Annotated in this window: 57 protein-coding genes and 1 pseudogene (1 of these 58 only partly in view); 30 read left to right on the forward strand and 28 right to left on the reverse strand. The window is 58.8% G+C overall.

Annotated elements, in window-relative coordinates:
- Nucleotides 1-525, forward strand: a pseudogene (locus tag PHQ58_RS23660) (hypothetical protein); the annotation flags it as partial.
- 6 nt (nt 526-531) lie between these two features.
- Here PHQ58_RS23660 and PHQ58_RS16080 read toward each other — a convergent pair.
- Nucleotides 532-1,131, reverse strand: a complete 600-nt coding sequence (locus PHQ58_RS16080; protein ID WP_300112634.1) for a 5-formyltetrahydrofolate cyclo-ligase — start codon at nt 1,129-1,131, stop codon at nt 532-534.
- Between the two features lie 9 nt (nt 1,132-1,140).
- On the opposite strand from PHQ58_RS16080, the gene PHQ58_RS16085 reads away from it, so the two are divergent.
- The 7 genes from PHQ58_RS16085 to PHQ58_RS16115 all read left to right on the forward strand — a co-directional run bounded on the left by PHQ58_RS16085 (nt 1,141) and on the right by PHQ58_RS16115 (nt 11,135).
- Nucleotides 1,141-3,135 (forward strand): lytic transglycosylase domain-containing protein, encoded by a 1,995-nt coding sequence (locus tag PHQ58_RS16085; protein WP_300112637.1) that lies wholly within the window; start codon nt 1,141-1,143, stop codon nt 3,133-3,135.
- A 2-nt stretch (nt 3,136-3,137) separates the two neighbouring features.
- Nucleotides 3,138-3,818 carry a glutathione S-transferase family protein gene (locus tag PHQ58_RS16090; RefSeq protein ID WP_300112640.1) on the forward strand — a complete coding sequence of 227 codons (681 nt, stop codon included), beginning with the start codon at nt 3,138-3,140 and terminating at the stop codon, nt 3,816-3,818.
- A 70-nt stretch (nt 3,819-3,888) separates the two neighbouring features.
- Nucleotides 3,889-5,130: an RNA-binding domain-containing protein gene (locus PHQ58_RS16095; RefSeq protein WP_300112642.1), complete on the forward strand. Its 1,242-nt coding sequence runs from the start codon at nt 3,889-3,891 to the stop codon at nt 5,128-5,130.
- Nucleotides 5,131-5,174: 44 nt separating this feature from the next.
- Nucleotides 5,175-6,464, forward strand: coding sequence for a multifunctional CCA addition/repair protein (locus tag PHQ58_RS16100; RefSeq protein ID WP_300112645.1), 1,290 nt, complete (start codon nt 5,175-5,177; stop codon nt 6,462-6,464).
- 40 nt (nt 6,465-6,504) lie between these two features.
- The gene (locus tag PHQ58_RS16105) at nt 6,505-7,209 is read left to right on the forward strand and encodes a response regulator (RefSeq protein WP_300112647.1); all 705 of its coding nucleotides are present in this window, start codon (nt 6,505-6,507) and stop codon (nt 7,207-7,209) included.
- On the forward strand, nt 7,206-8,600 hold the full coding sequence (locus tag PHQ58_RS16110; protein WP_300112649.1) for a sensor histidine kinase: 1,395 nt from the start codon (nt 7,206-7,208) through the stop codon (nt 8,598-8,600). Before PHQ58_RS16105 ends, PHQ58_RS16110 begins: the two co-directional genes overlap by 4 nt.
- A 51-nt stretch (nt 8,601-8,651) precedes the next feature.
- Nucleotides 8,652-11,135: an EAL domain-containing protein gene (locus PHQ58_RS16115; RefSeq protein ID WP_300112652.1), complete on the forward strand. Its 2,484-nt coding sequence runs from the start codon at nt 8,652-8,654 to the stop codon at nt 11,133-11,135.
- On the opposite strand, the gene PHQ58_RS16120 is transcribed toward PHQ58_RS16115, so the two are convergent.
- The 9 genes from PHQ58_RS16120 to PHQ58_RS16160 all read right to left on the reverse strand — a co-directional run bounded on the left by PHQ58_RS16120 (nt 11,132) and on the right by PHQ58_RS16160 (nt 19,166).
- Nucleotides 11,132-12,202: an ABC transporter ATP-binding protein gene (locus PHQ58_RS16120; RefSeq protein ID WP_300112655.1), complete on the reverse strand. Its 1,071-nt coding sequence runs from the start codon at nt 12,200-12,202 to the stop codon at nt 11,132-11,134. The two genes, PHQ58_RS16115 and PHQ58_RS16120, sit on opposite strands and share 4 nt — an antisense overlap.
- A 5-nt stretch (nt 12,203-12,207) precedes the next feature.
- Nucleotides 12,208-13,062 (reverse strand): carbohydrate ABC transporter permease, encoded by an 855-nt coding sequence (locus PHQ58_RS16125; RefSeq protein ID WP_300112658.1) that lies wholly within the window; start codon nt 13,060-13,062, stop codon nt 12,208-12,210.
- Between the two features lie 14 nt (nt 13,063-13,076).
- Entirely contained in the window at nt 13,077-13,955 is an 879-nt protein-coding gene (locus tag PHQ58_RS16130; protein WP_300112660.1) for a carbohydrate ABC transporter permease, read from the reverse strand.
- A 413-nt stretch (nt 13,956-14,368) separates the two neighbouring features.
- Nucleotides 14,369-15,619, reverse strand: coding sequence for an ABC transporter substrate-binding protein (locus PHQ58_RS16135; RefSeq protein ID WP_300112663.1), 1,251 nt, complete (start codon nt 15,617-15,619; stop codon nt 14,369-14,371).
- A gap of 171 nt (nt 15,620-15,790) precedes the next feature.
- Nucleotides 15,791-16,783 carry an ROK family protein gene (locus PHQ58_RS16140; RefSeq protein WP_300112667.1) on the reverse strand — a complete coding sequence of 331 codons (993 nt, stop codon included), beginning with the start codon at nt 16,781-16,783 and terminating at the stop codon, nt 15,791-15,793.
- A gap of 29 nt (nt 16,784-16,812) precedes the next feature.
- A complete protein-coding gene (locus PHQ58_RS16145) occupies nt 16,813-17,184 on the reverse strand; it encodes a phosphomannose isomerase type II C-terminal cupin domain (RefSeq protein WP_300112670.1) in 372 nt (123 codons plus the stop codon).
- Between the two features lie 128 nt (nt 17,185-17,312).
- Nucleotides 17,313-17,753 carry a thioredoxin TrxC gene (gene trxC, locus PHQ58_RS16150; protein WP_300112673.1) on the reverse strand — a complete coding sequence of 147 codons (441 nt, stop codon included), beginning with the start codon at nt 17,751-17,753 and terminating at the stop codon, nt 17,313-17,315.
- A gap of 57 nt (nt 17,754-17,810) precedes the next feature.
- Nucleotides 17,811-18,005, reverse strand: coding sequence for a DUF2905 domain-containing protein (locus PHQ58_RS16155; protein ID WP_300112676.1), 195 nt, complete (start codon nt 18,003-18,005; stop codon nt 17,811-17,813).
- 15 nt (nt 18,006-18,020) lie between these two features.
- Nucleotides 18,021-19,166, reverse strand: a complete 1,146-nt coding sequence (locus PHQ58_RS16160) for an SAM-dependent methyltransferase (protein ID WP_300112679.1) — start codon at nt 19,164-19,166, stop codon at nt 18,021-18,023.
- A 19-nt stretch (nt 19,167-19,185) separates the two neighbouring features.
- Between PHQ58_RS16160 and PHQ58_RS16165 the strand changes: the two genes are divergently transcribed.
- The 6 genes from PHQ58_RS16165 to PHQ58_RS16190 all read left to right on the forward strand — a co-directional run bounded on the left by PHQ58_RS16165 (nt 19,186) and on the right by PHQ58_RS16190 (nt 23,089).
- Nucleotides 19,186-19,980 carry an SDR family oxidoreductase gene (locus PHQ58_RS16165; protein ID WP_300112682.1) on the forward strand — a complete coding sequence of 265 codons (795 nt, stop codon included), beginning with the start codon at nt 19,186-19,188 and terminating at the stop codon, nt 19,978-19,980.
- Nucleotides 19,981-20,056: 76 nt separating this feature from the next.
- Nucleotides 20,057-20,452 (forward strand): dihydroneopterin aldolase, encoded by a 396-nt coding sequence (locus PHQ58_RS16170; RefSeq protein ID WP_300112685.1) that lies wholly within the window; start codon nt 20,057-20,059, stop codon nt 20,450-20,452.
- 4 nt (nt 20,453-20,456) lie between these two features.
- The gene (gene ttcA / locus PHQ58_RS16175; protein WP_300112688.1) at nt 20,457-21,437 is read left to right on the forward strand and encodes a tRNA 2-thiocytidine(32) synthetase TtcA; all 981 of its coding nucleotides are present in this window, start codon (nt 20,457-20,459) and stop codon (nt 21,435-21,437) included.
- Nucleotides 21,438-21,515: 78 nt separating this feature from the next.
- Nucleotides 21,516-22,067: a DUF4136 domain-containing protein gene (locus PHQ58_RS16180; RefSeq protein WP_300112691.1), complete on the forward strand. Its 552-nt coding sequence runs from the start codon at nt 21,516-21,518 to the stop codon at nt 22,065-22,067.
- Between the two features lie 16 nt (nt 22,068-22,083).
- Nucleotides 22,084-22,722, forward strand: coding sequence for a histidine phosphatase family protein (locus tag PHQ58_RS16185; protein WP_300112694.1), 639 nt, complete (start codon nt 22,084-22,086; stop codon nt 22,720-22,722).
- A 118-nt stretch (nt 22,723-22,840) separates the two neighbouring features.
- A complete protein-coding gene (locus PHQ58_RS16190; RefSeq protein WP_300112696.1) occupies nt 22,841-23,089 on the forward strand; it encodes a DUF3297 family protein in 249 nt (82 codons plus the stop codon).
- Here the strand turns inward: PHQ58_RS16190 and PHQ58_RS16195 are convergent.
- Complete coding sequence (locus PHQ58_RS16195) at nt 23,080-23,493, reverse strand: hypothetical protein (RefSeq protein WP_300112699.1); 414 nt, start codon at nt 23,491-23,493, stop codon at nt 23,080-23,082. The genes PHQ58_RS16190 and PHQ58_RS16195 overlap by 10 nt on opposite strands.
- A 214-nt stretch (nt 23,494-23,707) precedes the next feature.
- On the opposite strand from PHQ58_RS16195, the gene PHQ58_RS16200 reads away from it, so the two are divergent.
- Entirely contained in the window at nt 23,708-24,136 is a 429-nt protein-coding gene (locus PHQ58_RS16200) for a cytochrome c (protein ID WP_300112702.1), read from the forward strand.
- Nucleotides 24,137-24,310: 174 nt separating this feature from the next.
- Complete coding sequence (locus tag PHQ58_RS16205; RefSeq protein WP_300112849.1) at nt 24,311-26,254, forward strand: transglycosylase domain-containing protein; 1,944 nt, start codon at nt 24,311-24,313, stop codon at nt 26,252-26,254.
- Nucleotides 26,255-26,262: 8 nt separating this feature from the next.
- Here PHQ58_RS16205 and ruvB read toward each other — a convergent pair whose 3' ends face one another.
- Nucleotides 26,263-27,336, reverse strand: a complete 1,074-nt coding sequence (ruvB, locus tag PHQ58_RS16210) for a Holliday junction branch migration DNA helicase RuvB (protein WP_300112706.1) — start codon at nt 27,334-27,336, stop codon at nt 26,263-26,265.
- 135 nt (nt 27,337-27,471) lie between these two features.
- Between ruvB and PHQ58_RS16215 the strand changes: the two genes are divergently transcribed.
- Nucleotides 27,472-28,740 (forward strand): carbonic anhydrase, encoded by a 1,269-nt coding sequence (locus PHQ58_RS16215; protein ID WP_300112709.1) that lies wholly within the window; start codon nt 27,472-27,474, stop codon nt 28,738-28,740.
- Nucleotides 28,741-28,782: 42 nt separating this feature from the next.
- Here the strand turns inward: PHQ58_RS16215 and PHQ58_RS16220 are convergent, their stop codons facing one another.
- The 7 genes from PHQ58_RS16220 to ruvA all read right to left on the reverse strand — a co-directional run bounded on the left by PHQ58_RS16220 (nt 28,783) and on the right by ruvA (nt 35,002).
- The gene (locus PHQ58_RS16220) at nt 28,783-29,646 is read right to left on the reverse strand and encodes an alpha/beta hydrolase (RefSeq protein WP_300112712.1); all 864 of its coding nucleotides are present in this window, start codon (nt 29,644-29,646) and stop codon (nt 28,783-28,785) included.
- A gap of 24 nt (nt 29,647-29,670) precedes the next feature.
- Complete coding sequence (locus PHQ58_RS16225) at nt 29,671-30,381, reverse strand: ABC transporter ATP-binding protein (protein ID WP_300112715.1); 711 nt, start codon at nt 30,379-30,381, stop codon at nt 29,671-29,673.
- Nucleotides 30,378-31,142, reverse strand: coding sequence for an ABC transporter ATP-binding protein (locus tag PHQ58_RS16230; protein WP_300112716.1), 765 nt, complete (start codon nt 31,140-31,142; stop codon nt 30,378-30,380). Before PHQ58_RS16230 ends, PHQ58_RS16225 begins: the two co-directional genes overlap by 4 nt.
- Nucleotides 31,139-32,143: a branched-chain amino acid ABC transporter permease gene (locus PHQ58_RS16235; RefSeq protein ID WP_300112852.1), complete on the reverse strand. Its 1,005-nt coding sequence runs from the start codon at nt 32,141-32,143 to the stop codon at nt 31,139-31,141. Before PHQ58_RS16235 ends, PHQ58_RS16230 begins: the two co-directional genes overlap by 4 nt.
- 76 nt (nt 32,144-32,219) lie before the next feature.
- Nucleotides 32,220-33,140: a branched-chain amino acid ABC transporter permease gene (locus PHQ58_RS16240; protein ID WP_300112719.1), complete on the reverse strand. Its 921-nt coding sequence runs from the start codon at nt 33,138-33,140 to the stop codon at nt 32,220-32,222.
- 15 nt (nt 33,141-33,155) lie between these two features.
- Complete coding sequence (locus tag PHQ58_RS16245; protein ID WP_300112721.1) at nt 33,156-34,352, reverse strand: ABC transporter substrate-binding protein; 1,197 nt, start codon at nt 34,350-34,352, stop codon at nt 33,156-33,158.
- A gap of 77 nt (nt 34,353-34,429) precedes the next feature.
- Nucleotides 34,430-35,002, reverse strand: a complete 573-nt coding sequence (gene ruvA, locus PHQ58_RS16250) for a Holliday junction branch migration protein RuvA (protein WP_300112723.1) — start codon at nt 35,000-35,002, stop codon at nt 34,430-34,432.
- A 40-nt stretch (nt 35,003-35,042) separates the two neighbouring features.
- Here ruvA and PHQ58_RS16255 point away from each other — a divergent pair, with 40 nt between their 5' ends.
- The 3 genes from PHQ58_RS16255 (at nt 35,043) to PHQ58_RS16265 (ending at nt 37,332) form a co-directional block, all read left to right on the forward strand.
- Nucleotides 35,043-36,041, forward strand: a complete 999-nt coding sequence (locus PHQ58_RS16255; protein ID WP_300112725.1) for a PhoH family protein — start codon at nt 35,043-35,045, stop codon at nt 36,039-36,041.
- 88 nt (nt 36,042-36,129) lie between these two features.
- Complete coding sequence (ybeY, locus tag PHQ58_RS16260; protein WP_300112727.1) at nt 36,130-36,573, forward strand: rRNA maturation RNase YbeY; 444 nt, start codon at nt 36,130-36,132, stop codon at nt 36,571-36,573.
- A gap of 21 nt (nt 36,574-36,594) precedes the next feature.
- Nucleotides 36,595-37,332, forward strand: a complete 738-nt coding sequence (locus PHQ58_RS16265; protein ID WP_300112728.1) for a Crp/Fnr family transcriptional regulator — start codon at nt 36,595-36,597, stop codon at nt 37,330-37,332.
- Nucleotides 37,333-37,392: 60 nt separating this feature from the next.
- Here the strand turns inward: PHQ58_RS16265 and PHQ58_RS16270 are convergent, their stop codons facing one another.
- The 5 genes from PHQ58_RS16270 to PHQ58_RS16290 form a co-directional block, all read right to left on the reverse strand.
- Nucleotides 37,393-37,782 (reverse strand): type II toxin-antitoxin system VapC family toxin, encoded by a 390-nt coding sequence (locus tag PHQ58_RS16270; RefSeq protein ID WP_300112729.1) that lies wholly within the window; start codon nt 37,780-37,782, stop codon nt 37,393-37,395.
- Nucleotides 37,779-38,036 (reverse strand): CopG family transcriptional regulator, encoded by a 258-nt coding sequence (locus PHQ58_RS16275; protein ID WP_300112730.1) that lies wholly within the window; start codon nt 38,034-38,036, stop codon nt 37,779-37,781. Before PHQ58_RS16275 ends, PHQ58_RS16270 begins: the two co-directional genes overlap by 4 nt.
- Nucleotides 38,037-38,178: 142 nt before the next feature.
- The gene (gene tfpZ, locus PHQ58_RS16280) at nt 38,179-38,952 is read right to left on the reverse strand and encodes a TfpX/TfpZ family type IV pilin accessory protein (protein WP_300112731.1); all 774 of its coding nucleotides are present in this window, start codon (nt 38,950-38,952) and stop codon (nt 38,179-38,181) included.
- Between the two features lie 46 nt (nt 38,953-38,998).
- Nucleotides 38,999-40,762 (reverse strand): O-antigen ligase family protein, encoded by a 1,764-nt coding sequence (locus PHQ58_RS16285; RefSeq protein WP_300112733.1) that lies wholly within the window; start codon nt 40,760-40,762, stop codon nt 38,999-39,001.
- Nucleotides 40,725-41,222, reverse strand: coding sequence for a prepilin-type N-terminal cleavage/methylation domain-containing protein (locus PHQ58_RS16290; protein ID WP_300112735.1), 498 nt, complete (start codon nt 41,220-41,222; stop codon nt 40,725-40,727). Before PHQ58_RS16290 ends, PHQ58_RS16285 begins: the two co-directional genes overlap by 38 nt.
- Nucleotides 41,223-41,461: 239 nt before the next feature.
- On the opposite strand from PHQ58_RS16290, the gene PHQ58_RS16295 reads away from it, so the two are divergent.
- Nucleotides 41,462-41,947 carry a hypothetical protein gene (locus PHQ58_RS16295; protein ID WP_300112737.1) on the forward strand — a complete coding sequence of 162 codons (486 nt, stop codon included), beginning with the start codon at nt 41,462-41,464 and terminating at the stop codon, nt 41,945-41,947.
- 162 nt (nt 41,948-42,109) lie between these two features.
- On the opposite strand, the gene PHQ58_RS16300 is transcribed toward PHQ58_RS16295, so the two are convergent.
- From PHQ58_RS16300 to PHQ58_RS16315, 4 genes are all read right to left on the reverse strand, one after another.
- The gene (locus tag PHQ58_RS16300; protein ID WP_300112739.1) at nt 42,110-42,301 is read right to left on the reverse strand and encodes a hypothetical protein; all 192 of its coding nucleotides are present in this window, start codon (nt 42,299-42,301) and stop codon (nt 42,110-42,112) included.
- 114 nt (nt 42,302-42,415) lie between these two features.
- Nucleotides 42,416-44,368 carry an amylosucrase gene (locus PHQ58_RS16305; protein ID WP_300112741.1) on the reverse strand — a complete coding sequence of 651 codons (1,953 nt, stop codon included), beginning with the start codon at nt 44,366-44,368 and terminating at the stop codon, nt 42,416-42,418.
- Between the two features lie 19 nt (nt 44,369-44,387).
- Complete coding sequence (locus tag PHQ58_RS16310; RefSeq protein ID WP_300112743.1) at nt 44,388-45,218, reverse strand: HAD-IIB family hydrolase; 831 nt, start codon at nt 45,216-45,218, stop codon at nt 44,388-44,390.
- On the reverse strand, nt 45,215-47,377 hold the full coding sequence (locus PHQ58_RS16315) for an HAD family hydrolase (protein ID WP_300112746.1): 2,163 nt from the start codon (nt 47,375-47,377) through the stop codon (nt 45,215-45,217). Before PHQ58_RS16315 ends, PHQ58_RS16310 begins: the two co-directional genes overlap by 4 nt.
- A gap of 158 nt (nt 47,378-47,535) precedes the next feature.
- On the opposite strand from PHQ58_RS16315, the gene PHQ58_RS16320 reads away from it, so the two are divergent.
- The 9 genes from PHQ58_RS16320 to ruvC form a co-directional block, all read left to right on the forward strand.
- Nucleotides 47,536-49,599, forward strand: coding sequence for a ribonuclease catalytic domain-containing protein (locus PHQ58_RS16320; protein WP_300112748.1), 2,064 nt, complete (start codon nt 47,536-47,538; stop codon nt 49,597-49,599).
- Between the two features lie 2 nt (nt 49,600-49,601).
- Nucleotides 49,602-50,453: an energy transducer TonB gene (locus tag PHQ58_RS16325; protein ID WP_300112855.1), complete on the forward strand. Its 852-nt coding sequence runs from the start codon at nt 49,602-49,604 to the stop codon at nt 50,451-50,453.
- Nucleotides 50,454-50,464: 11 nt separating this feature from the next.
- Nucleotides 50,465-51,298 (forward strand): shikimate dehydrogenase, encoded by an 834-nt coding sequence (gene aroE / locus PHQ58_RS16330; RefSeq protein ID WP_300112750.1) that lies wholly within the window; start codon nt 50,465-50,467, stop codon nt 51,296-51,298.
- Between the two features lie 4 nt (nt 51,299-51,302).
- Entirely contained in the window at nt 51,303-52,130 is an 828-nt protein-coding gene (locus PHQ58_RS16335) for a transglycosylase domain-containing protein (protein ID WP_300112752.1), read from the forward strand.
- 123 nt (nt 52,131-52,253) lie between these two features.
- The gene (locus tag PHQ58_RS16340) at nt 52,254-52,811 is read left to right on the forward strand and encodes an anion permease (RefSeq protein ID WP_300112858.1); all 558 of its coding nucleotides are present in this window, start codon (nt 52,254-52,256) and stop codon (nt 52,809-52,811) included.
- Nucleotides 52,804-53,238 (forward strand): anion permease, encoded by a 435-nt coding sequence (locus PHQ58_RS16345; protein ID WP_300112754.1) that lies wholly within the window; start codon nt 52,804-52,806, stop codon nt 53,236-53,238. Before PHQ58_RS16340 ends, PHQ58_RS16345 begins: the two co-directional genes overlap by 8 nt.
- A gap of 140 nt (nt 53,239-53,378) precedes the next feature.
- Nucleotides 53,379-53,990 carry a 1-acyl-sn-glycerol-3-phosphate acyltransferase gene (locus tag PHQ58_RS16350; RefSeq protein ID WP_300112757.1) on the forward strand — a complete coding sequence of 204 codons (612 nt, stop codon included), beginning with the start codon at nt 53,379-53,381 and terminating at the stop codon, nt 53,988-53,990.
- A 6-nt stretch (nt 53,991-53,996) separates the two neighbouring features.
- On the forward strand, nt 53,997-54,986 hold the full coding sequence (locus tag PHQ58_RS16355; RefSeq protein ID WP_300112760.1) for a phosphatidate cytidylyltransferase: 990 nt from the start codon (nt 53,997-53,999) through the stop codon (nt 54,984-54,986).
- A gap of 60 nt (nt 54,987-55,046) precedes the next feature.
- On the forward strand, nt 55,047-55,122 hold the 5' portion of the coding sequence (gene ruvC, locus PHQ58_RS16360; RefSeq protein ID WP_300112762.1) for a crossover junction endodeoxyribonuclease RuvC. The gene runs 485 nt beyond the window's last position; the window shows 76 of its 561 coding nt (coding positions 1-76); its start codon is at nt 55,047-55,049; the stop codon falls past the right edge of the window.

Raw genomic sequence — 55,122 nt, forward strand, 5'->3', positions numbered from 1 at the left:
GTGCACGCCGATGAAACGGGCATCCGAGTCATTGGCAAATTGCACTGGCTGCACTGCGCCGTCACGGACACATTGACCTGGCTGGCCCCTCACGCCAAGCGCGGCACAGTGGCGTTTGAGGCGCTGATTGACCGCAGCGAGATGTTTTACGGACAGCTTGACACTGCCCAGCGAGCCTTGGTGCGCAGCAACGTGAAAGCCTCCGGATTCAACGCCGGCCTGATGCAAACCGAGATGCTGCGCCGCCACCAAGATGTCTGGCAAACCGCGCAAACACTGACGCGAGGCGGTTTGAGCGCGCAACGCGCCGAAGATGAAACCAGACAATTGCTGGCGCGCCTGGTGCGCTCACCTGATGCGGCTTCCCGCCAGAACAACGACCGGCTCAATCAGGATAACTGTGAGAATCTTTCCGCCCTGCACAACCGCACCACGCTGGCCCAACGGCAAAAAATGGCAAGCACCTTGAAGGGCTACGAACTGGACGCCCAGGCGCTCATGCCCGCCCTGAGCGGTAACCGCTGAACGCGGTTACACCGGCCAGACCACGCCGTGGTCGTTCAGAATGGCATCCATCGGCAAATCATGGGGCTCGGGCTCGAAGTCAGGCAGAAAATCGGTGCCAAAACCCAGGCCCACGGTGAACGGGCGCGGCGACAGGTCGGCCAGCATGCGGTCATAAAAGCCACCGCCATAACCCAGCCGGTAGCCACCCGGTGCGTAGCCCACACACGCAACAAACAGCAGCGTGGGCACGATCACCTCGGTGTCTTTGGGCTTGGGAATGCCATAGGCGTCGTCTTCCATCGGGCAACCGGGGTACCAGGTGTGAAAGGTCATAGTTTTATGAACTTTATCGACCACCGGCAGTCCAATTTTGCGAAGCTGCGGTTGCTCGATGAGTTCGCCATCTTCCTTCCAGCGGTGCAGCGCAGGTAGCAGGTCGAATTCGCCCTTGATGGGCCAGTAGGCGCCAATCACGGCATCGGGACGCCCGACCAACCAGATACGCACCACTTGCTGAAGGTTGGCAATGCGCTGTTCGCGGTCTGGCAAGTGCAAGCGCTGCTGAATCAATTGTTGGCGCAAGGCTTTTTTCTCAAGCGCCTTTTTTTCTTCAGAGTTATTCATAATGTCCCTATGCAGTTACTAACTATTTTGACATCGATTGCCCTCATCGGCACCTTGTGCGGGGCATCGGGCACAGCGCAGGCCGCAGCCAGCACACCCGGCACGGCCGACACCGTGTTTTTGGAGATGAATCAGGCCTATAAAAATGGCCAATCCAAGCGTTTGAGTGAGCTGTTGCCACAGACCCGCGGCCATTTGCTGGAGCCATGGGCTGCGTACTGGGAACTGCGTGCTCGCCTTGAGACCGCCAGCCCGCAGGAGATCACTGCTTTTCTCAAGCGTTACCAAGGCACCTATCAAGAAGACCGCCTGCGCAACGACTGGCTGCTGCTGCTCGGTCAAAACCGCGACTGGAACACCTTCATGGTCGAACACCCCAGCTACCGCATGGGCGATGACCGGTCGGTGAGGTGTTATGCCCTGCTCGCGGATTTCAACGGGCGCCAGCAAGAGGTAGCCGCCCAGATCGAAACCTTGTGGCTGGCACAACCCAACGCAGATGATGCCTGCGCCGCTGCCGCCGATCAACAGCTCAAGGCCGGCAAACTCAAAGCTCACAGCGCTTGGGTGCGCGCGCGCCTTGGCATGGAAAACGACCGCCAGCGTGTGGCAACCCAAGCGCTGGGCTTGCTGAACGCCGACTGGGCTGACACTGCCAGCGCCATTTACGCCAAGCCCGAGCAGTTTCTGGCGGGACGTGTACTGGCGCTGCGCCCGCGCACCAAGGAGCTGGTCACGCTGGCCCTGATCCGTCTGGCCGTCGTTAACCCTGAAGCGGCAGCCATTGAGGTCGACAAGCTGCGCTGGAAAACCCAGCTCACCCAGGAAGAGCGCAGCTGGGTTTGGGGCGTGATCGGCAAACGCTCGGCGCTGCGACTCTCAAGTGGTGCACTGGCCTATTTCATGAATGGGCAAGACCAGTTCATGCACGACGACCATCTCGCCTGGAAAGCCCGGGCCGCTCTGCGGGCCGGTAATTGGGAACAAGTGGCCAGCGCCACCGCCGCCATGAGCGAGAGCCAAGGCAAAGACAGCACCTGGGTCTATTGGCGTGCGCGCGCACTGATGGCCGCCGGCAAGACCGAGGCCGACCGTGCGGAGGCCACCCGACTGCTGCAGGATATTGCCGGCGTGCGTGGGTTTTACGAACTGCTGGCGCAAGAAGAATTGGGACTACCCATCATTCTGCCCACCAACCCTGAGCCACTCACCGCATCCGAAAAAAATGCAGCACGCACCAACCCTGGCCTGCAGCGGGCGCTGGCCGCCATTGAGTTGGGCCTGCGCTCCGAGGGTGTGCGTGAATGGAACTACACCACCAACTTGCATCAAAACGGCGGCATGGCCGACCGCGAGCTGCTGGCCGCCGCCGACCTGGCCTGCCAGCACGAGGTGTGGGACCGCTGCATCAACACCAGCGAACGCACCAGGAGCCTGGTCGACCTGACCCAGCGCTTTCCCATGCCGCACAAACAAGCGGTGCTGGCACGCACCCGTGACATCGGGCTGGACCCGGCTTATGTGTATGGCCTGATTCGCCAGGAAAGCCGTTTTGTGACCGATGCCCGCTCTGGCGTGGGTGCCTCCGGCCTGATGCAGGTGATGCCCGCCACCGCCAGCTGGACGGCCAAAAAAATCGGCATGACTGACTTCAAGGCGTACCAGATCACCGAGAGCAAAACCAACATCGCCATTGGCACCGGCTACCTGAAACTGGTGCTGGACGACTTTGCCGGCTCCATGCCCATGGCCGCTGCCGCCTACAACGCCGGGCCGGGCCGACCACGCGCCTGGCGCGGCCAGAGCGGTGCACCGGTGATGGAAGCCGCCGCCTGGGCAGAAAATATCCCGTTCAACGAAACCCGCGATTACGTCAAGAAAGTGCTGGCCAACACCACCATTTACGCCGCAATGATCAGCGGCAAAACGCAGTCACTCAAGGCCAGGCTTGGCATGATTGGCCCGCGCAACGACGCAGCTCCCCTCAATCGCGACATTCCCTGACCATGAAACTCTACATTGGCAACAAAAATTACTCATCCTGGTCAATGCGCCCCTGGGTGCTGTTGACACAGGCTGGCATCCCCTTTGAAGAAGTGATGGTGCGCTTTGACGCGTTCACCCCCGAGTCACAGTTCAAGGCCACGATGCACCCGCTGACGCCTACCGGCAAGGTGCCAGTGCTGGTCGATGGTGAACTGGTGGTGTGGGACACACTGGCCATTGCCGAATACCTGGCCGAGCAGTTTCCCGAAAAACTCCTGTGGCCCAAGGACAAAGCGGCCCGTGCCCGCGCCCGCAGCCTGTGCGCCGAGATGCACAGCGGCTTTACCGCCCTGCGCGGCGCCTGCCCGATGAACATCGAGGCCAGTTTGTCCGACACTGGCGCGCTGATCTGGCGTGACCAGGCTGGCGTGCGGGCCGACGTGGCTCGCCTGGTGCACATGTGGCAACAGTGCCTGCAGACCAGTGGCGGCCCCATGTTGTTTGGCAACTTCAGCGTGGCTGATGCCTACTTTGCCCCGATCTGCACCCGCCTGCTCACCTACGCCTTGCCACTGCCGCATGACATGCTGGCTTATGTGCAGCGGGTCTGCGCGTTGCCCGGGGTCAAGGCATGGATCGATGAAGCACGCGCCGAGCACGACTTTCTGGACTTTGAAGAACCTTACCGACTACGCGCCTGATACCCAGGCGTCGCGAACCTGCGCTGTCAAACCACCTAACCGCAGAGCTGAATGAAGAAAGAAACGCGCCATGTTGCAAGCTGAATTGCTGGCACTGATTGCCAACGGAGAAAACTCAGGCGTTGAATTCAAACGTGATGACCTGCGACCAGAGCAGCTCGCCAAAGAAATCGTGGCGCTAGCCAATCTTCAGGGTGGGCGATTGCTGTTGGGCGTGGAAGACGACGGCACGGTCAGCGGCATTGCGCGCCCTGAACTTGAACGCTGGGTGATGGACACCGTTTTTGGACGCTATGTTCACCCGCTCATCCTGCCGTTTTACGAAGAAGTGGCCATGGACAACGGCCAACGCGTGGCGGTGATCACGCTCACGCAAGGCGTTGCCAAACCTTATGTGGTGCGCCAGAACGACCGCGAAGACATCTACATCCGCGTGGGCAGCACCTCACGTTTGGCCACCCGCGAGCAGCAGGCGCGCCTGTTCGAGAGTGGTGGCATGTTGCACGCGGAACTGCTGCCCGTCTCAGGGACCCAACTGGAAGATCTGGACCAGGCACGCCTGACCGACTACCTGGTCAACATTGCAGGTGACGAATCTGCCCCCGGTGATCAGGCTGCCTGGGAACAAAGACTGTGCGGTTTAGGCTTGATGACCACGCGCCAGCAAGGGTCAGCCGTGTGCACCATCGCCGGCTTAGTACTTTTTGGTCATAGCCCGCGTCGCAGCATGCGGCAAGCGGGTGTGCGCTGGATGTCATTTGCGGGCGACGCCATGGACTACCAGGCACAAGACGACACTGTACTTGACGCGCCACTGGTCGCGCTCTGGAAAGGCCGCCCAGGCAGCGGCCGCAGCGTGGTGGCCGAAGGCCTGATGGAGCGCCTGATGGACCGCATGCGGCCTTTTATTTCCGCTGAAGCAGCCAGTATCACGGCCCAATTGCGCCGCGAGACGCACCATCGATACCCAATGGATGCAGTGCGCGAGGCCTTGCTAAACGCCATGGTGCACCGCGACTGGACACGAGCCACCGAGGTTGAGGTAGTGAACTACGCAAACCGGCTGGAAATCACCAGCCCTGGCGTCCTCCAAAACTCCATGACGCTTGAAAAAATGCTGGCCGGGCAGCGCTCGCCGCGCAACCCCATCATGGTGGAAATCATGCGCGACTACGGCTACGTGGAGTCACGCGGCATGGGGGTACGCCGAAAAATTGTGCCCCTGACACGGCAATACTCAGGCAAAGAGGCCATTTTCGAGCTGACCGACGATTACTTGCGAGTCGTCATTCCTGCCAAGCCATCCGCTTAATCAACGGCCTGCGCTGCGCCCGGCTCAAATTTACCCCAATGTCCATGCAAATCTACCTGGTAGGCGGTGCGGTGCGTGACGCCCTGCTGGGCTTGCCCGTGAAAGACCGCGACTGGGTGGTGGTGGGCGCCAGCCCCGAGCAAATGATCGCTCAGGGCTTTGTGCCCGTGGGCAAAGACTTTCCGGTGTTTCTGCATCCCAAAACACATGAGGAATACGCGCTGGCCCGCACCGAGCGCAAAACCGCCCCCGGCTACCGCGGTTTTGCCATTCATGCTGCGCCTGATGTGACACTGGAAGACGACCTGGCGCGGCGCGACATTACTATAAATTCAATAGCTATTAGAGCAGATTACATAAGGGTTAGAGGACAATTTAACGAAAATATCTCAGAAACCCCTACACAATGGCTGAGTGCCGGTATCCTGGTTGACCCCTACAGTGGTGTGCAAGATCTGAAGGCCAAAGTGTTCCGTCACGTCAGCTCGGCGTTTCGTGAAGACCCTGTGCGCATCTTGCGCGTGGCACGCCTGGCCGCGCGTTTTCACGACTTCACCGTAGCGCCCGAAACCCTGCAACTCATGCGTGAGATGGTGGACTGCGGCGAGGTCGACCACCTGGTAAGTGAGCGCGTCTGGCAAGAGCTTTCCCGTGGCCTGATGGAGGCCAAACCTTCGCGCATGTTTGACGTGCTGCGCGACTGCGGTGCACTGGCTAGGTTGCTGCCCGAGGTAAACCGCCTGTGGGGCGTGGCACAACGCGCCGACTACCATCCCGAGATCGATACCGGCGTGCACGTGATGATGGTGCTGGACATGAGCGCGCAGCTGCAGGCGCCCTTGACGGTGCGCTTTGCCTGCCTGGGCCATGACTTGGGCAAGGGCAACACCCCGGCCGACATCCTGCCACGCCACTTGGGACACGAGGGGCGCAGCGCCCAACTCCTCAAAGGCTTGTGCGAGCGCCTGCGCGTGCCCACCGACTGCCGCGAACTGGCCGATGGGGTGGCGCGCGAGCACAGCAACATTCACCGCTCACTCAGTCTGGACGCCGCCGCCCTGATGCGCCTGCTGGAACGCTGCGATGCCATCCGCAAACCCGCACGTTTTGCCGACATGCTGCTGGCCTGCGAATGCGATGCACGCGGGCGCCTTGGCTACTCTGACGCGCCTTACCCGCAACGACCGCATTTGCTGAAGATGCTTGCCGCCGCACATAGCGTTGCTACTAATGAAATAGCTACTAGTGCAATTAATACCGGGGCTACAGGATTAAAAATAGGCGAATTGATTCACAAGGCACGGGTCGCTGCGGTGGAGGTGGCCTTGGGCTGAGTTGGCATAGACCCATATTCACCTCGGGTATGCTCACCGCATGTCTAGCCTACTCATCATTGAAGACGACGAATTGCTGCGAGACGGTCTGTGCGCGCAGCTGGCCCAAGCCGGTCACACCATCACCTCGGCCGCTGACGGCGAAGCCGCCCAAGCCCTACTGGAAACCCAACGCTTTGACGGCGTGGTGCTTGACCTGGGCCTGCCAAAAATCAGTGGTATGGACGTGCTGCGCTGGGTGCGCAAACGTCTGCCGGCCCTGCCGGTGCTGATCCTGACCGCGCGTGACGGCGTCGATGACCGGGTGCAGGGCCTCAACGCCGGGGCGGACGATTACCTCACCAAACCCTTTGAGATGCTTGAGCTGCAGGCCCGCTTGGGCTCATTGCTGCGTCGTGCCCGTTTGCCCGCGTTTGGCGGCTCGCTGGAGGTAGCTGGCAGTCGCACAGCGCGCAACCTGCGGGTTGATGCGCACCTGCCGCAAGCCTGGCTGGGCGACGAAGAGCTGGAACTCACGCAGCGTGAATGGGCGCTGCTGTCGCTGCTGGTAACCCACGCCGGGCGCGTGGTCAGCCGTGAAGATGTGCTGGAAACCTGGCAAAGCGACCCGATCGAGGCCGGCGGCGTGGCCTCCAACGCGCTGGAGGTCTACATCCACCGCCTGCGCCGCAAGCTCACCGATTCCGGCCTGAACATTCGCAACGTGCGCGGCCTGGGCTACATGCTGGAAACCACCAGCCCATGAACCCGAAGGCCCACGGCCTGTCCCTGAAACGCCAGTTGCTGCTGTGGCTGCTGCTGCCACAACTGGTGCTGTTTTTGGTGGGTGGTGCACTGGCCTACCGCGTGGCGCTCAAGTACGCCGAAAAAGCCATTGACCAGTCACTCACCCAATCCGTGCGTTCGCTGGCGCGCCAGGTTAAGCCGATTGGCTCAGGGCTGCTGGTGGATTTTCCCAGGGCGGCGCAAGACATCATTGAACAGGACCCGCAAGACCGGGTGAGCTACATGGTGTCGAGCCCGCCCGGCAGCTTTTTGTTGGGCAACGGCAAGCTGCCCAGCCCGTCCACCGACCAGTTGATCGGCACCGGCGAGACCTTGCTTTACAACGCACAAGTTGATGGCAAAGCCATGCGCGTGGCCTTGCTGGAGGTCGATTACGGCGACAGCAGCGCGCCGCAACGCCTGCGCGTGCAAGTGGCCAAAAGTCTGGCGGTGCAGCAGCGCCTGACCACCGAGCTGATTGCCGACATGCTGGCCCCGCTGCTGCTGCTGGGCGCCGTGTTGAGTCTGCTGGTGTACGGCGGCATCTCGCGCGGTCTGCAGCCCTTGACGCGCCTGCAAGCACAGTTGGGCGACCGGCGCAAGCAGGTGTTGTCAGACTTGTCGCCGATTGAGCTCACGCAGGCACCGCAAGAAGTGCACGCCCTGGCCACCGCGCTGAACCAGTTGCTGAGCACGGTGCGACGCAGCCTGGGGCAAGAAAAGCGCTTTCTGAACGATGCCGCGCACCAGCTGCGCACGCCGCTGGCAGGCCTGATCAGCCAAACCGAGATGGCGCTGGCCGAGGCCGACCCGGCGGCCATGCGCGCGCGACTCACCAAGGTGCTCAGTGGCGCCCAGCGCAGCGCCCACCTGGTGCACCAATTGCTGTCACTGGCGCGCAATGAGGTCGAGGTCAAGCTGCAGCCGCTTGATGTGGCAGCGCTGGCGCGTGATGTGGCCCGAGAGTGGACGCCACGCGCGCTCAAGGCCGGTGTTGACCTGGGCTTTGAAGGCGCTGACCACCTGAACGTGGCGGGCGAAGCACTGCTGCTACGCGAAGCCTTGAGCAACCTGATTGACAACGCCCTGAGCTACGCCGGCGCGGGCAGCGAAGTGACCTTGAGTGTGCAACGCGATGAACAGCAAGTGGTGCTGGAGGTGGCCGACAACGGCCCGGGCTTGTCACCAGATGAGCTACCGCATGTGTTTGAGCGCTTTTGGCGTGCCAGCACATTGCCTGGTGGCTGCGGCCTGGGGCTGGCGATTGTGGCGGAGATCGCCCTGCGCCACGGCGGCGTCGCGTTGGTGCTTGCGGCCCAGCCGCATGGCCTGCGTGTGCAGCTGCGCTTGCCCTCGCCCCGGTGCGGTTGAACACGGCATTGATCAAGCCGCACCGGCCCTTTTGATGGTAAAAAGCTGCCTGTGAGAACACTGCCCGCCCCCTTTGACGTCGCGCCTGCCGTCTACGACCCGCTGGACATGGTGCTGGAGAGCATCAGCCAAGGCGTCTACTTGCTGGACGCATCAAACCATGTGACGCTCTACAACAACCGCCTATGCGAGTTACTTGACCTGCCCCGTGCGTTTTTGGACACCATGCCCACGCTGGAAGAAATAAATGCTTACCAAATGCAGCGGGGCGACTTCGGGCCAGGCGCCAATCTGGTTGACCACCATGCCCGCGACTACGTGCTCAGCGGCGGCAAGTTGTCCACGCCCGAGCGGTTTTTGCGCGTGACCCGCGCCGGGCGAACCCTGGAGGTGATCTCAAGACCGGTGCCCGATGGCGGCATGGTTCGTACCTTTGCCGATGTCACCAACTATGTACAGACCGAAGCTGCCCGTGAAAAAGCCAACAAGCTTTTGTACGTCACGCAAGAAATTGCCATGGTGGGCGGCTGGGAAATCGACCTGCGCGACGACTTGGTGACCTGGTCTGATCAGGTGTACCAGATTTTTGACACCACACCGGAGTCGTTCACCCCCACGACGAGCAACACGCGCCAGCTCTTCACGCCAAAATCCTGGGCCATCGTGAGCGCGTCCTACGCCGAGGCCAACCACCAGCCCAAAGACCATGACTTTGAGATCGAGATGACCACCCTCAAAGGCCGGCACATCTGGGTGCATTCACGTGGCTACACCGAATGGGCCAATGGGCGCCCCGCCAAGCGCACCGCCATCGTGCAAGACATCACGGAGCGCAAAAAAACCGAATTGGCGCTGTTTGAGAGCGAGGCCCGCTGGAAACTGGCGCTGCAAAGCGTGGGTGATGGCTTGTGGGATTTGCAGGTGCAAAGCGGCGAAGAATACTTGTCGCCACAACTGCTGCGCATGTACGGCTACAGCGAAACCAATGTCAAGTTTCGCGTGAATGAGCTCGACGGCCGCACCCACCCCGACGATGTGGCACGCATGCATCATGACCGTCAAGCGCATCTGGATGGACTGACCCCAACCTACAGCAACGAACACCGCATACGCTGCAAAGATGGCAGCTGGAAATGGGTGCACAGCCGCGGCATGGTCATCAGCCGCGATATCCGTGGCCTGCCGTTGCGCATGATTGGCACACACACCGACATCACCGAGCGCAAGCAGGCTGAGGCCCAGGTCTGGCAACAGGCCCATTTCGACGCCCTCACCGGCCTGCCAAACCGCCGCATGATGCAGGAGCGGCTGACACAAGAGATCAAAAAATGCCGCCGCGATGGCCTGCAACTGGCGCTGCTGTTCATCGACCTGGACCACTTTAAGGAAGTTAACGACACGCTCGGCCACGACCGCGGCGACCTGTTGTTGCTTGAGGCCGGTCGGCGCATCCAGATCTGCCTGCGCGAAGTCGACACCGTGGCCCGCATGGGGGGTGACGAATTCACCGTGATCATCTCCGAGCTGGCAGACGCGACACACCTGCAAGGCATCTTGCCCAAGTTGCTGCAAACCCTGAGCGCGTCATTCCAGCTGGGCCTGGACCAAGTGTTTGTGTCCGCCAGCATTGGCGTCACCGTCTACCCCTACGATGGTCTGGAGATTGAAACCCTGCTGAAAAACGCCGACCAGGCCCTTTATGTGGCCAAGGGTGCCGGGCGCAACCGCTACAGCTTCTTCACACCAGCTCTGCAAGAGGCAGCGCGCATGCGTGCCCAGCTCACTCACGACCTGCGCGCCGCCTTGGCCAGGCAGGAATTTCGGGTGTTTTACCAGCCCATCGTTGAATTGGCCACCGGCGCCATTCACAAGGCTGAGGCACTGGTGCGCTGGCAGCACCCCACGCGTGGCCTGATCAGCCCGGCCGAGTTCATTCCTGTGGCTGAGAGCAGCGGGCTGATTGTGGACATGGGCGAATGGGTGTTTGTCCAGGCCGCCGCCCAAGTGCAGGCTTGGCGGGCCAACTTGCACCCGCAATTTCAGATCAGCGTCAACAAATCGCCCGTGCAGTTTGAAAGCCCCAACCCGGCGCATACGCCCTGGATCGAGCAACTGCAGGCACGCGGCCTGCCAGGCGACTGCATCGTGGTGGAAATCACCGAAGGGCTGTTGCTGTCCACCAGTGGTGGCGTGGTTGAGCAACTGCTGAAGTTGCGGGATGTGGGCATTAACGTGTCTCTGGACGACTTTGGCACGGGTTACTCATCGCTGTCTTACCTGCAACGCTTTGACATTGATTTTGTCAAGATCGACCAGTCGTTTGTGCGCAACCTGGTGGCGGGTTCGACCGACCTGGTGCTGTGCCAAGCCATCATCGCCATGGCGCACGCGCTGGGCATGAAGGTGGTGGCAGAAGGGGTTGAAACCGCTGATCAACGGGATTTGCTGACCGCCGCCGGGTGCGACTTTGCACAGGGGTATTTGTATTCGCGACCCGTGCCGGCAGGGGAGTTTGAGAAGCTATTCGGGAATTAACCCAACCGCAACCCACTCTGCGCGTCAAACCAGTTGTTGTGGTTACCGCTGACCGTCATCCCAACGGTGTCACCCACGGTCACAACTGTGCTCGGCGGTGTGCGCACGGTAATCAGGCCAACAGCAGTTTTCACCACCACATAGGTGTCGGCACCGGTGGGCTCCACCAGCGTGACCTGGCCGCGCCATGAGGCATCGTCGCTGAGGTGAATGTGTTCCGGGCGCTGGCCTAGCGTCACCTTGCCAGTGGCCGGGCATGGCAACGCCAAGCTGCCACCTTCAAAATTAAATTGGCTTGTAGCCCCCGTCCTACCTGCGCTACCAGCTATAAAATTCATAGTTGGCGAACCAATGAAACCGGCCACATAAGTGTTCGCGGGGCGACGGTAAATGTCGTCCGGTGTGCCAATTTGTTGCAGGATGCCGTCCTTCATCACCGCAATGCGGCTACCCAGCGTCATGGCCTCGATCTGGTCATGCGTCACATACACCGTGGTGATACCCGACAGCAGATGTAGACGCTTGATTTCGGCGCGCATTTCCACCCGCAATTTGGCGTCCAGGTTGCTTAAGGGCTCGTCAAACAAAAACAGTTTCGGGTCACGCGCCAGCGCACGGCCCATGGCCACGCGTTGACGCTGGCCACCCGAGAGCTGCGCCGGGCGGCGGTCCAGCAGGTGCTCAATCTGCAGCATGGCGGCCACTTCGTGGATGCGCTTGGTGCGCACGTCAAGCGGTACCTTGCGCATTTCCAGCGCAAAGCCAATGTTGTCCGCCACGGTCATGGTGGGGTACAGCGCATAGCTCTGGAACACCATGGCAATGTCACGCTGGGCCGGGGCCACACCAATGACGTTTTTGCCGGCTATTTTGAGTTCGCCTTCAGTGGGCTCTTCCAAGCCGGCAATGATGTTGAGCAGTGTGGACTTGCCGCAGCCAGAAGGCCCGACCAAAATCAGAAACTCGCCGGGAGCAACCTCGATGTCGATTTTCTTGAGAACCTCGACGGCTTTGTCGCCCTTGCCAAAAACCTTGCGAATACCTGCGATGTGAAGTGAAGCTGCCATGAGTTTTATCCTTTCACAGCGCCAGCTGTGAGACCTTTGACGAAATATTGACCGGCCAGCACATAAACCAGCATGGTCGGCAAGCCGGCAATGATGGCTGCGGCCATGTCAACGTTGTAGTTTTTGACGCTGCTGGTGGTGTTGGCCATGTTGTTCAAGCCGACCGTGATGGGCTTGCTGTCGGCACCGCTGAAGGCCACACCAAACAGGAAATCGTTCCAGATGTTGGTGAACTGCCAGATCAGCGTGACCATCAAAATCGGTGTCGACATGGGAATCACGATGCGGTAAAAAATACGCCAGAAGCCCGCGCCGTCAATCCGCGCCGCGTTCACCAATTCACGCGGAATGGCGGTGTAGTAGTTTCTGAAAAACAGCGTGGTACTGGCCATACCGGCCAGGCAGTGCACCATGATCAAGCCACCAATCGAGCTCGACAAACCCAGAAACCCCAGCACCTGGCTCATCGGCAGCAGCACCACCTGATATGGCATGAACACACCAAACAAGATAAAGCCAAACAGCAAGTCACTGCCCTTGAACTTCCACATGGAAAGCACATAGCCGTTGATGGCGCCCCAAGCGGTGGAGATCAGCACCGCTGGCACGGCCATCATCACGGAGTTCCAGAAGTAGGGCTTGAGCCCCCGGCAGTCGACCCCGGTGCAGGCTGTGGACCAAGCCAACTTCCAGGACTCTAGGTTGAGCGAGGTGGGCAGGCTCAGCAGGTTGCCAGCGCGTATCTGCGCGCCATCCTTGAGCGAAGTCACCAGCATCACATACAGCGGTGCCAAAAAGAAGAAAGCGGCCACGCCCAATACGGCGTACACGGCAAAACGGGATATGTTTTTAGCGTTCATCAGTAGTTCCCGGCTCAACGCTCGTGCGGTTTGGACCGCAACTCGCTGTAAAGGTAAGGCACCACAAGGGCTGCCACCATGGCCAGCATCATGGTGGCGCTGGCGGCGCCCAGGCCAATCTGGCCACGGGTGAAGCTCATGGTGAACATGAAGGTGGCTGGCACATCAGACGCGTAGCCTGGCCCACCGTTGGTGAGTGCCATCACCAAATCAAACGCCTTGATGGACAGGTGCGAGAGCACCAGAATGGTCGAGAACACCACCGGACGCAAGATAGGCAGGATGATGCGCCAGTAAATTCTTGGCAGCGAAGCACCGTCGATTTGCGCCGCCTTGATGATGCTGTCGTCAATGCCACGCAAGCCGGCCAAAAACAGCGCCATGGCAAAGCCGGCCGACTGCCAGATGCCGGCAATCACCACGCAGTAAATGGCGGTGTCACTTTGCACCAGCCAGTCAAAGCTGAAGCTGGCCCAACCCATGTCGTGCATAAGTTTCTCAAGGCCCAGACTTGGGTTCAAAATCCATTTCCATGCGGTGCCGGTGACGATGAACGATAGCGCCATGGGGTACAAATAAATGGTTCGAATGACGCCTTCAAAGCGGATTTTCTGGTCCAGAAAAATCGCCAGCACCATGCCCAGCAGCATCGAGCCGCCCACATACAACACGCTGAAAATGCCGAGGTTTTTCAGGGCCACGTACCAGCGGTCCATTTCCCACAGCTTGCCGTATTGCTCAAGCCCGACAAACTCGTCGTAGTTGGGCAGCATGCGCGAGTTGGTCACGGACAACACGCCGTTCCAGATCATGAAGCCGTAGATGAAGGCAAAGCCGAGCACAAAGGCCGGAGCGATCACCAGTTTGGGCAACACGTTTTCAAAAGATTTCATAAACACTTTGCCTTTGGTTTATTTCATGGCCCTTGCGGGAATGCCTGCGCCACTTGTGCGCAAGCGTTACGTTCAGTTTCTGCACAAGGACCTGACGGGCCGGGCATTTCACTACGTTCGTGTCCCCCGCCAGAAAGCTTTCGGACTCCTCCTTGACCTCACTGCGCGGAACAACCAACCCATCAGGTCCCGCCAAGGTTTTCGGACTCCAAGTAAGCCACCCTCAGATATCCAGCAGTGGGGCTGGGGTGCGTGTCAGATCGAAATCAAGGAGGAGCCGCAGGCGGGGGACATTCGCTCTGGCACGCACCCCAGCCCTGCTGCGGGTTCAAACAACAAACGCCACTCTTGAGAAGCCGCATCCTGCATCCCGAATCAAATCCGGAATGACAGGCTACGGCAATCAACCCAACTTACTTCGTCGCAGCCGCCTTGGCGATGCTCTTCACACCGTCAGCCACACTCATCTTGTCGTCGTTCCAGAACTGGCTGACCGCGTCCTTGATGGCGCCTTCAGCCGCAGGCTTCACAGCCATACCGTGCGCAATGGAAGGCATCAGCCCGCCAGATTTGGCAGTGGCCACGAAGTCTTTGGTCGACAGCTTGGCGCAGTCGTCAAACTTGGCCATATCCATATTCAGCCGCACCGGAATCGAGCCCTTGTTCAGGTTGAACACTTCCTGGAATTCGGTGCCCATGATGGCGGCAGCCAAGTCAGCCTGCGCCTTTTGAGCAGCAGCATCTTTCAGCTTGAACATGGCAAACGAATCGACATTGAAGGTGTAGGCGTTGGCCGTACCAGGCGCAGCGGCACAGGTGTAATCTTTGCCCGGCACTTTGCCAGCCGCAGTGAACTCACCCTTGGCCCAGTCACCCATGAACTGGAAAGCTGCCTTCTCTTGAATCACCATGGCCGTGGCCAGGTTCCAGTCGCGACCAGGGGAAGCTGGGTCGGTGTAGCTCTTGATCTTGCGGAAGGTTTCAAGCGACTTGGTCATGGTCGGGCTAGTCAGAGCCTTCTGGTCGAGTTTGACCAGTGCATCCTGATAGAACTTGGTGCCACCTACACCCAGCACCACATCTTCAAAAGTTGTGAAATCTTGCCAGTTTTGGCCACCGTGGGCCACAGGAATCAAGCCGGCCTTTTTGACTTTTTCAGCAGCGGCAAAAAATTCGTCCCAAGTTTTTGGTGCACCGGTGACCCCGGCTTTTTTCAGCACGGCATTGTTGGCCCACATCCAGTTGACGCGGTGCACATTCACCGGTGCTGCCACAAAGTTGCCTTTGTACTTCATGACATCAGCCACCACGGCGGGCAACAGACTGTCCCACTTTTCGGCCTTGGCGGTGGCGTCCAGATTGGCCAGCACGCCCTCAGATGCCCATTCCTGAATGGCAGGACCCTTGATCTGCGCCGCGGCAGGCGGGTTGCCGGCAACCACGCGGCTTTTCAGCACGGTCATGGCGTTGTCACCGCCGCCACCGGCCACGGCAAAATCTTTCCAGGTGTGGCCCTTGCTCTGCATGATTTTTTTCAGCTCGCCGACCGATTTGGCTTCGCCACCCGAGGTCCACCAATGCAGCACTTCAACTTCACCAGCCAACACGGTTGAGCCAGCCACTACCAATGCCACGGCCGTGGCCAATTTGGAAAGTTTGATCATGTGATCCTCCTGTTTGTCCGCCGGGTAAGCCACATTAGGCACCGGGGGCGCGGGTTGCTTCGTGCAGACACCACGTCACACGAATTAATTAATTGTTAATTAATTAACTGGGTCTGACAATGAGGACAAACCCTGATCTTTGACCAAACGCAAGCTAAGTGCGTTTAAATTTCAAGCCACCAACGCCAGCGCACCAAAATCCCCCACCCGCTCACCCAAGCCAGCGCTGACCAACTCGCAGCCGTCTGTGAGCGCCGGCAACTTGCCTTGCACGTAGGCGCGCAGGCGCGGCAGCAAGTGGTCACGGTGGTGCCAATAGACGCTGCCACCGATGCTGATGCGTTGTACATCCAGTGTGGCGATCAGGTCATAGAGCATGCGGCCCATGACCTCACATAATTCATCAATTAAGGCTGTAGCCCTTTTATCACCAGCGTAAGAAGCTACAAAAAGCGCAGCAGCATCCGCATACCCAAGTGCAGCAAAACGCCGGGCAATGGCGTTGCCGGCGACCAAGCCCTCCACATCACCGATGTTGCCGCAGCCGCACAGCGCGTCCGCGTTGCTGCTGACAAACAGGTGCCCGGCGTGTCCTGCGTTGCCATTTTTGCCGCGCAGCACATGACCGTCCACACACAGCCCGGTGCCGATGCCGGTGCTCCAAGTGACGTAAGCGCAATTGGCCATAGGTACCCCGTTGGTTTGCAAGGCACCCCAGCGGCGTTCGGCCTCCAGCGCGCCAATGCCGTCGTTTTCTACCCGCACGTGTTTGAAAGCGGCACGCAGCGGCGCTTCAAGCAGCGCGGTTTGCCAGTCGTTGGGCAGGCCACGGGCCTTGCCGGCCAAACCACCACAAATGTTGGGGGCGGCCAGCTCAACCAACCCTTGCTTGAGCACAAACGGCCCGCACGATGACACACCGACGCGCGCAATATCTTCGGTTTGCACACCCGCCATCGTGCAGCTTTGCGCAATCAGTCGGATGATCTGCTGTGCCAGCGCATCGTTATTCCCAATGGTGGCAGTAGGCTCGGTTACCTTGCCCCGGCTGCCTTGCGCGTCAACGATATTGACAGCCACCTTGGTGCCGCCAATGTCCACGCAGGCCACCGGTGCGGAGCCCGCAGGCAGCCGAAAACCGTCAATCAGAATGTTGGAAGTCATGGGGAAAGTCTCGTTGGTTGGTCTTGTTGTCATGCTCGGCCATAGTCGTCACCCAAACGCGTGATGTCGTCTTCGCCCAGGTAAGTGCCAAACTGTACTTCAACAATTTCAACCGGTTGCGTGGTGACATTGGTGAGCCGGTGCACTTGCCCCAAGGCAATGTCGCAGTGTTGCCCCACCGTCAAGTCGATACTTTGCTCACCCAGCGTGACACTGGCGGTGCCGCGCACCACCACCCAATGTTCTGCGCGTTGGGCGTGTTTTTGCAGGCTGATGCGTTGCCCCGGCAGCACACCAATGCGTTTGATTTTGTGGCCAGGGGCTTCTGAGACGGTTTCATACCAGCCCCAGGGACGCTCGGTGCGTTCGATGCGCACAATGGTTTGCGGGGCGGTTTGCATAAGGCTTGTGACTGAGTGGTGATGCCAGCATACTATCCCTTTGTGCAGGCACAGATTACCAATGGATTACCCGCTGCAAACCTGAGGCCCTGCCCATGCGGACGTGGCCACCACGTCAAGCGACGACGTCAGCGCGGTAAATGCTGCTGCGTCCAGCGCACGATGTCGGCCAAACCCATGGCCCCCGCCTGGCGCGCTACCTCACGGCCACCAACAAACAATGCCAGGGTGGGAATGCTGCGAATGTTATAGCGCGCACCCAGGTTTTGCTCGGCTTCGGTGTCGACCTTGGCCAGGCGCACCAGCGGCTCAAGCTGGGCGGCTGCCTGCTCAAACGCCGGCGCCATCTGGCGGCAAGGGCCACACCACGGCGCCCAGAAGTCAACCAGCACGGCAATCTGGTTGCGACTGACGTGGCGGTCAAAATTGGCTTCATTGAGCATCACCGGGTGGGCATCAAACAGCGGTTTGTGGCAACTGCCGCAATTGGGCGCGTTGCTTAAATTGGTGCGGCTGACGCGGTTGGTGGTGTGGCAATGCGGGCAAACAATGTGCAGGGAATCGGTCATAAGTGATCCTTTCTTTGCCGTAGATGGCAGCAGACACGATCAATTCAAGCACGGACCTTAAAGGAATTTGGCAATGGCTGCCGCCACCATGCTCAGGATGAGGGTGGTGGTGATCGGAATAAAAAACTCGCGGCCAAAAAGCTTGAAGCGAAAGTCACCCGGCAGGCGGCCAAAACCAATTTTTTGCAGCCACGGCGTGAACCCGTTGATCAGCACCAGCGCCAGGAAAACAACAATCAGCCAGCGGAACATGGGCGTGCCTTTAAATTAGAGTGTGTGGGTTTTGTCACCAAGATCAAAGCCCACCGCCTGCCAGGGCTCACCCTTGTAAAAACCGATCACCTTGAAGAGTTCACCCATTTCGTGCTCCATGATCAGTTTTTGCGCCATGACACGTGTGGGTAAATCAGCCGCTTCCATGTGCGTCAGCAGGCCGCAATTCATCAAAAACCGCGCCTGATTGCAGTAGCCCAGCACGCCCAATCCAGCCTCGATGCCAGCCAGCGCCACACTGGTGAAGTTGACGTGCGCGGTGATGTCTTTTTGGCCGACCCGTGCCAGCGGATCGTCGTCCACCTGGTGCGCCTGGTGGCACATCACCGTGCCCATGTGGCGCTGCGGGTGGTAGTACTCGGCTTCTGGAAAGCCATAGTCAATCAAAAACACCGCACCGGCTGTGAGCTTGGCCGCCAGCGTGCGCACAAAAGATTCGCCCTGCGGGTGGATTTCAGTCAGGTAATCGTGGTCACCTTGCACCTCAATCGGGGGCCGCAGATTGGTGACGCGGTCTTGCCAGGCAAAACGGGGGGCCTCCCCAGCGGCGGGCTCAGAATCCAGCACCACACCACGCTCATACCAGACACCCCCCACGCGCGCCAGCAATTTCACCGGCATGGCGTCCAGCACCTCGTTGCCCAGCACCACGCCACGCATGTCATCAGGCAGCGCATCGACCCAACGCACCTGTTCAGAAAAAGCGGCCAACGTGGCCTGCTGACGGGCGCGCAAACTGCTTGAAATATCCACAATGGTGTAGCGCGGCAAAGGCACACCCTGCGCTTGCAAGGCTTGCAAAATTTGCAGCGCCAGCGCGCCAGAACCTGCACCAAATTCCCACACTTCCCCAGTGCCCGTCACTTCCAGCGCCTGCACCACTTGGCGCGCCAGCGTCCAGCCAAACAGCGGCGTGATCTCTGGCGAGGTCACAAAATCGCTGCCCGCCACGCGCACGCCGCCGTCCACGGTGTAAGGCAACACGCCAAATTTGGCGCTGCCGTGGGCGTAATAACCCAGGCCGGGGGTGTACAGGGCCTGGTCCATGAAGGTGTCAAAGCCAATCCAGCCACCGGCATCACGAATGGTCTGTGCAATGTGGTGGAAAAGCTCGCTCGTTAAACTGGGTGGTGTTGTCATAGCCTGGAATTGTCCCCGAATGTCCTCCCACCCTACGCTACCCGCTGCATCACCCCCGTACCAACGCACCGTGCTGGTCACCGGCGCGGCCAAACGACTCGGTCGCGAGATCGCCCTGACCTTGGCCACAGCCGGTTGGCGGGTGGCGGTGCATTACCGCGACTCGGTCGAAGATGCTCGCAAAACTGTAGCTGACTGCGCAAGGCTATCGGGGTCTAGCGCCTCATTTCGTGCAAACTTGTCAAATGAGACAGCGGTGCGCAACCTGTTGCCCAGTGTGATCGAAGAGTTTGGCCCGGTGGATGCCATCGTCAACAGCGCGTCCACCTTTGAGCATGACACGCCCGAAACCTTCAGCTTTGCCGCCATGGAAAAACACATGCGCGCCAACGCCGGGGCGGCAATTTTGCTCAGCCAGGCCTTGCATGCGCACTTGGAAACGCGCGGTTATGCGTTGGGCGCGGTGGTCAACCTGCTGGATCAAAAACTGTGGAACCCCAACCCCGACTTTGTCAGCTACACCCTGTCCAAAGCGGCGCTGGAAGCGGCCAACACCATGCTGGCGTTGGCGCTGGCCCCGCGCGTGCGGGTAGTGGGTGTGGCGCCTGGCCTGACACTCACCAGCCACATGCTGTCCCCAGAAAAGTTTGAGGCGCTGCACAAGTTGTCGCCCTTGGGCCATTCATCCACCGCGGCCGATGTGGCTGCCACCGTGGCGTTTGCCTTGTCAAACCAGTCCATCACCGGCACCACGCTGCTGGTGGACGGTGGCCAGCACCTGATGAAGTTCGAGCGCGACTTCTCGCTGCTTTAAGCCCTAGCTACAGACGCCCTTCCTTCCATGACGGTTGACAGCTGTTGCCAGCGCCCGACCACACCCCGGAAAACTCATGATCACATACTCCAGCAGCCACACCATCGGCCAGCAAACCTTGACCCTCACCGGCTTGCGTTTTGACGCCAACCTGGGCATTCTCGACACCGAAAAAACCGCCCCGCAACCGATCCAGGTCGATGCCGAACTGAGCTTGGGCCACCAGCCCCTGCTGCCCGCCGATGACGACATCATGCATGTGCTGGACTACCGCAAGGTGCGCACCATCATCATTGACGAATGCACGTCTGAACACGTCAACCTGCTTGAAACCCTGATCGGCAAGCTGGCCAATCGGCTGATGCAGTTGCCTGGTGTGAAGGGTGTGCGCGTGAAGATTGCCAAGCTTGAGATTTTTGTCGACTGCGAAGTGGCGATACGAATTGAAACCGGCCAATGGAACAAGGATTAAACCCATGAATGCAACCTGGACAGACACCGATCGCGGTACCGACGTGTTGGACGCGCCCTCCGCCACAGAGGCTGGCACCGCCACCAAAAACCCCAAAGCCGAGCGCGACGCGGCGCAACGTGTCGCGTACGAGATCAACAAGCTCGAAAAACGCCTGTGCCGCCAAGTGGGCCAGGCCATCATCGACTTCAACATGATCGAGGAAGGTGACCGCGTGATGGTGTGCGTGAGCGGTGGCAAGGACAGCTACGGGTTGCTCGACATTCTGCTGAAGCTACAAAAGCGCGCGCCGATCAACTTTGAGGTCATCGCCGTCAACCTGGACCAGAAACAACCCGGTTTTCCGGCGCACATCTTGCCCGAGTACCTGAGCAAACTGGGCATCGAATACCACATCGAAACCCAGGACACCTACAGCATTGTCAAAAAAGTGGTGGCTGAGGGCAAGACCATGTGCAGCCTGTGCAGCCGGCTGCGCCGGGGTATTTTGTACCGCGTCGCCGATGAACTCAAAATCACCAAAATCGCGCTGGGTCACCACCGTGACGACATGTTGGCCACCTTCTTTCTGAACATGTTTTTTGGCGGCAAGCTCAAGGGCATGCCACCCAAACTGGTGAGCGACGACGGCGGCCACATGGTGATTCGCCCGCTGGCCAACGTGGCTGAAAAAGACCTGATCCGCTGGGCCGCACACCGTGAATTCCCTATCATTCCGTGCAGCCTGTGCGGCAGCCAGGAAAACCTGCAGCGCCAGCTGATCGGCCAGATGCTGCGTGACTGGGAAAAACAATACCCCGGCCGCACCGAGACCATGTTCACCGCACTGCAAAACGTGGTGCCTTCACATTTGATGGATGTCAATCGCTACGACTTCAAAGGCCTGAAAATCACCGGCGTGGAAGATGCGGACGGCGACAAAGTGTTTGACCCCGAAGAATTCCCGCTGCCCCGCGTGGCGGGCCTGCCTTTGGTGCAAATTTAGTTTTATATACAAAATAGGCTTCTAGCCCTTATGAATAGAGCGATATCAGCTATTTATTTTATAGCATTAAATATCTTGATGGCCTTGCTGTCAGGCTGCGCCAGCACACGACTTGTCGACACGCAGGTCAACAGCTTTGCGCCACAAGTGGTAGCCGCGGGTGCCAGCTACCAGTTTGAGCGCTTGCCGTCGCAATTGGTCGACCCCGTGGGCCAGGCCAAACTTGAAAAACTGGCCGAGCAAGCCCTGGCCAAGGTCGGCCTGAAGCGCCAAAACGGCGCCACTTTAAGCGTGCAGGTGAACGCCGTGCAGCGCCAGGAATACAGCTACAACCCAAGCGGGGTGAACATTGGCTGGGGCCTGGGCTGGGCCGTTGGCCATGGCTCGATTGGCATCAGCAACCGTGGCCCGCTGTTTCCGGGGCTGGGCGAACGACCCATCTACTGGCGCCAGGTCAGCCTGATCATTCGCAATGCCGCAGGTAGCGTGGTGTTTGAGAGCCACGCCAGCCACGAGGGCGTCTGGGCTGACAGCGACGCCATTCTGGCCGCCATGCTGGATGCTGCGCTCAAAAGCTTCCCCACCCCGCCCAGCGGTGTGCGCCGCGTCAACATTGAAATCCCTCGCTAATCAGTTGCGGACATTCATGCAAGCCACACGAATCATTGCCATCCGCCACGGCGAAACCGCCTGGAACGTCGACACCCGGCTACAAGGCCACCTGGACATTGCGCTCAACCACAACGGCATCTGGCAAGCTGGGCAAGTCGCCCGCGCGTTGGCTGACGAGCCAATTGACGCCGTCTATGCCAGTGACCTGCTGCGTGCCTGGCAAACGGCCAATGCCATCGCCCATGCCACCGACGCGCCGCTGCTGCCCAGCCAGGGCTTGCGCGAGCGTGGTTTTGGAAAGTTCGAAGGCAAGACCTACGCCGAAATTGAGGCGCAATGGCCAGAGGAATCTGTGATGTGGCGCAAACGGGTGCCTGACTGGGCCCCGCCGGGCGGTGAATCTCTGCTCACCTTGCGAGAACGCATCGCCCGCACCGTGAACAACTTGGCACAACAACACATCGGTGGCCAAATTGTGCTGGTGGCGCACGGCGGCGTGATGGACATCCTTTACCGGCTGGCCACCGGCCAGGAGCTGCACGCGCCGCGCAGCTGGCAACTGGGCAACGCCGCTATCAACCGCCTGCTCTGGACACCCGAGGGCATGACCCTGGTCGGCTGGGCCGATACGCGCCACCTGGAAGGCGCCGTGCTGGATGAAGGCAGCGCTTAATTGAAGGTGCCACCGAAGGCCTGGTGCCCTGATTGCCTCGGTGAAAGTGCCTGGGCAGTCAGCCCGCCAAATCGCGGAAAATCAGCACAGATTCACATTCATTCAACACTAGATACCCATGACTGACACCATCCAACGCCCCGCCCTGCCCGACCACCTGTCTGCCGACGCGCGCAGTCCCCACCACGTGGCCGCCGTGTTTGAACACGACATCGGCATCCGCTTCAATGACAAGGAGCGCGGCGATGTCGAGGAATATTGCATCAGCGAAGGCTGGGTCAAGGTGCCTGCCGGCAAAGCGCGTGACCGCAAGGGCCAGCCGCTGCTGATCAAGCTCAAGGGCAAGGTCGAAGCCTTTTACAAGTAGACCAGCAGCAACAACAGCAGCAGCGCCGCATAGGGCCAGGCCACCGTAGGCCGAAGCGCGCTGCGCGCATAGTCAGCCAGCAGGCCCATCAGACCGGGCCGCGTTGCCAGCCACTGCGAATGCAGCTGAAACGGCTCGTCGCCGCCTTGTGCCCCCCGCCTGAACATCGCCTCGATGTCGACCAGGCGCGTAACCAGCCGGTTTTGCCAGGTCTTCAACACCGCTTCCTGAGCCCACAGAATCAGCACCAGCGCGCCAAGCGCCAGTGGGTCCAGCCCATACACCCAGGCAGCCGCCGTCAGCAGCGTGGCCACCAGCTTGAGAGCCAAGGCGCTGCGCTCATAAGCCTCGTGGTTGTTCTGCAGGGTGGTCCACTCCTGCGCGAGTTGTGCCTTGATATCCATGGGTAAAAGCTCCGACTAAGCATCACGCAGACCGACATGGCTGCCCGCGCATTGTCCCTTGGCGCCCCGCCGCCGGCCTTTTGTGGCCTCACATGCGAAAAATCAACGGCTGCAGCCCTGAACTGCCTACATTCATTTTTGCTGCTCGTCGGTGGAATTTTTTCAAGCCCATTGGCGTTGATGCAGTGTTTTTTGACTCAGCAGGAGACCCAACATGAAGCATTCAGAAACCCAAAAGTTTGCGCTGGCCGCGATCGCGCTGGCGTTGGTCAGCGGCGTGGCCTACGCCCAAACCACAAAACTTGACCTCGGCAAACAAGAGTACCTGGAAAATTGTGCGGTGTGCCACGCTCCAAGCGGCAAAGGCGGCGGGCCCTATGTGGACTTTCTTCGTAAAAGCCCGCCCGACCTGACCCAGTTGACCAAGACCAATGGCGGGGTGTTTCCGGTGAACCGGGTGTACGAGACCATCGAGGGTGCCAACGTGCCTAGCCATGGCTCGCGCGACATGCCCATCTGGGGGCAGGATTACCGCATCAAGGCAGCTGAATACTATGTGGATGTGCCCTACGACCCAGAGCCGTATGTGCGCGCGCGCATCCTGACGCTCCTTGAGTACATCAACCGACTACAAGAGCGCTGACCCCACTTGTGGGGATGTGTAACGGGTGCGCCTGAGGTGTGCCGGCGGGCCTAAACTCCCGCCATGATCCATAGCCGTCAAAGCGCACGCACCTTCCTCATCAGCCAATTCCACCGCTTAAAGGCGCTGGCCAGGCAATATCCCTGGCGGGCAGCGTTGCTGCTTCCTGCGCTGATGCTGTTTTATGTGCTGCTGTTGATTCCATTTACACCCGGCATTGGTGATTTGCGCCGTGCCAAATCCGAAGCGCCGTCAATGCTGCTGGCCTCTGATGGCACCGTGTTGGCCGAGTACAAACGCATCAACCGCCAGTGGGTGCCACTCGAAAAAATAGCACCCAATGTGGTGAATGCGTTGATCGCCACCGAAGACCGGCGCTTTTACCAACACCACGGCATAGATTTTCATCGTCTGGCAGGTGCTGCTCTGCGCACCTTAGGCGGCGATTTGCAGGGTGGCTCCACCATCACGCAGCAGCTGGCGCGCAACCTCTTCCCCAAAGACATTGGCAGCGCCACCAGCATCACGCGTAAGATCAAGGAGGCCATCACGGCGCTGAAAATCGAGGTGGTGTATTCCAAGCGCGAGATTCTTGAGACCTACCTCAACACGGTGCCTTTTCTGTACAACGCCTTCGGCATCGAAATGGCAGCGCGCACCTATTTCGACAAATCAGCCGACCAGCTTGACGTGCTGGAAAGCGCCACGCTGATCGGCATGCTCAAGGGCACCAGCTACTACAACCCAGTGCAAAACCCGGAACGCGCCGTGCAACGCCGCAACCTGGTGCTGGCGCAAATGGCCAAAAACGGCAACCTGGACCCAACCCGCCTGGCGACACTGTCGAAGCGGCCTTTAAGACTTGATTTTGAGCGACAAGTCGAGCCGCTGGGGCTGGCACCGCACGTGGCGCAATACCTGCGCCCCTGGCTGATCGCCTGGGCCGACCGCCATGACCACGACCTTCAAGCCGACGGCCTGCGGGTGTACACCACGCTGGACGCCAAGCTGCAGAAAGCGGCCAACCAGGCGGTGACGCGCCAACTCGGCCAACTGCAACAACTGGCCAACGGCCGACGCAAGACTGACCCGGAGCGGGCCGTGCTGCAAGCCGGTTTTTTGGCGCTGGAGCCGCGCACTGGCGCCGTGCGCGCCTGGGTCGGCAGCCGCGACTTTGCCCAGGAGCAGTTTGACCATGTGAGCCAGGCGCGGCGCCAACCCGGCTCCACCTTCAAGCCTTTTGTGTATGGCGCGGCCTTCATGCAAGGGTTTGATCCGTCCTACACCTTGATAGACCAGCCGGTGTCCATCAAGATGCCGGGCGGCGAGCCTTGGACGCCCAGCGACGACACATCGCCCAGCTACGAGCCCATGACCCTGAGCAACGGGCTGGCCTATTCCAAAAACACCATCACCGCCCAACTGATGGAGAAGGTCGGCGCGCAACGCGTCGGGCAACTGGCGAAAGCCATGGGCGTGCGCCAGAGCAAGCTCGACCTAGTGCCTTCACTGGCCCTGGGCACCAGCCCCGTCACTTTGATTGAGATGGTCAGCGCCTACGGCACCATCGCCAATGGTGGCAATTACATGCAGCCTTACATGGTGTTGCGCGTGGAAGACCGCAACGGCCAAGTGCTGGAAAAGTTCGAGCCCGTGACCGAGCTTGAGCCCGCCATGCCACGCGCAGCCAGCCTGACCCTGGTGAACGCCATGCGCGGTGTGATCGACCGGGGCACGGGCGCCGCTATTCGCTACCGCTATGGCATACAGGCCGACGTGGCCGGCAAAACCGGCACCACCCAGGACAACACCGATGGCTGGTTCATCATGATGAATCCGCAGCTGGTGGCAGGCGCCAGGGTGGGCTTTAACGACAGCAGCGTGAAGATGGGATCGTGGGGCCAAGGCGCCCGCAGTGCACTGCCCATGGTGGGCGATGTGTTCCAGCAGGCGTTTCGCAACCGCTGGCTTGATCCGAAGGTCGAATTCGACATACCGCGCCCAAGGCCACCACCGCCACCCGAGCCAGAGTCCACACCCTCGGATCAAGCCGACCCGCTGTCAGATCTCGTCAATGATGTGATGGGCAAAATCCTGCGGCAGTTCCAGCAGAACTGACGCTCAGTTCACACGCCAAACATGTCCAGCCCACCCTGCCCGCTTTGGTTAGCGGGCGGTGTCACACCCAAATGTTTGTACGCCGCCAGCGTGGCAATGCGGCCGCGCGGCGTGCGCTGCAGGTAGCCCTGTTGAATCAAATAGGGTTCAATCACATCCTCGATGGTTTCGCGTTCCTCACCAATGCTGGCGGCAATGTTGTCCAGGCCCACCGGGCCGCCGTCAAAGCGGTGAATCACGGCTTCCAGCAGCTTGCGGTCCATCAAATCAAAACCTTGCGGGTCGACATCGAGCATGACCAGAGCGCGGTTGGCAATGTCGAGCGTGATTTCACCCGCGCCTTTCACGTCGGCATAGTCGCGCACGCGGCGCAGCAAGCGGTTGGCTATGCGCGGTGTGCCGCGTGAGCGCCGGGCAATCTCAAAACCGCCTTGTTCATCAGTGGGCACCTTGAGCAGACCGGCACTGCGCTTGACGATGCGCGCCAGCTCCTCGGAGGTGTAAAACTCCAGCCGCGCCACGATGCCAAAGCGGTCACGCAGCGGGTTGGTCAGCATGCCCGCGCGGGTGGTGGCACCCACCAGGGTAAAGGGCTGCAAATCGAGCTTGATGGAGCGCGCCGCCGGGCCTTCGCCAATCATGATGTCGATCTTGTAGTCTTCCAGCGCGGGGTACAAAATCTCTTCCACCACCGGGCTCAAGCGGTGAATTTCGTCGATGAACAACACATCGTTTTTTTCCAGATTGGTCAGCAGCGCCGCCAAATCTTTCGGTTTTTCCAGCACCGGCCCGCTGGTCTGACGCAAGTTCACGCCCAGTTCAGCGGCAATGATGTGGCTTAGCGTGGTTTTGCCTAAGCCCGGCGGGCCAAACAGCAGCACGTGGTCTAGCGCCTCGTCGCGCATTTTGGCGGCACTGATGAAAATCTCAAGCTGTTCCCGCGCCTTGACCTGGCCCACGTACTCATCCAGCAGCTTGGGCCGCAGAGCGCGCTCAATCGCCTCCTCAAAGGGCGAGGCAGGGGCGTTGGACACCACACGTTTCGGCGGCGCTGGGGCAAAGTCATCAGTTTGGATACTCAAGGCAAGCTCAGTTTCAAGGCAAAGTGGCACTATAGCGCCCTGCATGCCCACCCCACGCGCTCAAGCCCCAGGCCACATCTGCCGATAACATGACAAGAGACCACTTACGGGCCACAACCTGACCCCAGCCCTGCCATGAAAACCACCCTATACGCCTTGAATCCACCCAGCTCTGCCATGGCGAGCGTGATGCGGCCTGCTCCCGGCTGGCAACAAGTTGCCACGTCTGCCCTGTTGACTGGCCTGTTTGGATTGGCATTGGTGACCCTGGCCATACCTGCCAGCCATGCAGCAGACGCGGCGGCCGACCACGGGGCCGCGCACACCCCGGCAGTTGCTAAAACTGCCGTAAAAAAACCAGTTGAGGCCACCTCTGCCCCGGAAGGCAAAGACATCGCGGTGGACATCAAGGCCGCACTGCGCGACAAACTCATCGACAGGAAGAGCCTAACCTTGGTCATCAAGGACAAGCCTGCACCCAGGCAAGCCGCGGCAGAACACGCAGCCGCACCGGCTGCCGCGCATGAACCTGCACCAGCGCGTGCACCCTCCCGTGCGCCGGTAGCCGTTGCCCATCGCACCGCCGCAGCACATGCACCGGTCGTGGCCAACCCACGCGCCAGCCGCGACTACATCAAGGCCAAGGCAGCCGCCCTCACCGGCCATGAAGCCCCCGCAGCGGGTGCGGACGCCCACGGTGGTGATGCCCACGGCGGTGATGTGCATTGGGCCTACGACGGTGAAAACGGCCCCCAAAATTGGGGCAAGCTCAAACCCGATTTCAATGTGTGCGCGATTGGCAAGCGCCAGTCACCCATCAACATTGAAGAGTCCGCCACCTTGCAAGGCCCGGCAGAACCCTTGCAGTTCAACTACACAGCCTCCAGCGGCTCGGTGGTCAACAATGGCCACACCATTCAGGTTGACCTGTATGGCGACAACACACTCACCGTGCGCGGCTCGGTTTACAAGCTGGTGCAGTTTCACTTTCATACCCCGTCTGAAGAGCAGGTGAATTTCCGCAACTTCGCCATGGTGGCGCATCTGGTGCATAAAAATAACGAGGGGCAATTGGCCGTGGTCGCGGTACTTTTGGACCCCGGTGTGGCCAACACCTTGATCAACAAGGTCTGGACCTACATGCCCCTGGACACGAGCGACCGCGTGCGCCTGCCAGGCGGCATCATCGACATGAACGAGCTTCTACCCAAAGACCAACGCTACTACCAGTTCATCGGCTCTCTCACCACCCCGCCCTGCACCGAAGGCGTGCTGTGGATGGTGATGAAACAGCCAACCCAACTCAGCCGCGAACAAATCCGTTTGTTCCAGCAACTGTTCCCCAGCAATAATGCGCGGCCGGTGCAGCCGGTCAACGGCCGGGCCGTGCGCAATGCCCAGTGATGGGGTAAACCGCAGGGCTGCACGCTTCATAAGTTGTGTGCATCAGGCCCCCAACCGACTTGCCAGCCATTGGCAAAGTGAGCTCCGCGAATTCTCAAAACCATGAATGCCCCGGTAGTGATCCGCGTCGGGTAACGCGCTCAACTCGCCCTGGTTGCCTGCCTCTTGCCATGCGGCATAAAAGCTGCTGGCTTGGCGGGCAAATTCTGGCGTTTCTTCGTCGCCCCAATTCACCCAAATCGGGATGTGGCAAGCACGCACTGAAAACAACGGCGAATTGCGACGAATCACACCCTCGTCAAGTTGGATCATGGGTTGCAAATAGCTGTAGCGCAGCGGTGAGATATCGTAAATGCCGCTTACCAGCACCGCCGCCGCCAAGGGGGCTCGCGGCAAACCGTAGTCTTCTTCCCAAGGCGTTTGCAGGCACATGGCCGTTAAATGCGCACCCGCAGAATGCCCGCCCAGCGCCACACGCGCCGGGTCGCCCCCATGCTTTGCAATGTTGCGCAAGGTCCAGGCGACAGCAGCGCGCACTTGCCGCGTGATTTCATCAAGGGTCACGCGCGGGCACAAGGCGTAATTCACCACCACCGTGGTGATGCCCAGCGGCTGCAGACCCAGTGCGATGCAACTGAAGTCTTTGCTTGACAGGGCCCGCCAATAACCACCGTGCAAATACACAAACACCGGCGCGTTGGGGGTGTCTGCCGGGAATATGTCCAGCGTTTCAGTCCGCGTTGGGCCATAGGGCACGTCCAGCAGGCAGCGCAATTGATTGCGGGCCTGCGCAGATTGCGCTGCGTAATATTTGCCGGGGGCGCTTGGGTCAACGAGCTTGATAGCCGGGTTGTACTGCGCGTCAATCTGCGCTTGGGCGTCAAATTCACGGTAAAGGTTTGCCATGGTCACTTTCCAAAAGTAAAAGACTTAGACCCCGATGTAGCGCTGCCAAATCGCTGGATCAGCCGCCAACTGGGTTGAATCCCCCTGCCATACCACCTGCCCACGCTCAATGATGGTGTGCTGATTTGCCAGCCTGATCAGCCGCTGCACATACTTATCGATCACCAAAATGGTCTGCCCTCGTGCGCGTAACTTGTCCAGACAGTGCCAGATGTCTTCACGCACCAAGGGCGCCAAACCCTCGGTGGCCTCGTCCAGAATCAGCAAATGCGGGTTGGTCATCAGCGCGCGGCCAATCGCCAGCATTTGCTGCTCACCACCTGACAACTGGTTGCCCATGTGGCGCGTGCGCTCGGCCAGGCGGGGAAACAACTCAAACACACCGTCAAGGCACCACGGGTTGGCCGTGCCGCTGCGGTTGGCGGCAAATGCCACCAGGTTCTCTTTGACCGACAGGTTGGGGAAAATCTGCCGACCCTCGGGCACCAGTGCCAGCCCCATGCGGGCAATGCGATCAGGTGAGCAATGGTCAATGCGTTCGCCCCGAAAACGCACCGTGCCACGCAGGGCGGGTGTCAAGCCCAGTATGGCGCGCAGCGTGGTGGTCTTGCCCATGCCGTTGCGCCCAAGCAGCGTGGCAACTTCACCCGCCTTGACACAGAAGCTCAGACCAAACAGCACTTGACTGGCCCCGTACGCGACTTCCAGTTCGTCAACTTCAAGCAGCGCACTCATACGGTGGCCGCCTCATCGTCGCCCAAATACGCCAGCCGAACTTCGGGGTGGTTCCGAATCTCGTCAGGCGTACCGCAGGCAATCACCCGGCCATACACCAGCACTGAAATGCGATCAGCCAGCCGAAACACCGCGTTCATGTCGTGCTCCACCAGCAAAATCGTAGCTTCGCCACGCAGGCTTTGCAACAGGCTGACCATGCGCTCGGACTCATCCGGCCCCATACCGGCCATGGGTTCGTCCAGCAGCAAAAGCTTGGGCCGAGTGGCCAAGGCCAAGCCCACCTCAAGCTGGCGCTGCTCGCCATGCGACAAGGCACCCGCCAGTCGCTGCATCTTTGGCACCAACCCCACCCGCTCAACCACCTCGGTGGCATAGGCATAGCGCTCGGTATCGCGCCGCGCAGGCTTCCAAAAATTCAAGCTGTGGCCCGCGTGTGCCTGCACTGCCAAGGCGACGTTGTCGAGCACCGAAAGCCGCTCGAAAATACTGGTGATCTGGTACGAGCGGGCCAAACCATGGCCCACGCGGGCGTGCATGGGCATGCGGGTCACGTCCATGCCGTCAAAATTGATTCGCCCGGCACTGGGAGCCAGCGCGCCAGAAATCAGATGAAGCAAAGTGGTTTTGCCCGCGCCATTGGGGCCAATCAGCGCGTGAATTTCTCCCGCCACCACATTCAGCTGCACATGGTCAGTGGCCAGCAAGCCGCCAAATCGTTTGACCAACCCGTCCACATGCAACAAAGTGCTGTGCGTCATGGCGTTGGCCTGGTGGGTGCGTCGCCCACAGGCAAGCGGGCATCGCGTGGTTTTTTTCTGCTCAAACTCAGCAGCCCGTTGGGTGCCAGTAACACCACCCCCAGCAAGGCCGCACCCAGGCCAAACTGCCAGTGAATCGTTGACGCACTTAAAACTTCTTCCAGCACCAAAAACACCACGGCCCCGACAAAACCACCGTAAAGGTGCCCGACACCGCCCAAAATTACCATCACCATCAACATGCCGGACTCGCTCCACTGCATCATGGACGGGCTGACAAAACCGCCCTGCTGCGCCAACAAGGCACCCGCCAGCCCAGCGCAAGCACCCGCCAACACGAAGGCCATGAGTTTGAAACGGTACACCGCAAAGCCGATAGCCACCATGCGTGTCTCGTTCTCACGAATGGCTTGCAGCGCATGACCAAAAGGCGAATTCAGCAGCCGGTGCAAGGCCAGAAACACCAGCACCAGAAGCGCCAGCACCAGGTGGTAAAAGCTCGCGTCCTGGCTCAGATCCAGGCCAAATCCGACCTCAAAACGACCCGATAACGACAGCCCGTCGTCACCCCCGAAGGTCTTGAGTGACACCATCAGGTAGTACAACATTTGCGCAAAGGCCAGCGTGATCATGATGAAGTACACACCCTTGGTGCGCAGGCTGATGGCCCCGATGAGCAAGGCAAACAAGCCACCCGCAACAAACGCCAGCGGCAATGCCAGCCAGGCCGAGGTGAAGCCGCTTTGCATCAAAATGCCCGCGGCATAAGCCCCCACGCCAACAAACGCAGCATGCCCAAAACTGACCATGCCGCCAAAACCCAGAATCAAGTTAAGGCTGGTGGCCGCCAGCGCAAAAATCAAGATGCGGCTGGCGACGCCGATATAAAACGTTTGCCCCACAGCCTGGGCCAGCAGCGGCAACAGCACCAGGCCAATCAGCAAAACCAAACCGGTGCGCCAGCGCAAAGGCTGGTCCAGCAGACCTGGCGGCAAGCGCATGGGCGCAACGGCTGCCACTGGCACGGGCGCAAGTGCCCGGGCTGCGTCCAGCTGCTTGCCAGGTGTGGCGTCCAACTCAGCCACGGGCCGGAAACAGCCCTTGGGGCTTGAAAAATAGCACACCGGCCATCAGCACATAAATCAGGATCGACGCCACCGCGGGCCCTGCGTTGGCTGCCACTTCTGGCCCAAAGCTGCGCTCAAACGCATAAGGAATCAGGGCGCGCCCGGCCGTGTCCACCACGCCCACCAGCAGCGCACCCAGCAGTGCGCCGCGCACAGAACCAATGCCGCCGATGACGATGACAACAAACGCCAAAATCAAAATGCTCTCACCCATGCCCACCTGCACCGCCAGCAGCGGCCCGAGCATGCCCCCGGCCAGCGCGCACAAACCCGCGCCAAAGGCAAACACCAGGGTGAACAAGCGCTGCACATCAACGCCCATGGCCAACGCCATCTCTCGGTTAGAAGCCCCCGCCCGCACCTGCATGCCCACACGAGTGCGCGTCACCAGCACATACAAAAGCGCTGCTGCCGCCAGCCCCACGGCGATGATGAACAGTCGGTAGGCCGGGTAACTGAACCCCGGCAACAGTTCCACCGGGCCAGCCAGTGCAGCAGGTGGATTGAGTTCGATCGGCTGCGAGCCCCACACCATGCGCACCGCCTCGTTGCTCATCAAAAGGATAGCAAAGGTGCCCAGCACCTGCGACAAATGGTCTCGCTGGTAAAGGCGGCGCAGCACCGACACCTCAAGCAGGGCACCGAGTGCAGCCGTGGCAGCAATGCCGCCTGCCAGCCCCAGCCAGAAGGAGCCGCTGGCCAGGCTGATGCTGGCAATCAGGTAAGCACCCACCATGTAGATGGAGCCGTGTGCCAGGTTAATCATGTCCATGATGCCAAACACCAGCGTCAGCCCCGCGGCCAGCAAAAACAGCATCAAACCGAATTGCAGACCGTTGAGCGACTGCTCCAGAACCAAAATACCCGTCATCAGACCTGCGTGCCTTTACAGGGCTGGCATCTTGCACTCACCCACATAGGCATCCGCATGGTTTTTGAACACCGTGCCCAGCGTGCGGTTGGTGATGCGGCCTTGTGCGTCTTTGGTGATCACGCGCAGGTAATAGTCCTGAATCGGGAACTGGTTGCTGTTGAACTTGAAAGCACCACGCACCGAGTTAAACTTGGCCGCTTTCAGCGCCTTATGCACCGCGTCCTTGTCGTCGAGCTTGCCTTTGACATCACGCACCGCCGCATCCATCAGCCTGGCAGCGTCATAACCTTGTGCCGCATACAAGGTGGGCAGGCGGCCATAGTCCTTTTGAAAATCGGCCACAAAGCGCTTGTTGGCGGCGTTGTCCATGTCATGCGCCCACTGTGAGCTGTTGAACATGCCCAGCATGGGCTCGCCTACGGCACGAATCACATCTTCATCGGCCGAGAAACCCGGGCCAAACAACGTCATGTCTTTGGACAAACCCGCACCCACAAACTGCTTGATGAAGTTGATGCCCAAGCCGCCTGGCAAAAAGATGTACACCGCGTCGGCACCCGAGGCGCGCATTTTGGACAGCTCTGAGCCGTAATCCAGCTGACTCAAAGGGGTGTAGGTTTCAGAGGCAATTTGTCCTTTGAAATAACGTTTGAAGCCGGCCAGCGCATCCTTGCCTGCGGGGTAGTTGGGCGCCAGCAGCGCCACTTTCTTGAAACCCTTGTCTTGCACGGTCTTGCCGACGGCTTCATGCAGGTTGTCGTTCTGGTAAGAGGCGCTGAAAAAATACGGGTTGCACTGCGCACCAGCGTACTGCGAAGGGCCTGCGTTGGCGCTGATATAAAAGGTTTTGGCGTCGAATATTGGCTTGCCCACAGCCAGCATCACATTGGAAAACACCACACCGGTCATGAAATCGACCTGGTCTTGCTTAACCAGGCGGTCAGCCGTTTGTCGGGCGGCATCAGGCTTGCCCTGGTCGTCGGCCACGATCACCTCCACCGGCAAGCCACCGAACTTGCCGCCCGAATGCTTCAAAGCCAGGTTAAAACCATCACGAATGTCAACACCCAAGCCCGCGCCAGGGCCGGACAAGGTGCTGAGCATGCCAACCTTAACCTTGTCAGCGGCCAGGGCGGGCCCTGCCAATAAAGTGCATGCAGCCGCTGCGGCCAGAGTCAAACGAAGCGCATTGAGACCAGATGTTTTCATCAAAATGTCCTGTCGGGGGTTGAAAATAAATTGCACCAAATGGTAATTCAGGTGGGCATTGTCGCGTCACACCAGAGCTACTTCCCCAGCGCCCGCAAAGCCAGCTTGATGCCGTCGCTCACACCCACTTCTTTGGGCAGCGCTTTCAGGGCGGCAGCGGCTTCCTTGTCGTTGTAGCCCAGCGCCAGCAAGGCCTGCAAAATGTCAGACTGCGCATCATTGGCCACGGTGGCCACCACACCAATGTCTGGCCCGAGCTTGCCCTTGAGCTCTAGCAACAGGCGCTCGGCGGTTTTTTTGCCAATGCCGGGCACCTTGATGAGCCGGCCGCCCTCCTGCAGCGTGATTGCCTGGGACAACTCGGCCACACTCATGCCAGACAAAATTGAGAGCGCCGTACGCGGCCCCACACCAGAGATTTTGATGAGTTCGCGAAACGCCTCACGCTCCTGCGCGGTGGCAAAGCCGTACAAAATTTGCGCGTCTTCACGCACCACAAAATGCGTCAGCAGGCTCACTTTGCCACCCAGCTCGGGCAGGTTGTAAAACGTGCTCATGGGCACAAACACCTCATAACCCACACCGTGGCAATCCACAATGACCTGCGGCGGGTTTTTGGTGTCGAGTGTGCCGGTTAATTTACCAATCATTTTTTGCCTATCATGGGTAACTTAATCAGGAATTATCAACGTGATCCTTCGCCACATTTTCTCCCCACCCAACAACACCCGCCTGGGCCACCTGTGCGGCCCGATGGACGCCCATTTGCGCACCATCGAGACCGCCTTGCAGGTCAAAATTGCGCATCGGCATGAGCAGTTCAAGGTGGATGGCCTCAAGGCCAACGCCAAACGCGGCATGGAAATGTTGCAGGCCTTGTACGAGATGGCGGGGCGCCCAATTGAGCCGCGTACCGTGCAGCTGATGCTCTCAGGCGATGGTGACGTGAATGGCACCGAGGGCCCGTCGCTAAAAACCAAACGCGCCGACCTGAAGCCACGCTCCATCAACCAGGCCAACTACCTGGACCACATTGCCAGCCACGACATCACCTTTGGCATTGGCCCAGCCGGCACCGGCAAAACCTATCTGGCGGTGGCCATGGCCGTAGACGCTTTGCAGCGCAGCAGCGTGCAGCGCATTGTGCTGACCCGCCCGGCCGTAGAAGCCGGCGAGCGCCTGGGCTATTTGCCGGGTGACCTGGCGCAAAAGATAGACCCTTATTTGCGCCCCCTTTACGACGCGCTGTATGACCTGATGGGTTTTGAGCAAGTGCAAAAAGCCTTTGAGCGCCAAACCATTGAGATCGCGCCGCTGGCTTTCATGCGCGGGCGCACCCTGAACACTGCATTTGTGATTCTGGACGAAGCGCAAAACACCACGCCCGAGCAAATGAAGATGTTTTTGACGCGCATTGGTTTTGGCTCCAAGGCCGTGATTACTGGTGACGTGAGCCAGATCGACCTGCCCGCCACCCAGCTCAGCGGCCTGATTGATGCTGAACGTGTACTCAGAGGTGTTGAAGGCATTGCCATGTGCCGCCTGACCAGCGCTGATGTGGTGCGGCACCCGCTGGTGGCGCGCATTGTGGACGCCTATGACGCACCCGGGCGCTACAACCCGCATCCAAGGGACGACGCCACAGAGCCAGTCGCCCCCCGTAGCCGCGCTCGCAAGCTTTCTCAATGATTCAATTATGCTATATATTAAATAGCTTATAGCGCATATAAATAAAGGGCTAGAAGCCATTTTCTTATATATTTACCGACCAACGACCATGAACCAACTTACCCTATCCTTGCAATTTGGCAAGATCGCTGATGCACCGCTGCACCGCGCCGCCCTGCCCCGCCACAAAGTCACCCGCTGGCTGCGCGCCGCCCTGCAAGACGACGCCGAGATCACCGTGCGCATCGTCGATACAGAAGAGGGCCAGACGCTGAACCGTGATTACCGCCAGAAAGACTACGCAACCAACGTGCTAACCTTTGACTACACCCAAGAGCCAGTGGTAACCGCCGACCTGGTGCTGTGCGCGCCCGTGGTGGCCGCCGAAGCCAAAGAGCAAAACAAAACCCTGGAAGAACATTACGCCCACCTACTGGTGCATGGCGCCTTGCACGCCCAGGGCTGGGACCACGATGAAGACGAAGACGCACAAGTGATGGAGCTGCGCGAAAGCGAAATCATGGCCCGCCTGGGGTTTGAGAACCCCTACTGATTGATCCAGCCAAGAACTACCATGTCAAAAATAGTGAGCGCCGCACCGCCCAACCCCAAGCTCAATCAAATCCTTGCGCGGCTTCCAGCTGCGGAATACGAGCGCCTGCTGCCTGACTTGGAACTGGTGCCCATGCCCCGCAAATGGACCATGTCGGAATCTGGCGACCACGTGAATTTTTTGCACTTTCCCACCTCGGGCATCGTCTCGCTGATTTACGACCTGGAAGACGGGTCTTCTAGCGAAGTGGCGCTGGTGGGTAACGAGGGCATGGTCGGCATCTCCATCTACATGGGCGGCGACAGCTTACCCAGCAGCACCGAAGTGCAAAGCGCCGGCAGCGCCTACCGGCTCAGCCGCAAGGTCATGAAGCATGAATTTTCATTGGGCGGCAAACTGCAAAGTCTGGCGCTGCTTTACAGCCAGGCACTGATCTGCCAGACCTCACAAACTGCCGTGTGCAACCAGCACCATTCCGTGGAGCAACGCTTTTGCAGGTGGCTGCTGATGAGCATCGACCGCCTGCAAAACAACAAAATGGCCATCACCCAGGAACAGATTTCGCACCTGCTGGGCATTCGCCGAGAGAGCGTCACACAAACCGCCGGCAAACTGCAAAAAGACGGCCTGATTGCCGTGGCGCGCGGCTGCATCACCGTGGTGGACCGACCGAAACTTGAGGCGCGGGTCTGCGAGTGTTATGCCGCTGTGACGAAGGAATGCGAACGCTTGCTGCCCGCACCGAAGGCGCCTAAATAGGCGACAAAAAGACAACCAAACCAAAATCTCTGTCTGCGCAGGGTTGCCGTTTTTATCGATTCAAGCACCAAACAGCACCACATCGTCCATTGGGTAATGCTTGCGGTTATGGGTCCACAGTGGACATTGATGCACACGTGCCGTTGCTGCCAGCAGAAAATCTTCTAGCGATATGCCTTGGAACGTCTTACTGAAACGTTTGGCATAAAGCCCTGCTGTGCGTCCGGTCTCAGCATCCAAATCTATCTGCTGGCACAGTTTAAAAAAAGCTTCGATGGACTTGTGCTCGCGCTCAAACGCACCAGCGTAAATTTCGGCAACGACCACAGGGCTGATCAAGAACATGGTTTTTGAGGCGACCAATGTCAAAAACTGAGCAACTACATCTGGCTTCTTCTTCAAAAGATCAATGACCACATCGGTATCAAGCACCATCCTTTGCGTCGTCATGATGCGTCGCTTGGGCGCAAGATGCGGCTTTTGCTGCGAATGTTGCTGACATAGGTCTGCGCATCTGTGGTGGCAAAACTCTCCAGCGGCTTGAGTCGCTCAAAATACGCTTGTGCATCTGCAACGGGGTCTTTGTGAATGTCGCTTTCAAGCGTGCGGCGAATCAGCTCTGAAATGCTGACTCGCATGCTCGCTGCGCGCAGCTTCAGGTGGTCATAAAGATCGTTTTGCAGGTAGATTTGGGTACGGTGCATGGTAGATACCTGATCAATTTAATGTATAAAAGTGTACATCACTGATGGTAAATTTTCAGAAAATCCATTTCGTTCGAACCTGGCCCCGCCATTAGGGTTCTTCTATGGCAAAAAACACGCAGTAAAAAGCCCCGCCGTTTAACTAAAAAGAATCCAAAGGCATGAATGCCACGACTTCGGCCGTGGCCGGGTCAAGAAATACCGTCCAAAACGATTTGCGCCCAACCATTGGCGTGTAAACCATTGATTCTGGCGCGTGGCCTGCCTTGGCGATGACAGCATCAATTGCAGTTGCCTGAAGCGGGAACTTGGCCTTCAGTTCAACGATCGATTTGGCCGCTTGCCGAATTTCACTTTTTGCTGCGGCATAAGGCTGCCAAAGGTCGGGGCGTGCGCTCAATGAAAGACCCTCTAGCGCAGCCAGGGTGGCCGCCATTTTTTCGTTGCCATCGCGGAACGGGCGCAGTGACAGCAGCGTCGGGCCAGTGAGCGGCAAGGCCACCACATCACGCGGTGCCAGGTGAAGCAATTCAACCGGAATGTCAACCGCGTGCACCACCCGAAAACGGTCGTATTCAAACACCATGTGCACCGGGCGCGCCGCAAACACAGTCCACAGGCCGTAGCCCAAGGCAGCCAATTGGATCACCACAACGATCACCAGATCGCGCCGCAGTTCTGCCCACGGTTTAGCACGGTTAAACACGGCGAGCGTAATCAAGGGGCCAAGAATGACATCCACCACCACCAAGAGCAAGAACAGTTCACGTCCACCTGAAATATCCCGGTAGGGGTAGGGATACCAAAGTCCGAACACCAACAGTGCAGCCAGTAGCGCAACAACAAGGCTGAGCCCCAAGTGAATGCCACTGGCTTGAAGGCGGTCTTTCCATAAAAGTGAAGTTACGGTTTGCATGATCGTTTAGTCTTGATGAAATGTAGGGAAGTTGTATCAACAGCTATCAATCCGCACCAACAACGGCGGCAAGTTGAGGATACTTTTCTTTCATTAAACGCCGCAATTCCCTTTGACAGGCTAAGTAATATGCATTGCCATACATACCACGAATAATGGCCAGTTGATGGTTTGCCTTTGCAGGATCGTCATTAAGAGCCAAAGCCAACGCATATCGGAAATGCGGCACATTGTCGGCAAATCGCTGCGACACAACGCGTAGCGTTTCCAAATCTGTTTTTTGCATATTAGGCTCAATGACCAGCCGTCTAGATTTGAGCATCGTACCCATTTGCGACAGCATCCACACGTCAGGAATTTCATAGGTCTCTGACGTTTTTCCAATACGTAGATTTTCGAACCTTACCACCCTAAAGTCTTCTTCGATCAAAAAGTACTCATAGGTCAGACAACTGCCTATTGGCAACCATAAAGCCAGCAAGCCCCACGCCCAACGCACATTCAGTGTGATCATCCTGACTGGAACCTGAGACGCTTCCACCACACCCACCATCAACCCGGCAGTGATTAAAAAGTAAGCATAAGCAAACGGATACTCCAGCATGCTGTGCACAGCAAGAGGCAATAGGCAAGTCATGGCGTAAACGGCATCTAGGCGCTTGCTGGCAATAATGCGAGTAACAAACCAGTAAGCGACAGCACCGGTCAGCAAAAGCCCTAATGGCAGGCCGTTCCAAGCCAACATGTCCAACACAAAATTGTGCGCGTAGGTGTACGGGAGCGATCCTGGGTAGGCGATTGCCCCCACTGCACTGGCTGTTGCTGTCTGGTTCCAGCCATAACCGACCCAAGGGGATTGCATCACGGCGTAGCCAATCTGTTGCCAAATGCGAAATCGCTCGCTAATGGCCTCTGGCGACCGGATGCTGCGTACGTCACTCAGCAGCAGAAGCTCATTGAGATACGGCAAAGCCAGTGTGCCAATGAGAAAGCATGCTGCCCAACAAGCCACTGCCTTGCCGGACAGGCGCGACTTGATGGCACCTTTGCGCCACATGAGATAAGCAGCCACGATCAACACGCTGAGCATGCCCGTGCGAGATTGCGTCAGGATCAACACCCCGGTCATGAAACCAATACAAAGCGCAAAAGCGAGGCGGCCAATTGCGCCACGTTCAAACACATAAGTACAAGCCGACATGCCCATCAACAATAGTGTTGCCAATTGATTGGGTTGCCCCAGGTTTCCCATGGCACGGTCACCAGCATCGGCATGGATAACGTACATACCCAAGGGGTTATCGACATTCAGCCATTGCGCCAGGCCAATGACCGATGAGACCATAGCTGCGATCCAGAGGCAATACATCAGCCAGGTCAAATCATCGTCGGTTTTGCGCGTGTCCACGTTGGTCAAGTGGTAGCCAACATAAACTGCAGCCAAAAGGCCCGAAAGATACAGTGATGACATCAATGCATCACCCGCAAAAGAACTGACACTGCCAGCATATTGAAACCACGGTACCAGCACCACAACCGCAATCCATGCGCAAGCCCGTGGCAACGAAACAAAGTTTGATTGACACGGAATGGCGCTAGCAAGAAGGAAACCAAGTCCTATTAGCGCCATCAACTCAGCGTGGAAATTTACCCATGGCCGATAGTGGTCATAGGCCAGCCACGACAGCGTGAAAAACAGTAACCCGAAAGCGTAGGGGCGTGAAATGCGCATAAAAAAAGCGGCCGAAGCCGCTTGTTTTGTGTATCTAAATTTAAAGCGCCTTGCATGAGCCAGGTAGGTACTTGGCATTCATTGTTCCTGGGCCGCAGATCCAAGAGTTAACTGGCAGTCCCATCGCTGGTTGTGCGCACGCGGCGAAAGTGGTTTGTGTTGAAGCCGAACACGGAGCCATCTTGATGGTGCCATCGATACCGGTTCCCAAAGCTTGAGACGTCACAGTAATCAAGCCACCGCCAACCCCGCCTGCAGTTATGCCGTCAGCGGTTGTCACCGTCGAGACATATTTAGTGCCAGAGCCCGAGGCAATTTCACAGCCCCATTTACCAGCCAAAGGCGCAACTGTTCCTGTCTGAATGGCTTCGGTCATTCCCGTACGACAAGCCGAAGCCGCCAAAATCACTTCAGAAACCTTAGCCTTTACCGTGTAATCCTGATAAGCCGGCAAAGCCACCGCAGCCAAAATACCGATGATCGCGACAACGATCATCAACTCGATCAGGGTAAAACCCTTTTGCATAGAACGCTTCATGTTGAGCTCCAAAAGTTAAGAATAAGAACACTGAGAACGAAGACATATCAGCAGATTCCGTGCCACACCCCAAAAACCATCAAAGATCGTAGGAATTCGCCTCTTCAGCAACGTTTCAGTCCAATTCAGCCTTCAAAAAGCATTTCCAGCATGAAATGACACGGTTTTTTGCGTGCCACTGACCAAATGACACAAACCCAAGGGTGTCACAGCACCAGAGGGTGATTAACATGCAGCTCATGGAAGCAAACACACTCACCGTCAGCATTGAAACCGCCGTGGCGGTCACCGACCGTAGCCGCAGCACTTGGTGGCGGCACTTGTCCGAGGGCAAGGTGACCCGTGTGACGGATGACGCCCGGGGGCGCGCCATGCTGGCTTGGGCGGATGTGGCGCCAGAAATCTCAGTCCCCATGGACGCCGACGAGCTGGCTTTGGTGTTGCGCGCTGACGCCGGTGAGTCAGAGGCTCAAAACGAGCTTGGCCAGATTTTTCTACACGCTGACAAATTCAAATTGGCGCTTTATTGGCTTCGGCTAGCCGCCGGCAAAAACAACGCCGATGCGATGCAATGGCTGGCTCACTGCTATGTCAGTGGCAAGGGTGTGCCCAAAGACGATTATTTGGGCGTGATGTGGCTGGCCAAGGCCGCAGCGCTCGGCCATGTGCTTGCGCAAGGGCAGATGCGTGGGTTACTAAGGCAGAGCTGTTCCATGACGGATTAATGACCCGGTAAGCTGAGCTGGCGCACAAAACGCCACTAGAAACTTGCGGGCTGCAGCGTTTTATTCAGCGAGGACATGAATATTGATGAAACCTTGGAGGGAGCGCGCATCGTGAGCCCGCTCGCTTGATGCGGGCATAAACATGGCCCAAGCTCAATCCAATCAATGCGGCTCGCGCGGTTGCGTTGGCTCAAGCGGTTCTGGCTCGGCTGGTTTTTCGGTTTTTGGCTCGGGGGCTGATGCCAAGTCTGGGTGGCACATTTTTTCGCCATCCCATTGCTGTCCGCACCAGCAATGGCCGTTTGCGTCAATGATGCAGGTGCCGGTTCCGCAGCAGCGGTCGTCGTCATTCATGGTGGGTCCTCGGTAAGTGGGGTTTCCAGTTTATTTCCAAATCATTGCGGTCCAGGCGCGATGAGGGTTTACTGCCCCTTTCACGCTTTTTTAAGTACGAGACCGCACTTGGACTCAGTCAATCAGCCAGCAACAAACAAGCGGAGGGATCGTGACCGCGTCGTTTTCAACCTTGAGGCGCTCGCCAGAACATAACTCTCGCATGGCATCCTGCTGAAACAAGCCATAGGGGCGCAAGGCACCAAGTGCGAGCTTTTGTGCACTGTTGTTGAAGTTGCTGGCCACCAACACCCGGTTGCGCGGGTTGTGCAGGTCGGTGCGCAAAAACACCAGCAGGTTGGGGTTATCCACGGTCAGTAACTGTCGATTGTCAAAATCTGCAAACGCACTCAACTCCTTGCGCATGGTGATCATTTTTTTCAGCGCACTGAAGATGCGTTGCTCTACCGTGCCACTCTCGTGGCGCATGGCAGCCTTTTGCCAGTCGAAATAAGAGCGATTCACCCAGCGGTTGTCATCCCGCTCAGCGGGGTCGGCCAGATAGGCCAGGCTGTTAAGCGTGCCAATGGCATCGCCGTAGTAAAACAATGGAATGCCACCAAAGGCAAGAATCAGGCTGTGCAGCATCAAAATGGTTTTGATGGCGGCCTCAATGGCTGCCGGGTCTTCACTGGCCAGCGCTGCTTCAAGACCAGCCAGCGAGGCCAGCGAGCCCGATATGCGGGCATCGCCGGTTTTGGGATTCTCACCAAACGGCAACCCCCGCGCGACCGAGGTGGGAAACCGTCCTGTGAAGTAGTCAAGCAGAAAGCGCCGGTGCTGCACCGGGTCATAGCCTGACAGACGCACGTCCTTGTCGTCAAAGCCCAGGCCAATGTCGTCGTGGCAGCGCACATAGTTAAGCCAAGTGGCCCGCTCCAGCTTGGCAGGCAAATGCTTGATGCCCTGGTTCAGCAGCACGGCATTTTTGGTCGCCACCCCGTCCCATAGCAAAGACATGAGCGTGGCGTTGTAGGCTATCTCGCACTCCTTGGCATTAATGGCATCTTCGCCAAAATACTTGGCCACCTCACTGGGCGCCACAATGGCCTCGGCAATAAACAACACGCCCGGCGCAGTGACCTGGCAACAGTCCTTCATCAACTGCAACAGCAGATGCGCCTCGCGCTCGTTCTGGCAAGTGCTGCCAATCTTTTTCCACAAGAAGGCCACCGCATCAAGACGCAAAATGTCGGCTCCCTGGTTGGCCCAGAACAAAATGATGTCAATCATCTCGATCAACACTGCCGGGTTGCGGTAGTTCAGGTCCCACTGGTATTGGTTGAACACCGTCATGACCCACTTGCCCATGGCGACATCCCAGGTGAAGTTGCCGGGGGCAGTGTCGGGAAAGACCTCGGGCATGGTTTCTTCAAAGGTGTCAGGCATCTCGCGATCGTCAAACACGTAGTAATAATCTTGGAATTTTTTGTCACCCTGGCGTGCTTTTTGGGCCCACTCATGCTCATTGGAGGTGTGGTTGACGACCACATCCAGCACCAGCAGCATGTCGCGCTTCTTTAATGTGGCGGCCAGCGCTTCAACGTCGTGCGTGGTGCCGTAGCGGGCGTCCACCTTGAAATAGTCCCTGACCGCATAACCACCATCGGCATGGTCTGGCGGGCAATCCAGAATGGGCATGATGTGTAGCATGTTGATGCCCAGGTCTTGCAGGTAGGGCAACTTGGTGCGCAAGCCTTTCAGGTCGTTGGCAAAGCGATCGCAGTAGAGCGCCATGCCAACCCACTTCTGGCTCAGAAACCAGTTGTAGTCCCGCTCCCGGGCCAGGTCTGACTTGCGCAGATGCGGGCTGCGCTCCATATAGCGCAGCGCAAGCGTTTCCACCAGGCTGACCATTTGTGTCTTGAAGTCGGGCCGATCACCGTAGAGCAAGTGAAGCAAGGAATGGATGGCGTAAAAGTTGGCCCCAAGGCGGGTGTAGAAGTGGCGCAGCCGAAAGTTGCCAATCTCGGGCTTGAGCTCCATTAGGATCTCGTTGAGCATGGCGTGGGATGCTTGTTCGTACATCAGTGATCTCCAAAAGGGTTCAGTTTTGCGCGCACAGCCAGGCACCCAGGTCCGGGTGGTAATGGGCCACTCCTTCAAGAATGCCGGCGCTGTAATTGCCATTCATGCCCAAGTAGCCGCCCTGCGCAACATACAGGGTGTCAGGGTTGGCAGCGGCCACCCAACTTTTCACTTGCGCGTCGGCATTGGCCACCAGCACGGCTGGAATGCCGCTGAGCAGCACATCCAGGTCATTGCCGCTGTCGCCCGCAAACAGGGTCTGGTGGTCGGTGTAACCGGTTTGTTTCATCAAAAATCGAATGGCGTGTAGCTTGTTTGCGCTGGCGGGCAGGACATCGAGCAAGCCGAGCTGGGCGGGCTCATCAATGCTCCAGATCAGATTAGCTTTGATGTGCACCTGTTTCAGGCGGGCATCAACCTCACGGATCAAGCTTTGAAAATCTTCTGCCAGCGCCACGTGGTAGCTGAGCTTGTGAAGATTCTGCTTTTCCAGTGGCTGCAGGTGTAACGCCGGAAAGACGCCCAGCACGCGGCACAGATCGTCATGCGTCAGGTCCTGCCAATCCGGGGCGATGTGCGCACGCCAAGCATCATTGGGCTCCCATCCAGCTGGCGTGACCCGGTAAATCGTCGACCCCACATCAGCGATGGCGAAATCGGGCGTGGGCAAATCGAACTCGACCATGGCCTGCTCAATGAGTGCACGATGCCGGCCGCTCACATAGGCCAGCGCCACATCATCGCGGCGTACCAGTTGCCGAAACAGCGCCAGCGCCCCGTGGGAGGCGGGCTGCGCGCCATTGGGGATCAGCGTTCGGTCCAGGTCGGTGCAGACCAGCAAGCGCCTCATACAGCTGACCCCGCGTTGTCGTCGGCGAAAAATTGGTAATGTGCCATGGCCTCCAGAATGCCTGCGGCACATGGCTGCTTTGAGAAATAGATTTTCTCGATGTTGGCGAGATCGGACAGCTCAGCAAGGTGGCGGTTGTCTACCACTACCCCCAGCGTGTTGCCGCGCAGCATGTCACTGTCTGCGCCAGTGACACCAGCGACCAGTGTTTTCTCCAGCGAAAAGCCAAATTGCTCGGCACACCAGCGCAGGGCGAGGCCCTTGGACGCGCGCATCGGGAGCACATCCAGAAATTGACCAAAAGAAAAAATAACGTTCACTGCCTGTTCATTGCGCAGCAGAAGTTGCCGGATCTCGTTGGCATTGGTCAGCGCAGGATTAATGTAGTAGCTCAGCTTGAATGCGCTTTGGTTGCTCTTGGCTTGCATTGTCAGGCCCGGCACCTCGTGAAGAATCTCGCGTACGGCCTGCCGATTCCACAAGTGGTCGATGTGGCGCGCCCAAACGGCATCCTCGGTCAAGTTGGGTGCGTAATGAATTTGCGTGCCCTGCCCGGTGATCAGCACGTCGGGTTGAGGAATCTGATGACGTTTTAACGCAATCAGCGCATCGTCCAGGCTGCGCCCGGTGGCAATGCCAAAAATGATGGACTTGCGGTGCGTGTGCATGGTCTGCAAAAACGGTGCCACCGACACTGTGTCCCCGATCAGATTCAGGTCCAGGCTGGTGAAAATTGCCCGGTCACGGAACATACCCGCGCGCCGACGCAACGTCATGCGGGTAAGGGGCTCGGTTTTTTCCACCAGCGGTCGGATCACCGAGAGGTAGCTTTCAACATGCGCCGACCACGAGTAAAAGTGCCGCACCCCCTCAACACCATTCCTGGCCAGGCGCCGCCAAGCGGTCTGGTCTGAGAGGGTTTGCAGCAGCGTGGCCGTCATCGCCTCCTTGTCCAGCGGGTTGATCAGATGGCCGTTGTGGCAATTGCCAATGATGTCGATCGGGCCACCATCCTCGGTGGCCACAATCGGCAGACCACAGGCTGCCGCCTCAATCAGCGTCAGTCCAAACGGCTCGGTCAGCGCCGGGTTGCAAAACACCCCACGCGAGACGGCCGCCAGGCGGTACAACACGGCCACCTCTTCTTGCTTGTGGTGTTTTGGGTAGGCCACCTTGCCGTACAGGTCGTATTTATCGATGGCCAGCAAAATTTCAGTGAGCACTGTTTTGGCGACGTTTTCCATCTCTTGAATGTCGTCGCGGTTGCCCGCCACAATGACCAGGTTAGCAGCCTCCTGCAGGGCCGGGGACGCACCGTAGGCTTCAATCAGCGCCACAATGTTTTTCTTTGGGTCGGGGCGTGACAGCGCCAAAATCATCGGCTTGTTGGGCTGACTCAGATAGCGTTTGAGCTCCAGGGCAATCGGACTCTTCTTTTCATCGCCCACGGGCGGAAAAAATTGGGTGAGGTCTGTGCCCGGTGGCACTACACGCATGCGCTCAGGCTGGTAAAAATCGTACAGACCGTATTGCTGCTCAATCTCCTGTTGGGTGCTGGTAATGACACGCACGGCAGTGCCCAACGTGGTTTCTTCGGCCTCAATACGGCGTGAGATATGGTAAGTTGACTCGATCTCGCTGCGCTTGATGCCGCTGGCCAGCAACTGCTGGCGCTTGTTTCGGCCCAATGAGTGACCTGTGTGCACCAGGGGAATACCCAACTGGTGCGACAGGCGCGACCCGACATAACCGGCATCGGCGTAATGGCTGTGAATCACATCAGGCATGCGCGGCTGGCTCTTGAGGTAAGCCAACACGTTGTCCGAAAAATTCTCCAGCGAGTCCCACAACATTTCCTTGCGCAGGTACTTTTCTTCGCCGCATTCAATGCGCACGATGCTGGCTTTGCCAGACAGCGGCTCCAGCACTTCGGCGTAATCCGCGCTAACCTGACTGTCGACCACGCGCCGCGTCAGCAGCACCACTTGTTCGACATCCGCACGCTCGCCCAAAGCACGGGCCAGTTCCACCACATACTTGGTTTGGCCACCGGTGTCGGCATCGCGCCCAAGCTCCAGGTCATGGCCACGAATCAGGCCATGCACACTGATCAGGACAATGTACAAAGGCTTTTTACCAATGACTGCTTGCTTTTTCATAAAACCCTCCTAGGGGTAAGTGGATGCGATTGGTCAGGCGTGGCCATGATGCGCCCGTCTTGCGCGGTGCGCCCTTTTCACGTCTTGGATGCCCGGACAAAAACCGCCGGACACGGGGTCTGGGCCTCGACACCAGCCAGCCATGGGACAATTCCGAAATGTACTTATTATTTGAAGAAACCGGCAAGTTCCTGGCCGGGCGCATCCTCTCTGAAGCCGACACCTCTGCGCAGGTAGAACTTGACTCGGGCAAACGCGTCAAGGTCAAGGCCACCAATATGTTGCTCAAGTTCGAAAAGCCCACCCCGGCAGAACTCATGGCCAACGCGCAAGCCGTGGCCGCTGGCATGGAACTGGACATGGCCTGGGAATTTGCGCCCGAAGGCGACTTTGCCTTTGCCGAACTGGCGCGCGACTATTTCTCTGAGCACGCCACGCTAGAGCAACAAGCCGGCACCTTGATGGCGCTGTACGACGCGCCGCATTACTTTCGCCGGGCAGGCAAGGGGCGCTTCAAAAAAGCGTCTGCTGACATCCTGGCGCAGGCGCTGGCCGCGATTGAGAAAAAGAAGCAAATCGTCCTGCAAATTGAATCCTGGGTGAAAGACTTGAGCTCTGGGTCATGCCCGCAGCCGATTCGAGACCAGCTTTACAAGATTCTCTTCAAGCCCGACAAAAATGCGCCTGAATACAAGGCGGTGGTGGAAGCCTCGCGCGCCACGCACCTGGGCCCGCTGGACCTGCTGATCAAGGCCGGCGCGATTGACTCGCCCTACCAGTTTCACTGGAAACGCTTTCTGCTGGAAAACTTCCCCAAGGGCACTGGCTTTCCGAAGCTGGACGCACCACTCATCATTGACGAGCTGCCGCTGTCGAGCGCCCGGGCGTTTTCCATTGACGATTCGGCCACCACCGAGATTGACGATGCGCTCTCGGTGCAAGGCCTGGGCAGCGGCACCGTGTTAGTGGGCATTCACATCGCCGCGCCAGCATTGGCCATTGCCACTGGCAGCCCGGTTGATGCGGTGGGCCGCATGCGGCTGTCTACGGTTTACATGCCAGGCTACAAGCTCACCATGTTGCCCGATGACGTGGTGCAAAACTACACCTTACAAGAGGGGCGTGACTGCCCGGCGGTGTCTTTGTATGTGACGCTGGATGAAGCCACGCTGGAGATCAAGGCATCTGAGACCAAGCTGGAACGTGTGCACATTGGTGCCAACTTGCGCCACGACCAGTTGGACGCCGTGGTCACGCTCGACTGGTTGCAAGACCCAATTTTTGAGCATGATATTGACCCCAAGCCCTTACAGCATAAGCGCGAGAAGCTCTCATTTTTATACAAATTGGCACAAGACCTGAAAGCCAAGCGCGAGGTGGTTCGCGGCAAGCCAGAGAACTTCAACCGGCCCGACTACAACTTCAAGCTAGTTGGCAACGAAGGCCGCGAGCCAGACGGCACCGAGCAGGTGCAGATCAGCGTGCGCCAGCGCGGCGCGCCGCTGGACTTGATCGTCTCTGAGGCCATGATTCTGGCCAACAGCACCTGGGGCAGTTGGATGGCTGAGCTGGGCGTGCCCGGCATCTACCGCAGCCAAGCATCCATGTTGCCCGGTGTCAAAGTGCGCATGGGCACCAAAGCGCTGCCGCACGCCGGCATTGGCGTCAAAAGTTACGCATGGAGCAGCTCACCGCTGCGCCGCTACGTGGATTTGGTCAACCAGTGGCAAATCATTGCCTGCGCGCGGCACGGCAAAACTGCCGCCCTGGCGGCACCTTTCAAGCCCAAAGATGCTGAGCTGTTTTCCGTGATCTCCAGCTTTGATGCCGCTTACTTTGCCTACAACGGCTACCAGAACGCCATTGAGCGCTTTTGGACGCTCAAGTATGTGCAACAAAACGCCATCACCGAGATTGAAGCCAGCCTGTTCAAGGACAACCTGGTGCGTGCCGACCACCTGCCCTTGGTGCTGCCGGTGATGGGCGCCCAGGGCTTGCCGCGCGGCGCCCGCGTGCGGGTCAAATTAGGCGACATCGACCTGGTGTCGCTGGACATTCACGGCACCGTCATTGAACGCCTGGACGCCGAACCCGAAGCGCTGGACGCCGACGAAGACCTGGACGACGACACCGTGGCTGGCCCCATCGCCATTGCCATGGACACCACGGAGGCTGAAGCTACCGACACCGTTGCGCCTCAAGAGGCAACCGCCGCACCGTGAACCTGCGCCGCTTCAGTACCCTTCAGATCGCCTTGGGCGCATCCCTTGTGGTGCATGCGGCCCTGCTGACAGTGCGTTTTGTTGACCCAGAGGCGTTTAACCGGGTGTTTCAGGACACCCCGCTGGAAGTGATTCTGGTCAACGCCAAAACCGACGAGGCGCCACCTAAGGCCCAGGCCATTGCCCAAGCCAACATGGCCGGTGGCGGGGAAGCCGAGCGTGGCCGCGCCACCAGCCCGCTACCTCCCGCGCTGGTAAACATGAGCGGGGACGACACCACGCCCGACCAGGAGCGCCAGTTGCACGACATGCAAGCCCAGCAGGCGCTGATCCTCAGCCAGGTCAAGAACATGTTGGCCAGCCTGCCGCCGACCGACCCGCAGCAGGCCGACACCACGCCCGAGCAGGCGCAACGCGAGCAAAAGCGGCGCCAGTTGGTCAAGCTGCTGGCCGAAATTGAGCGGCGTATCAACCTTGAAAACGCCCGGCCCAAAAAGCGCTACATCAGCCCGGCCACGCGCGAAGCTGCCTATGCCGTGTATTACGACAAACTGCGCCGCGCCATTGAAGACAAAGGCACCGAGAACTTCCCGCAGCAAGGTGGCAAAAAACTGTATGGCGAACTCACCATGATCGTCAACATCAACCACGACGGGCGCGTGCTGGGCACGGAAATTGTTCAAAGCTCGGGCATTGCCGCGCTGGACCGCCGCGCCCAGGCCATTGCCCGCAGCGCCGGTCCGTTTGGCAAATTTGATGCCGCCATGCGCCGCCAAGCTGACCAGATTGCCGTGGTGTCACGCTTCAAGTTCACCCGCGACGACACCCTGCAAACCAAACTTAGCACCAACTGAACCCACGCCACATGACACTTGACCACTACTGCGTGATGGGCAACCCCATCAGCCACAGCCGCTCACCCTGGATTCACACGCGCTTTGCCGAACTCACTGGCCAGACCATGCTGTACGACAAGCGCGAAATCCCGCTGGACCACTTTGACCGCAGCATTCACGCCTTCATTGCCGAGGGCGGACGCGGTTGCAACATCACCGTGCCCTTCAAGTTTGAAGCCGCCGCGATGGCCACCCACACCAGCGAGCGCGGCTTGCTGGCACAAGCCTGCAATGTGCTGACCTTCAAAGACGGCCAGATTCTTGGCGACAACACCGACGGCATTGGCCTGGTTGATGACATCGAACGCAACGCAGGCTTGCCCCTGAAGGGCCTGCGCCTGCTGCTGATTGGCGCCGGTGGTGCCGCAGCGGGTGTGCTCGGGCCGCTGCTGAACGCGCAGCCGGCCCACATCAGCGTGGCCAACCGCACGCTGAGCAAAGCTACCGAACTGGTAGCGCGCCACCATGCTTTGGCAATGCTACAAAATACAGAGCTGCTTGCGCATGATTTACAAGGGCTAGAGGGTGATTTTGATGTCATTATCAATGGCACAGCCAGCAGCCTCGGTGGCCACGGCGTGCCCGTGAGTGAGCACGTTTTGAAGCCTGGCGCATTGGCCTACGACATGATGTATGGCCCCGGCGCACAAGGATTCATGGACTGGGCAAGTTCCCACGGTGCCGTGCCGCGCGATGGCCTGGGTATGCTGGTGGAGCAAGCCGCTGAAGCCTTTTTGATCTGGCGTGGCGTGCGGCCACCGTCTGGCCAGGTGCTGGCTGAACTGCGCAAACTCTTGGGCTAAGCCGATGAAGCCTGTGCTGCGCTGGCTCGCACTGGTGGCCATTGGCTTGGTGCTGCTGCAGCTGTTTTTTGTGGCGCGCATTGCCACCATGCTGGTGATTGACCCGCAGTCCACCGCCTTTGAGCGTTCTGAAGCCTGGCGCGTGCTCACAGAAACTGGCAGCTTGCGCTGGCGCCAGCAGTGGACGCCTTACGACAAAATCTCCAACAACCTCAAGCGCGCCGTGATTGCCAGCGAGGACGACGGTTTTGCCAACCACGACGGTGTGGACTGGAATGCACTTGAAAAAGCCTGGCAGAAAAATGCCAAGGCCGAAGAATCGGTAGCCAAAGCACAAGCCAGGGCTGAAGCCGCTGCACAAGCCCAGCAAGCCCGGGAAGACAGAAGAAACGCCACCAGAAAAACGCCCGCGTCACCACCCAAACCGGCGCCCACCGTGGTGGCCAAACCCGTCAAGGGACCCAAGGTGATCGGTGGCTCCACCATCACCCAGCAACTGGCAAAGAACCTGTTTTTGTCGGGCGAGCGCACCTTGCTGCGCAAGGGTCAGGAGTTTGTGCTGACGCTGTTGCTGGAAGCCATTCTTGACAAGCAGCGCATTTTTGAGATTTACCTCAACAGCGTGGAATGGGGTGAAGGCGTGTTTGGTGCCGAAGCCGCCGCGCAGCACTACTTTCGCAAGCCCGCCGCACAGCTCAGCGCCTATGAAGCCGCCCGGCTGGCGGTGATGTTGCCCCGGCCCAAGTATTTCGAGAAACTGCCCAATTCAAGCTATGTGGCAGGCCGCGCCGGCGTGATCGCCCGCCGTCTGGAAAGCGCCGAGCTGCCCTGAAGGCACCTGCCTAAGTTTGGCACTACATGCGGCCCGCGTCTGTCGGGCACTGCACAGACTTTGAGAGACACGAGAAACTACCCTGATCGTGTTTCTCAGCAGTGCTGGAAACCGTTGACTCGATTGTTTCAGTGGCGGCCCAGCAACACGGCACGGGGCGGGGGCATCATGCACCCGATCATACGCTCCATCGCTGGCAGCTTCAATTCATCGCCCGAGGAAGGCACCTCGGGCAAGATCGGGCGCTACTTGGCGTTGGTCAACTACCATGCCAACCCCATCACGTCGGCTATGTTCATTACGGCCACTGCACCCAACCCGCTGATCGTCAAGTTTGTGGCGGAAGCCACGGGCGCACAGATTTCTTTGACATGGAGCACCTGGGCGCTCGCCATGTTGCTGCCAGGCTTGGCGGCCATGGCGTTGATGCCCTTGGTGATTTATTGGATATCACCGCCCGAAATCAAGGACACGCCAGACGCAAGCACATTCGCCGAGGGCAAGCTCAAAGAGCTTGGCGCCGTCAAGACGAACGAGAAAATATTGCTCGCAGTGTTTGCGTTGTTGCTGGTGATGTGGGCCGGCATTCCCGCCATGCTGATGGGTAAGGGATACGAGGTAGACGCAACCACCGCAGCGGCATTGCGGCCTGGCGCTGCTGCTGATCACTCGTGTGCTTGAATGGGACGATGTGCTCAAGGAAAAGGGCGCTTGGGACACCATCGTCTGGTTTGCCGCGCTGGTGATGATGGCGTCTTTTCTGAACAAGATGGGCTTAATTTCCTGGTTTTCCAAATCGGTCCAAACCGGGATCCTGGGACTGGGCTTGGGCTGGCTCGGGGGCGTGACTTTGCTGACTCTGATCTACATGTATGCGCACTATTTCTTTGCCAGTACCACCGCGCACATCACAGCCATGTTCGGCGCATTTTTTGCTGCCGGCATTGCGCTCGGCGCGCCGGCCATGCCGTTTGCGCTGCTGCTGGCTGCCATCTCGTCAATCATGATGACGCTGACCCACTATGCCACGGGCACCTCGCCCATCATTTTCGGCTCGGGCTACGTGACACTGGGGCACTGGGGCACTGGTGGACGGTGGGTCTGGTGATGAGTGTTGTCAATACGCTGGTCTGGGTACTGGTGGGTGGCGCGTGGTGGAAGGTTCTAGGGTACTGGTGATTTTTCACCAGCCGGGGTCGGGCCTTGCCGCAGTAACAGTGGTCACAACATCCCTTTATCATCCTGGCCATGCGTGCCAAACTGATGGGGTATTTTTTGCTGGGGTTGATCCGGGTGCTGACCGGTGCGCAAGCACGCTGGTGGGGCTGTCCGCCCAAGGCCGAGCAGCGTATTTACTTTGCCAACCACCAAAGCCATGCTGATCTGGTGATGATCTGGGCAGCCCTACCCAAAGAGCTGCGCCACGGCACCCGCGCCGTGGCCGCGCGTGATTACTGGACCAAAACGCCGTTCAAGCACTGGATCACCTCGGCCGTGTTCAACGTGATTTATGTGTCACGCGCTCGCCTCGCCGATGAAGACCCGCTGGAGCCTTTGATAGACGCCCTGGAAGCAGGCGACTCGCTGATTTTGTTCCCCGAAGGCACACGCGGCCACGCGGACGAACCGCAAGCCTTCAAAGCCGGGCTGTACAACCTGGCGCTCAAGTTTCCGCAAATCGAACTGATTCCGGCCTGGATTGCCAACGTGCAGCGACTCATGCCAAAAGGCGAAGTGGTGCCGGTGCCGGTGCTGTGCTCGGTGACGTTTGGCGCGCCCATGAAACTGCAACCCGACGAAGATCGTCAGGCTTTTTTGCAACGCGCCCGCAGCGCCGTGATTGCCCTGCGCGACATCTAGCCCAGCATGTACCAAACCCTTAAAAGCCTCAGCGCCACCCAGCAAGTGGGCGCCTTGTTTGTGCTGGTGTTCGGCTTGTTGCTGCTGGCCGGGGTGGTGATCTTCATGCTGTCCATGCGTGAGCACGAGGATGGGCAAATGGCGCAAGCCCACAGCGATGCCATCCGCAACCTGAGCCAGTTGCTTAAAACCAGCTGGCTGTTGATTTTTGTCTTCTGGGTGGCCTGGCTGGCGGGTGACGTGGCGCGGTTGGTGCTTTTTGGTGTGGGTTCGTTTTTTGCCCTGCGCGAGTTTCTGACCCTGTCACCCACGCGCCAGGGCGACCACCGCGGCCTGGTGTTGGCGTTTTTTGGTGTGCTGCCGTTTCAATACTGGCTGGTGGGCACCGAGCACTTTGAGTTGTTCACGGTGTTCATCCCGGTCTATGTGTTTCTGGCGTTGCCCGTGGCCAGTGCCTTGGCGAATGACCCGCAGCGTTTTCTGGAGCGCAACGCCAAGCTGCAATGGGGCATCATGGTGTGCATCTACGGCATGAGCCATGTGCCCGCGCTGTTGTTGCTGGACTTCCCTAACTACGACAAGAAAAACGCGTTTTTGGTGTTTTTTCTGGTGCTGGTGGTGCAAACCTGCATGGTCACGCAGCACTTGGTGGCGCGCAAAAAACAATGGACGCCAGCCGCACCTCAGATCAGCCAGAGCTTCACTTGGCGCGCTTGGGCCTGCGGCATGGCGGCGGGCAGCCTGCTGGGCGCGTTGCTGGCAGGCATCACCCCGTTTGTGCCGGGGCAAGCGTTTGCCATGGCCTTTGTGGCCTGCGCCGCCGGCTCACTCGGGCACCTGGTGATGAAAGCCCTGAAGCGCGACCGCGGCATACCGATCTGGCGCGGCGAGGGCAAAGCGGTGACCGGTGCTGGCGGCATGCTCGACCGCATCGACTCGCTGTGTTTTGCCGCCCCCGTATTCTTTCACTCAGTTAGGTGGTATTTTGGCCTGTAGCCCCTATCAAACATGCGCTAACAGCTATATTAAAAATAGCAAAATAAATTTCCATAAAGCATGAGAATCCTCGGTATTGACCCTGGCTTGCGCACCACTGGCTTTGGTCTGGTGGATGTGGCTGGCTCTGAACTGA

It is taken from the genome of Rhodoferax sp., from assembly GCF_028688795.1.
Lineage (GTDB): Bacteria > Pseudomonadota > Gammaproteobacteria > Burkholderiales > Burkholderiaceae_C > Rhodoferax.

What these genes read in the sequence shown, in the direction of transcription:
- PHQ58_RS16080 (WP_300112634.1), bottom strand. Translation starts at nt 1,131, where the DNA reads ATGAATAACTCTGAAGAAAAAAAGGCGCTTGAGAAAAAAGCCTTGCGC.
- PHQ58_RS16085 (WP_300112637.1), top strand. Translation starts at nt 1,141, where the DNA reads ATGCAGTTACTAACTATTTTGACATCGATTGCCCTCATCGGCACCTTG.
- PHQ58_RS16090 (WP_300112640.1), top strand. Translation starts at nt 3,138, where the DNA reads ATGAAACTCTACATTGGCAACAAAAATTACTCATCCTGGTCAATGCGC.
- PHQ58_RS16095 (WP_300112642.1), top strand. Translation starts at nt 3,889, where the DNA reads ATGTTGCAAGCTGAATTGCTGGCACTGATTGCCAACGGAGAAAACTCA.
- PHQ58_RS16100 (WP_300112645.1), top strand. Translation starts at nt 5,175, where the DNA reads ATGCAAATCTACCTGGTAGGCGGTGCGGTGCGTGACGCCCTGCTGGGC.
- PHQ58_RS16105 (WP_300112647.1), top strand. Translation starts at nt 6,505, where the DNA reads ATGTCTAGCCTACTCATCATTGAAGACGACGAATTGCTGCGAGACGGT.
- PHQ58_RS16110 (WP_300112649.1), top strand. Translation starts at nt 7,206, where the DNA reads ATGAACCCGAAGGCCCACGGCCTGTCCCTGAAACGCCAGTTGCTGCTG.
- PHQ58_RS16120 (WP_300112655.1), bottom strand. Translation starts at nt 12,202, where the DNA reads ATGGCAGCTTCACTTCACATCGCAGGTATTCGCAAGGTTTTTGGCAAG.
- PHQ58_RS16125 (WP_300112658.1), bottom strand. Translation starts at nt 13,062, where the DNA reads ATGAACGCTAAAAACATATCCCGTTTTGCCGTGTACGCCGTATTGGGC.
- PHQ58_RS16130 (WP_300112660.1), bottom strand. Translation starts at nt 13,955, where the DNA reads ATGAAATCTTTTGAAAACGTGTTGCCCAAACTGGTGATCGCTCCGGCC.
- PHQ58_RS16135 (WP_300112663.1), bottom strand. Translation starts at nt 15,619, where the DNA reads ATGATCAAACTTTCCAAATTGGCCACGGCCGTGGCATTGGTAGTGGCT.
- PHQ58_RS16140 (WP_300112667.1), bottom strand. Translation starts at nt 16,783, where the DNA reads ATGACTTCCAACATTCTGATTGACGGTTTTCGGCTGCCTGCGGGCTCC.
- PHQ58_RS16145 (WP_300112670.1), bottom strand. Translation starts at nt 17,184, where the DNA reads ATGCAAACCGCCCCGCAAACCATTGTGCGCATCGAACGCACCGAGCGT.
- trxC (WP_300112673.1), bottom strand. Translation starts at nt 17,753, where the DNA reads ATGACCGATTCCCTGCACATTGTTTGCCCGCATTGCCACACCACCAAC.
- PHQ58_RS16155 (WP_300112676.1), bottom strand. Translation starts at nt 18,005, where the DNA reads ATGTTCCGCTGGCTGATTGTTGTTTTCCTGGCGCTGGTGCTGATCAAC.
- PHQ58_RS16160 (WP_300112679.1), bottom strand. Translation starts at nt 19,166, where the DNA reads ATGACAACACCACCCAGTTTAACGAGCGAGCTTTTCCACCACATTGCA.
- PHQ58_RS16165 (WP_300112682.1), top strand. Translation starts at nt 19,186, where the DNA reads ATGTCCTCCCACCCTACGCTACCCGCTGCATCACCCCCGTACCAACGC.
- PHQ58_RS16170 (WP_300112685.1), top strand. Translation starts at nt 20,057, where the DNA reads ATGATCACATACTCCAGCAGCCACACCATCGGCCAGCAAACCTTGACC.
- ttcA (WP_300112688.1), top strand. Translation starts at nt 20,457, where the DNA reads ATGAATGCAACCTGGACAGACACCGATCGCGGTACCGACGTGTTGGAC.
- PHQ58_RS16180 (WP_300112691.1), top strand. Translation starts at nt 21,516, where the DNA reads ATGGCCTTGCTGTCAGGCTGCGCCAGCACACGACTTGTCGACACGCAG.
- PHQ58_RS16185 (WP_300112694.1), top strand. Translation starts at nt 22,084, where the DNA reads ATGCAAGCCACACGAATCATTGCCATCCGCCACGGCGAAACCGCCTGG.
- PHQ58_RS16190 (WP_300112696.1), top strand. Translation starts at nt 22,841, where the DNA reads ATGACTGACACCATCCAACGCCCCGCCCTGCCCGACCACCTGTCTGCC.
- PHQ58_RS16195 (WP_300112699.1), bottom strand. Translation starts at nt 23,493, where the DNA reads ATGGATATCAAGGCACAACTCGCGCAGGAGTGGACCACCCTGCAGAAC.
- PHQ58_RS16200 (WP_300112702.1), top strand. Translation starts at nt 23,708, where the DNA reads ATGAAGCATTCAGAAACCCAAAAGTTTGCGCTGGCCGCGATCGCGCTG.
- PHQ58_RS16205 (WP_300112849.1), top strand. Translation starts at nt 24,311, where the DNA reads ATGCTGTTTTATGTGCTGCTGTTGATTCCATTTACACCCGGCATTGGT.
- PHQ58_RS16215 (WP_300112709.1), top strand. Translation starts at nt 27,472, where the DNA reads ATGAAAACCACCCTATACGCCTTGAATCCACCCAGCTCTGCCATGGCG.
- PHQ58_RS16220 (WP_300112712.1), bottom strand. Translation starts at nt 29,646, where the DNA reads ATGGCAAACCTTTACCGTGAATTTGACGCCCAAGCGCAGATTGACGCG.
- PHQ58_RS16225 (WP_300112715.1), bottom strand. Translation starts at nt 30,381, where the DNA reads ATGAGTGCGCTGCTTGAAGTTGACGAACTGGAAGTCGCGTACGGGGCC.
- PHQ58_RS16230 (WP_300112716.1), bottom strand. Translation starts at nt 31,142, where the DNA reads ATGACGCACAGCACTTTGTTGCATGTGGACGGGTTGGTCAAACGATTT.
- PHQ58_RS16235 (WP_300112852.1), bottom strand. Translation starts at nt 32,143, where the DNA reads ATGCGCTTGCCGCCAGGTCTGCTGGACCAGCCTTTGCGCTGGCGCACC.
- PHQ58_RS16240 (WP_300112719.1), bottom strand. Translation starts at nt 33,140, where the DNA reads ATGACGGGTATTTTGGTTCTGGAGCAGTCGCTCAACGGTCTGCAATTC.
- PHQ58_RS16245 (WP_300112721.1), bottom strand. Translation starts at nt 34,352, where the DNA reads ATGAAAACATCTGGTCTCAATGCGCTTCGTTTGACTCTGGCCGCAGCG.
- ruvA (WP_300112723.1), bottom strand. Translation starts at nt 35,002, where the DNA reads ATGATTGGTAAATTAACCGGCACACTCGACACCAAAAACCCGCCGCAG.
- ybeY (WP_300112727.1), top strand. Translation starts at nt 36,130, where the DNA reads ATGAACCAACTTACCCTATCCTTGCAATTTGGCAAGATCGCTGATGCA.
- PHQ58_RS16265 (WP_300112728.1), top strand. Translation starts at nt 36,595, where the DNA reads ATGTCAAAAATAGTGAGCGCCGCACCGCCCAACCCCAAGCTCAATCAA.
- PHQ58_RS16270 (WP_300112729.1), bottom strand. Translation starts at nt 37,782, where the DNA reads ATGACGACGCAAAGGATGGTGCTTGATACCGATGTGGTCATTGATCTT.
- PHQ58_RS16275 (WP_300112730.1), bottom strand. Translation starts at nt 38,036, where the DNA reads ATGCACCGTACCCAAATCTACCTGCAAAACGATCTTTATGACCACCTG.
- tfpZ (WP_300112731.1), bottom strand. Translation starts at nt 38,952, where the DNA reads ATGCAAACCGTAACTTCACTTTTATGGAAAGACCGCCTTCAAGCCAGT.
- PHQ58_RS16285 (WP_300112733.1), bottom strand. Translation starts at nt 40,762, where the DNA reads ATGCCAAGTACCTACCTGGCTCATGCAAGGCGCTTTAAATTTAGATAC.
- PHQ58_RS16290 (WP_300112735.1), bottom strand. Translation starts at nt 41,222, where the DNA reads ATGAAGCGTTCTATGCAAAAGGGTTTTACCCTGATCGAGTTGATGATC.
- PHQ58_RS16295 (WP_300112737.1), top strand. Translation starts at nt 41,462, where the DNA reads ATGGAAGCAAACACACTCACCGTCAGCATTGAAACCGCCGTGGCGGTC.
- PHQ58_RS16300 (WP_300112739.1), bottom strand. Translation starts at nt 42,301, where the DNA reads ATGAATGACGACGACCGCTGCTGCGGAACCGGCACCTGCATCATTGAC.
- PHQ58_RS16305 (WP_300112741.1), bottom strand. Translation starts at nt 44,368, where the DNA reads ATGTACGAACAAGCATCCCACGCCATGCTCAACGAGATCCTAATGGAG.
- PHQ58_RS16310 (WP_300112743.1), bottom strand. Translation starts at nt 45,218, where the DNA reads ATGAGGCGCTTGCTGGTCTGCACCGACCTGGACCGAACGCTGATCCCC.
- PHQ58_RS16315 (WP_300112746.1), bottom strand. Translation starts at nt 47,377, where the DNA reads ATGAAAAAGCAAGCAGTCATTGGTAAAAAGCCTTTGTACATTGTCCTG.
- PHQ58_RS16320 (WP_300112748.1), top strand. Translation starts at nt 47,536, where the DNA reads ATGTACTTATTATTTGAAGAAACCGGCAAGTTCCTGGCCGGGCGCATC.
- aroE (WP_300112750.1), top strand. Translation starts at nt 50,465, where the DNA reads ATGACACTTGACCACTACTGCGTGATGGGCAACCCCATCAGCCACAGC.
- PHQ58_RS16335 (WP_300112752.1), top strand. Translation starts at nt 51,303, where the DNA reads ATGAAGCCTGTGCTGCGCTGGCTCGCACTGGTGGCCATTGGCTTGGTG.
- PHQ58_RS16350 (WP_300112757.1), top strand. Translation starts at nt 53,379, where the DNA reads ATGCGTGCCAAACTGATGGGGTATTTTTTGCTGGGGTTGATCCGGGTG.
- PHQ58_RS16355 (WP_300112760.1), top strand. Translation starts at nt 53,997, where the DNA reads ATGTACCAAACCCTTAAAAGCCTCAGCGCCACCCAGCAAGTGGGCGCC.